Source organism: Pseudomonas sp. GW821-FHT04D07, from assembly GCF_059420225.1.
In genome coordinates this window covers 1-57,433 of sequence record NZ_JBWKTH010000030.1, presented here as the reverse complement: position 1 = coordinate 57,433, position 57,433 = coordinate 1, and the positions used below count along the sequence as shown (strand labels likewise).

55 protein-coding genes (1 of these 55 cut by a window edge) are annotated in these 57,433 nt (G+C 56.6%); 39 read left to right on the top strand and 16 right to left on the bottom strand.

All coding sequences use genetic code 11. The features are described from left to right. Positions 1-669, bottom strand: the 5' portion of a protein-coding gene (locus tag AC07T0_RS26410; protein ID WP_495003952.1) for a DMT family transporter. Its footprint begins 249 nt before the window's first position; only the first 669 of its 918 coding nucleotides appear in the window; its start codon is at positions 667-669; its stop codon lies beyond the left edge, outside the window. An 11-nt stretch (positions 670-680) separates the two neighbouring features. Then, a complete protein-coding gene (locus tag AC07T0_RS26405; RefSeq protein WP_495003979.1) occupies positions 681-1,523 on the bottom strand; it encodes an oxidoreductase in 843 nt (280 codons plus the stop codon). A gap of 164 nt (positions 1,524-1,687) precedes the next feature. Between AC07T0_RS26405 and AC07T0_RS26400 the strand changes: the two genes are divergently transcribed. From AC07T0_RS26400 to AC07T0_RS26375, 6 genes are all read left to right on the top strand, one after another. Beyond that, the gene (locus tag AC07T0_RS26400; protein ID WP_495003951.1) at positions 1,688-2,638 is read left to right on the top strand and encodes a LysR family transcriptional regulator; all 951 of its coding nucleotides are present in this window, start codon (positions 1,688-1,690) and stop codon (positions 2,636-2,638) included. A 247-nt stretch (positions 2,639-2,885) separates the two neighbouring features. Beyond that, positions 2,886-3,173 (top strand): YciI family protein, encoded by a 288-nt coding sequence (locus AC07T0_RS26395; protein WP_495003950.1) that lies wholly within the window; start codon positions 2,886-2,888, stop codon positions 3,171-3,173. Between the two features lie 37 nt (positions 3,174-3,210). Then, on the top strand, positions 3,211-4,200 hold the full coding sequence (locus AC07T0_RS26390; RefSeq protein WP_495003949.1) for an aldo/keto reductase: 990 nt from the start codon (positions 3,211-3,213) through the stop codon (positions 4,198-4,200). A 175-nt stretch (positions 4,201-4,375) separates the two neighbouring features. Continuing rightward, complete coding sequence (locus tag AC07T0_RS26385) at positions 4,376-5,842, top strand: aldehyde dehydrogenase family protein (protein WP_495003978.1); 1,467 nt, start codon at positions 4,376-4,378, stop codon at positions 5,840-5,842. A gap of 340 nt (positions 5,843-6,182) precedes the next feature. Next, complete coding sequence (locus AC07T0_RS26380) at positions 6,183-6,446, top strand: DUF2790 domain-containing protein (protein ID WP_495003948.1); 264 nt, start codon at positions 6,183-6,185, stop codon at positions 6,444-6,446. Between the two features lie 77 nt (positions 6,447-6,523). Continuing rightward, positions 6,524-7,297, top strand: a complete 774-nt coding sequence (locus AC07T0_RS26375; protein ID WP_495003947.1) for an alpha/beta fold hydrolase — start codon at positions 6,524-6,526, stop codon at positions 7,295-7,297. A 63-nt stretch (positions 7,298-7,360) separates the two neighbouring features. Here AC07T0_RS26375 and AC07T0_RS26370 read toward each other — a convergent pair whose 3' ends face one another. Beyond that, a complete protein-coding gene (locus tag AC07T0_RS26370) occupies positions 7,361-7,918 on the bottom strand; it encodes a hypothetical protein (RefSeq protein WP_495003946.1) in 558 nt (185 codons plus the stop codon). Between the two features lie 361 nt (positions 7,919-8,279). Between AC07T0_RS26370 and AC07T0_RS26365 the strand changes: the two genes are divergently transcribed. From AC07T0_RS26365 to AC07T0_RS26335, 7 genes are all read left to right on the top strand, one after another. Then, complete coding sequence (locus tag AC07T0_RS26365; RefSeq protein WP_495003945.1) at positions 8,280-9,605, top strand: two-component system sensor histidine kinase NtrB; 1,326 nt, start codon at positions 8,280-8,282, stop codon at positions 9,603-9,605. Then, positions 9,602-10,243, top strand: a complete 642-nt coding sequence (locus tag AC07T0_RS26360) for a response regulator transcription factor (protein ID WP_495003944.1) — start codon at positions 9,602-9,604, stop codon at positions 10,241-10,243. Before AC07T0_RS26365 ends, AC07T0_RS26360 begins: the two co-directional genes overlap by 4 nt. Positions 10,244-10,360: 117 nt before the next feature. Beyond that, positions 10,361-10,735, top strand: a complete 375-nt coding sequence (locus AC07T0_RS26355; RefSeq protein WP_495003943.1) for a response regulator transcription factor — start codon at positions 10,361-10,363, stop codon at positions 10,733-10,735. Positions 10,736-10,983: 248 nt separating this feature from the next. Further along, positions 10,984-11,700, top strand: coding sequence for a LysR substrate-binding domain-containing protein (locus AC07T0_RS26350; RefSeq protein WP_495003942.1), 717 nt, complete (start codon positions 10,984-10,986; stop codon positions 11,698-11,700). A gap of 210 nt (positions 11,701-11,910) precedes the next feature. Continuing rightward, positions 11,911-12,930: an alpha/beta hydrolase gene (locus AC07T0_RS26345; protein WP_495003941.1), complete on the top strand. Its 1,020-nt coding sequence runs from the start codon at positions 11,911-11,913 to the stop codon at positions 12,928-12,930. 280 nt (positions 12,931-13,210) lie between these two features. Continuing rightward, on the top strand, positions 13,211-13,690 hold the full coding sequence (locus tag AC07T0_RS26340; protein ID WP_495003940.1) for a (2Fe-2S)-binding protein: 480 nt from the start codon (positions 13,211-13,213) through the stop codon (positions 13,688-13,690). After that, positions 13,687-15,852: a xanthine dehydrogenase family protein molybdopterin-binding subunit gene (locus AC07T0_RS26335; protein ID WP_495003939.1), complete on the top strand. Its 2,166-nt coding sequence runs from the start codon at positions 13,687-13,689 to the stop codon at positions 15,850-15,852. Before AC07T0_RS26340 ends, AC07T0_RS26335 begins: the two co-directional genes overlap by 4 nt. A 197-nt stretch (positions 15,853-16,049) precedes the next feature. Here the strand turns inward: AC07T0_RS26335 and AC07T0_RS26330 are convergent, their stop codons facing one another. The 7 genes from AC07T0_RS26330 to AC07T0_RS26300 all read right to left on the bottom strand — a co-directional run bounded on the left by AC07T0_RS26330 (position 16,050) and on the right by AC07T0_RS26300 (position 22,120). Next, positions 16,050-16,937, bottom strand: coding sequence for an alpha/beta fold hydrolase (locus tag AC07T0_RS26330; RefSeq protein ID WP_495003938.1), 888 nt, complete (start codon positions 16,935-16,937; stop codon positions 16,050-16,052). Between the two features lie 26 nt (positions 16,938-16,963). Continuing rightward, on the bottom strand, positions 16,964-17,728 hold the full coding sequence (locus tag AC07T0_RS26325) for a substrate-binding domain-containing protein (RefSeq protein ID WP_495003937.1): 765 nt from the start codon (positions 17,726-17,728) through the stop codon (positions 16,964-16,966). Between the two features lie 65 nt (positions 17,729-17,793). Then, positions 17,794-18,618 carry an amidohydrolase family protein gene (locus AC07T0_RS26320; RefSeq protein ID WP_495003936.1) on the bottom strand — a complete coding sequence of 275 codons (825 nt, stop codon included), beginning with the start codon at positions 18,616-18,618 and terminating at the stop codon, positions 17,794-17,796. A gap of 53 nt (positions 18,619-18,671) precedes the next feature. Beyond that, complete coding sequence (locus AC07T0_RS26315; RefSeq protein ID WP_495003935.1) at positions 18,672-19,490, bottom strand: SDR family NAD(P)-dependent oxidoreductase; 819 nt, start codon at positions 19,488-19,490, stop codon at positions 18,672-18,674. A gap of 10 nt (positions 19,491-19,500) precedes the next feature. Then, the gene (locus tag AC07T0_RS26310) at positions 19,501-20,061 is read right to left on the bottom strand and encodes a carboxymuconolactone decarboxylase family protein (RefSeq protein ID WP_495003934.1); all 561 of its coding nucleotides are present in this window, start codon (positions 20,059-20,061) and stop codon (positions 19,501-19,503) included. Between the two features lie 14 nt (positions 20,062-20,075). After that, positions 20,076-21,401, bottom strand: a complete 1,326-nt coding sequence (locus AC07T0_RS26305; protein ID WP_495003933.1) for a cation:dicarboxylate symporter family transporter — start codon at positions 21,399-21,401, stop codon at positions 20,076-20,078. Between the two features lie 74 nt (positions 21,402-21,475). After that, positions 21,476-22,120 carry a hypothetical protein gene (locus tag AC07T0_RS26300; RefSeq protein WP_495003932.1) on the bottom strand — a complete coding sequence of 215 codons (645 nt, stop codon included), beginning with the start codon at positions 22,118-22,120 and terminating at the stop codon, positions 21,476-21,478. A gap of 115 nt (positions 22,121-22,235) precedes the next feature. On the opposite strand from AC07T0_RS26300, the gene AC07T0_RS26295 reads away from it, so the two are divergent. The 3 genes from AC07T0_RS26295 to ctpM all read left to right on the top strand — a co-directional run bounded on the left by AC07T0_RS26295 (position 22,236) and on the right by ctpM (position 27,271). After that, entirely contained in the window at positions 22,236-23,168 is a 933-nt protein-coding gene (locus AC07T0_RS26295) for a LysR family transcriptional regulator (protein ID WP_495003931.1), read from the top strand. A 562-nt stretch (positions 23,169-23,730) separates the two neighbouring features. Further along, a complete protein-coding gene (locus AC07T0_RS26290; protein ID WP_495003930.1) occupies positions 23,731-25,134 on the top strand; it encodes an OprD family porin in 1,404 nt (467 codons plus the stop codon). 457 nt (positions 25,135-25,591) lie between these two features. Beyond that, positions 25,592-27,271, top strand: coding sequence for a methyl-accepting chemotaxis protein CtpM (ctpM, locus tag AC07T0_RS26285; protein WP_495003929.1), 1,680 nt, complete (start codon positions 25,592-25,594; stop codon positions 27,269-27,271). A gap of 315 nt (positions 27,272-27,586) precedes the next feature. Here ctpM and AC07T0_RS26280 read toward each other — a convergent pair whose 3' ends face one another. The 3 genes from AC07T0_RS26280 to AC07T0_RS26270 form a co-directional block, all read right to left on the bottom strand. Continuing rightward, positions 27,587-28,915 (bottom strand): OprD family porin, encoded by a 1,329-nt coding sequence (locus AC07T0_RS26280; protein ID WP_495003928.1) that lies wholly within the window; start codon positions 28,913-28,915, stop codon positions 27,587-27,589. A 65-nt stretch (positions 28,916-28,980) separates the two neighbouring features. After that, positions 28,981-30,525: an MFS transporter gene (locus AC07T0_RS26275; RefSeq protein ID WP_495003927.1), complete on the bottom strand. Its 1,545-nt coding sequence runs from the start codon at positions 30,523-30,525 to the stop codon at positions 28,981-28,983. A gap of 10 nt (positions 30,526-30,535) precedes the next feature. Next, positions 30,536-31,744: an aspartate transaminase gene (locus tag AC07T0_RS26270; RefSeq protein ID WP_495003926.1), complete on the bottom strand. Its 1,209-nt coding sequence runs from the start codon at positions 31,742-31,744 to the stop codon at positions 30,536-30,538. A 309-nt stretch (positions 31,745-32,053) separates the two neighbouring features. Between AC07T0_RS26270 and nac the strand changes: the two genes are divergently transcribed. The 13 genes from nac (at position 32,054) to AC07T0_RS26205 (ending at position 43,042) form a co-directional block, all read left to right on the top strand. Beyond that, positions 32,054-32,959, top strand: coding sequence for a nitrogen assimilation transcriptional regulator NAC (nac, locus tag AC07T0_RS26265; protein ID WP_495003925.1), 906 nt, complete (start codon positions 32,054-32,056; stop codon positions 32,957-32,959). Between the two features lie 114 nt (positions 32,960-33,073). Further along, positions 33,074-33,496, top strand: coding sequence for an acetyl-CoA carboxylase biotin carboxyl carrier protein (locus AC07T0_RS26260; protein WP_495003924.1), 423 nt, complete (start codon positions 33,074-33,076; stop codon positions 33,494-33,496). Between the two features lie 31 nt (positions 33,497-33,527). Next, positions 33,528-34,880, top strand: coding sequence for an acetyl-CoA carboxylase biotin carboxylase subunit (gene accC, locus AC07T0_RS26255; protein WP_495003923.1), 1,353 nt, complete (start codon positions 33,528-33,530; stop codon positions 34,878-34,880). Beyond that, positions 34,877-35,548: a 5-oxoprolinase subunit PxpB gene (gene pxpB, locus AC07T0_RS26250; RefSeq protein ID WP_495003922.1), complete on the top strand. Its 672-nt coding sequence runs from the start codon at positions 34,877-34,879 to the stop codon at positions 35,546-35,548. Before accC ends, pxpB begins: the two co-directional genes overlap by 4 nt. Next, a complete protein-coding gene (locus AC07T0_RS26245) occupies positions 35,545-36,516 on the top strand; it encodes a 5-oxoprolinase subunit C family protein (RefSeq protein WP_495003921.1) in 972 nt (323 codons plus the stop codon). The genes pxpB and AC07T0_RS26245 overlap by 4 nt, the downstream gene beginning before the upstream one ends. Before the next feature lie 12 nt (positions 36,517-36,528). Continuing rightward, on the top strand, positions 36,529-36,933 hold the full coding sequence (locus AC07T0_RS26240; protein WP_495003920.1) for a biotin/lipoyl-containing protein: 405 nt from the start codon (positions 36,529-36,531) through the stop codon (positions 36,931-36,933). Positions 36,934-36,952: 19 nt separating this feature from the next. Continuing rightward, positions 36,953-37,720: a LamB/YcsF family protein gene (locus AC07T0_RS26235; RefSeq protein ID WP_495003919.1), complete on the top strand. Its 768-nt coding sequence runs from the start codon at positions 36,953-36,955 to the stop codon at positions 37,718-37,720. 164 nt (positions 37,721-37,884) lie between these two features. Then, on the top strand, positions 37,885-38,637 hold the full coding sequence (locus AC07T0_RS26230) for an SDR family oxidoreductase (RefSeq protein WP_495003918.1): 753 nt from the start codon (positions 37,885-37,887) through the stop codon (positions 38,635-38,637). A 125-nt stretch (positions 38,638-38,762) separates the two neighbouring features. Next, a complete protein-coding gene (locus AC07T0_RS26225; RefSeq protein WP_495003917.1) occupies positions 38,763-39,464 on the top strand; it encodes an amino acid ABC transporter permease in 702 nt (233 codons plus the stop codon). 6 nt (positions 39,465-39,470) lie between these two features. Beyond that, positions 39,471-40,211: an amino acid ABC transporter permease gene (locus tag AC07T0_RS26220; protein WP_495003916.1), complete on the top strand. Its 741-nt coding sequence runs from the start codon at positions 39,471-39,473 to the stop codon at positions 40,209-40,211. 27 nt (positions 40,212-40,238) lie between these two features. Further along, positions 40,239-40,967 (top strand): amino acid ABC transporter ATP-binding protein, encoded by a 729-nt coding sequence (locus AC07T0_RS26215; protein WP_495003977.1) that lies wholly within the window; start codon positions 40,239-40,241, stop codon positions 40,965-40,967. Positions 40,968-41,024: 57 nt separating this feature from the next. After that, complete coding sequence (locus AC07T0_RS26210; protein ID WP_495003915.1) at positions 41,025-41,858, top strand: ABC transporter substrate-binding protein; 834 nt, start codon at positions 41,025-41,027, stop codon at positions 41,856-41,858. Positions 41,859-42,151: 293 nt separating this feature from the next. After that, entirely contained in the window at positions 42,152-43,042 is an 891-nt protein-coding gene (locus tag AC07T0_RS26205) for a LysR family transcriptional regulator (protein WP_495003914.1), read from the top strand. Between the two features lie 7 nt (positions 43,043-43,049). Here AC07T0_RS26205 and AC07T0_RS26200 read toward each other — a convergent pair whose 3' ends face one another. Beyond that, entirely contained in the window at positions 43,050-43,532 is a 483-nt protein-coding gene (locus AC07T0_RS26200) for an Lrp/AsnC family transcriptional regulator (RefSeq protein ID WP_495003913.1), read from the bottom strand. Between the two features lie 181 nt (positions 43,533-43,713). Between AC07T0_RS26200 and AC07T0_RS26195 the strand changes: the two genes are divergently transcribed. From AC07T0_RS26195 to AC07T0_RS26150, 10 genes are all read left to right on the top strand, one after another. Then, positions 43,714-44,994 (top strand): cystathionine gamma-synthase family protein, encoded by a 1,281-nt coding sequence (locus AC07T0_RS26195; RefSeq protein WP_495003912.1) that lies wholly within the window; start codon positions 43,714-43,716, stop codon positions 44,992-44,994. 35 nt (positions 44,995-45,029) lie between these two features. After that, entirely contained in the window at positions 45,030-47,708 is a 2,679-nt protein-coding gene (gene mdeB, locus AC07T0_RS26190; protein WP_495003911.1) for an alpha-ketoglutarate dehydrogenase, read from the top strand. 42 nt (positions 47,709-47,750) lie between these two features. Continuing rightward, entirely contained in the window at positions 47,751-48,926 is a 1,176-nt protein-coding gene (gene metC / locus AC07T0_RS26185) for a cystathionine beta-lyase (protein ID WP_495003910.1), read from the top strand. 92 nt (positions 48,927-49,018) lie between these two features. Continuing rightward, positions 49,019-49,861 carry an ABC transporter substrate-binding protein gene (locus tag AC07T0_RS26180; RefSeq protein WP_495003909.1) on the top strand — a complete coding sequence of 281 codons (843 nt, stop codon included), beginning with the start codon at positions 49,019-49,021 and terminating at the stop codon, positions 49,859-49,861. A gap of 41 nt (positions 49,862-49,902) precedes the next feature. After that, positions 49,903-50,598: an amino acid ABC transporter permease gene (locus tag AC07T0_RS26175; RefSeq protein WP_495003908.1), complete on the top strand. Its 696-nt coding sequence runs from the start codon at positions 49,903-49,905 to the stop codon at positions 50,596-50,598. Positions 50,599-50,600: 2 nt separating this feature from the next. Beyond that, a complete protein-coding gene (locus AC07T0_RS26170; RefSeq protein ID WP_495003907.1) occupies positions 50,601-51,290 on the top strand; it encodes an amino acid ABC transporter permease in 690 nt (229 codons plus the stop codon). A 5-nt stretch (positions 51,291-51,295) separates the two neighbouring features. Continuing rightward, positions 51,296-52,051 (top strand): amino acid ABC transporter ATP-binding protein, encoded by a 756-nt coding sequence (locus tag AC07T0_RS26165; protein ID WP_495003906.1) that lies wholly within the window; start codon positions 51,296-51,298, stop codon positions 52,049-52,051. 132 nt (positions 52,052-52,183) lie between these two features. Continuing rightward, positions 52,184-53,497, top strand: a complete 1,314-nt coding sequence (locus AC07T0_RS26160) for a dihydrolipoyllysine-residue acetyltransferase (protein WP_495003905.1) — start codon at positions 52,184-52,186, stop codon at positions 53,495-53,497. 74 nt (positions 53,498-53,571) lie between these two features. Next, complete coding sequence (gene lpdA / locus AC07T0_RS26155; RefSeq protein ID WP_495003904.1) at positions 53,572-55,047, top strand: dihydrolipoyl dehydrogenase; 1,476 nt, start codon at positions 53,572-53,574, stop codon at positions 55,045-55,047. A gap of 98 nt (positions 55,048-55,145) precedes the next feature. Continuing rightward, on the top strand, positions 55,146-55,604 hold the full coding sequence (locus AC07T0_RS26150) for an Lrp/AsnC family transcriptional regulator (RefSeq protein ID WP_495003903.1): 459 nt from the start codon (positions 55,146-55,148) through the stop codon (positions 55,602-55,604). 440 nt (positions 55,605-56,044) lie between these two features. Here the strand turns inward: AC07T0_RS26150 and AC07T0_RS26145 are convergent, their stop codons facing one another. Beyond that, positions 56,045-56,605 (bottom strand): lipid-binding SYLF domain-containing protein, encoded by a 561-nt coding sequence (locus AC07T0_RS26145; protein ID WP_495003902.1) that lies wholly within the window; start codon positions 56,603-56,605, stop codon positions 56,045-56,047. A gap of 166 nt (positions 56,606-56,771) precedes the next feature. After that, complete coding sequence (locus tag AC07T0_RS26140) at positions 56,772-57,257, bottom strand: Spy/CpxP family protein refolding chaperone (protein ID WP_495003901.1); 486 nt, start codon at positions 57,255-57,257, stop codon at positions 56,772-56,774. Positions 57,258-57,433: the final 176 nt, after the last annotated feature.

The window sequence follows — 57,433 nt, the reverse complement described above, 5'->3', positions numbered from 1 at the left end:
GACTTTACCCATAAAGTCCAGGCCGTGAGTCAGTAGATAAGCCGGTGAATACAACAGGGCTGAGAGCACTGAAACGACGGCGGTCGCTGCAACCGGGGCAACATGCCAACGCCTCGCCAGGACTGAAAATAGCGCCCACATCGATCCCGCTAGAATAAACAGCATATCCCCGATAGGTGCCTGGGATCCGCCTGCCAGCAGGCCGGGGCCAGCAATCACTGACAAGCCGACCACCACAATGGTCAGCCCGACCAGTTGGCGCGGCTTGCTGCGTTCCTTTAGCAACCACGAAGCCAGCACAAAGCTCATCAATGTCAATGCACCGGGCTGCAGTACGGCACCGTGAGCGAGAGGCGCGAACGCATAACCGCTGGCCCCAATCATCACAAAAGGTGGGCCCGCCAATGCCGCGAGTATGAGTCCACGGCCCAGGCCGACACCGGCGAGGGTCAGGGGAGAGTGGCACAGGAACCACGGCAGCATCAGCAGACCGGCGGTGGTGAAACGCAAAAAGGTCAAGTCGTTGGCTGTTAAGCCCGCCGTGATACCGGCCCGGGAGACGGCCAGAAAGGCCCCCCAGACCAGCGCGGCAAACAATCCGCACATCAGGCCAAATCGCCGCGTTGATGTGCTCGATGGCGTTAAGCGGTCAACGATGGCGACGGACATGACTAGACGCCTCAATTGAAGTCAGTGCTGAGCGACAGTGCCTTCCACTGCTGAATTTCCGCTAGATGAAGATCAAGCTTGGCGCTGACAACCTTGAGGGCATCGCTACCGAGCAACAGATGGGCGGGGGGCGTTGCCGAATCGACGACGGCGATCATTGCGGCGGCGGCTTTGGCAGGGTCACCGATCTGCTGCCCACTGTTTTTGGCTCGTGTTTCACGTATGACGTCGAAGAGTTCGTTGTAGTCGGCAATACTGCGTGGTGCGCGGACCATGGAGCGACCGGCCCAGTCGGTTCGAAAGGCGCCGGGCTCGATGGCAGTCACGAAGATGCCAAACGGTTTGACCTCCTTGCCCAGTGCTTCGGAAATGCCTTCCAGCGCAAACTTGCTACCGTGGTAATAGCCGAGCCCTGGGAACGTCGCGATACCGCCCATGGAGGTGACGTTAAGAATGTTGCCGCTGCGGCGCTCGCGCATGAACGGTAGCACGGCCTTGGTTACCGCAACGGCACCAAAGACGTTGACCTCAAACTGTTGGCGCAACTCCTCGAGGGACGACTCCTCGACAAGGCCTTCGTGCCCGTAGCCGGCGTTATTGACCAATACATCTATCGCTCCGACGCTGCGTTCGATATCGGCAACGACACCGTCGATGGCTTTGTAGTCTGTTACATCCAACAGACGACCGAAGGAGTAGCCTGGCTTGAGCTGATCGAATGCAGCACGCGCTGTTTCGTTGCGCAGCGTGCCGACCACCCGTTGGCCGCCTTCGAGCAGGGCGTGGGCAAGTGCCTGGCCAAAGCCTGAGCTGACGCCAGTAATAAACCAGGTTTTCTGTGAGGACTGAGTCATGTGTTGTATCCGAAGTCGAAGGTTGGGTGGCATCAGTTCTACTCTTGGCGTAGCGGCACAAACAATCCCTCTAAGGCTTGCAAGGCTATGAAGCCCATCTTCATAAAGTTGAATGCTATAACGAAGGCATTCTTATTGGGCTGCACTGAAGGTAGGTGAACGTCATGCGTCAGGATCAACTCGACGGTCTGGTCACCTTCGTCTACGTGGCCCAACTCTCTAGCTTTTCAGCGGCGGCGTCGCGCTTGGGCGTCAGCCCTTCGGCGGTGAGCCAGGTCATTCGCGGATTAGAGCAGCGCTTGGGGGTGGCGCTGTTCAATCGTACGACACGCAGCGTGAACCTGAGTGAAGCGGGCGCCCGGTATCTCGAGCGAGTCGAGCCCGCGGTACGTGAGCTGATGATCGCCGCCGATGAACTGAACGACAGCATCGGCGAACCTTCCGGGCTACTGCGGTTGAATGTACCCCGGGCCGCTTACATGACAATTTTGCAGCCCATTCTGGCGAATTTTCTAGAGGCGTATCCGCAGATCGATCTGGAGATCACGCTGGAAAACGCCTTGGTCGACATCGTGCGACTGGGCTATGACGGCGGCATACGTTTCGGCGAGTTCGTTGAGCATGACATGGTGGCGGTCAAGGTTGGCCCTGAACTGTTTGTCAACGTCGTCGCATCTCCTGACTATCTCGCGCGGCACGGCACTCCTTCTCACCCTCGCGAGTTGATCGAACACAATTGCCTTGGATTCAGGCATTCCAGTAGCGGCGTCGTGGAGCGTTGGGAATTCGAGAAAAATAACGAGAAAATTCAACTGGCGCTGGCGGGTCGATTGGTTCTCAATGATTCAGCCGCGTTGGTGCAGTCGGCTCTCGACGGGCTCGGCATCGCCTATATGATCAACGGCTACATCGATCCTCTTATCAACGACGGCAGCCTGGTCAGGGTGTTGGAGGATTGGAGCTTCGGATTGCCTGGGTACACCCTCTACTACCCGGATCGACGCCGTGTCACCCGCAAATTGCGAGCGCTGATCGATTTTCTGCGGAGCACCGACTGGTCGACCCCGTCAAAGAAGAGTCTGTTGTTCGTGATCCCGCCGCCGGAGGTGTTATGACAGACTCGATTTTATTTTTTGGGCTGAGCGTTGTTTGTTTTTTGCGTCGCTTACGTCAGAAAGGATGGTGTTTCTCGTGTGAGTGGCAGGTCTATATTAAACCAATGTATAGGTTGCTGGGGCCTAAAGTGTTAAGGGCTGAGCACTGATGTATAGCTATTGAATGGCGTGGTAACGCAGTAATCTAACCCCGTCGCAATAATCATGTTTTAGTTAGCCCGTCGCTTGCTTACTCAAGGAAATCAGAATGTTTGTCGTCAATTTGACCTACCTGAAACCACTTCCAGATGTTGAAAAACATATCGACGCCCACCGCCAATACCTGGATGAAAATTATGCAAGCAAGGTGTTTTTGGCCTCAGGACCCAAAACGCCGCGTGACGGTGGCCTGATCTTGGTGAGCGGCATTGTGACGCGGGGCGAACTGGAGGTGCTCCTGACACAGGACCCGTTCTTCAAGTATGAGATCGCCAGTTACAATATAACGGAATTTACCCCCAGCAAATTCCATCCGGCATTGACCGATATTAAGTAATGACTGGTTTTCGATGACCAGCACACTGGAGCTTCCCATGGATTACATTAATCTCGGCAGCACAGGTCTGAAAATATCTCGCCTTTGTTTGGGATGCATGACCTACGGCGATGCCCAGCGTGGTCGTCATGGCTGGGTACTCCCCGAGGAACCCAGCCGCGAGCTGATACGCCTGGCACTTGAGGCCGGAATCAACTTTTTCGACACCGCTAACAGCTATTCGGCAGGCACCAGTGAAGAGTATGTCGGGCGGGCGATAAAAGATTTTGCCCGCCGCGATGAAGTCGTCCTGGCGACCAAGGTGTACTTCCCCTGGAAGGACAACCCCAATACCGGGGGACTGTCACGCAAGGCAATATTTCAAGCCATCGACGACAGCCTGCGCCGTTTGGGTACCGACTATGTCGACCTGTATCAAATCCATCGCTGGGATTATTCAACGCCTATCGAGGAAACCCTGGAAGCGCTGCATGACATCGTCAAGGCCGGTAAGGTCCGTTATATAGGCGCTTCGTCGATGTACGCCTGGCAGTTCAGTAAGGCCTTGTATGTATCCCGGCTTAATGGCTGGAGCCGTTTTGTCAGCATGCAAAACCATTTGAATTTGCTCAGCCGCGAAGAAGAGCGCGAAATGTTGCCGCTGTGCGCAGACCAACAGATCGGTGTATTGCCATGGAGTCCACTGGCGCGTGGTCGACTGGCACGTGACTGGCAGGAAAGCACCGGACGCTCGCAGAGTGACGCCTACGGCCATGCGCTGTATGCCCAGCATGAGGAAGAAGATCGCGCGATCATTGATGCGGTCGGCCGTATAGCGGCAGCGCGGGGCGTTTCTCGTGCTCAAGTGGCACTGGCGTGGGTGCTGGGGAAATCCCAGGTCAGCGCACCGATTATAGGTGTCTCCAAAGCCCGTCATCTAGACGATGCTCTGGGGGCGTTGGCATTGCATCTAGACGAAGATGAAGTGGCGCAGCTTCAGACGCATTATCGACCTCGCGCCAACGTTGAGTTGGATATTCAGCGCTAGGCGTAAAGCATGATTTTTGCAGTTGAGTCTTTCGCGTTGTAAAAGTTGTTTCAGTTGATCGGGTTACAACAGTCGCTTTTTATTTATCGAATTAGATAAGCCATTTGCTGTGGAATGTTCTGCTCGTACTACTCAATGAGAGGGTTCAATCGTGCAAGATAAAGAACGTAATGTCGTGGCACGTCCTACGCCTTATGAATTTTCGGAATTGTTTATCGGGGGGCAGTGGCGCAGCGGTCAATCAGTCGTTCTACAGGACCACAATCCATTCAACGGCGATTTGCTCGGTGAGTTTGCACAGGCAAGTACCCGTGATGTCGATGATGCTTTCGATGCTGCGGTCAGGGGACAAGCCCTATGGGCCAATGCGCTGCCGTCAGAGCGTGCTGCGGTACTTCGACGCGCAGTAGATATCATGGACCTTCGCCAAGCCGAGATTACCGATTGGCTGATCCGTGAGTCTGGAAGTGTATGGCTCAAGGCGCAGTTCGAGTGGAGTGCGGTTCGTGCAATGCTGCAGGAGGCGATGGCATTACCCAGCCTGCAAGCCGGCAAAATGCTGTCCGGCGATATTCCGCATAAAGAGCACCGTATCTATCGCAAACCCGTCGGCGTGGTCACGGTCATCAGTCCCTGGAACTGGCCGATGCACCTGAGTACCCGCGCCCTTGCCCCCGCGTTGGCGTTGGGTAACGCGGTTGTTTTAAAACCGGCGGCAGAAACCCCGGTCACGGGCGGTCTCCTACTGGCACGCATCTTTGAGGAAGCCGGACTGCCACCGGGCGTACTCAGCGTGCTGTTTGGCGCCCATCAAGAAATCGGCGATCACCTGGTGCTCCATCCTGCCTCGCGGGTCATTTCATTCACCGGTTCCAGTGGCGTTGGCAAGCGTATTGGTTCCCTGGCAGTCACCGGTGCCACACTCAAACATGTCGGTTTGGAGATGGGCGGCAACAATCCACTGGTTGTGCTTGATGATGCGGACCTCGAGCAGGCGGTTCGTGCTGCGGTTGTCGGGCGTTTTCTGCACCAGGGGCAGATTTGCGTCAGTACCAACCGCATCATTGTCGACCAGAAGCTGTATCCACGATTCGTCGATCAGTTTGTCGAGCGCGTATCGACTTTAAAGTATGGCGATCCGATGGACCCGCAAACGATTGTCGGCCCATTGATTGGCCAAAGGCATCTCGACCGCTTGCAGGGCGTTATCGCAAACGCCATCGCAGAAGGGGCTCGGCACCGGTTGGGCGCAAAAGCCGAAGGGCTGGTCCTGCCACCGCAGGTGTTTGATCAGGTGAGCTCAACCGCAACTTTGGGTCGTGATGAGATATTCGGTCCTGTCGCGCCGATCATCATGGCCCGCAATGAGGCGGACGCACTGGCACTGGCCAATGACACTGAATTTGGCTTGTCCAGCGCGGTGTTCACCGGGGATCCGGCGCGAGGTCTGCGCTTTGCCCAAGGGATTGATGCGGGGATGACACATATCAACGATATGACTGCGGTGGACCTGGCGAATATGCCATTCGGCGGTACCAAGAACTCAGGGAGCGGACGCTTTGGGGCCGAGGGTGTGATTGAGCAGTTCACCACGGAGCATTGGATTTCGGTTCAGAACAGGCCTCGCGAATACCCGTTCTGATGCCCAGCTTTGATCATGCTGGATACCAAATTGTGAAATAGGTTTTGCACCTGTTTCAGCGCCAAAGCACCCGATGCATTGCATCGGGTTTTTTTGTATGGCGATTATCAACTTTATTCTGCACGAGGCTGTGTGGAGAAATCATGCGCAAACGGATATTTGCTGCGCCAATTTAAACCAAGGTATAGGGTGGCGAGCCCTACGTATTAACGCTCGACACCTCCGTACAATGGTTGTGCCTCAGGTATTCTCGTAACTTATGTCCAACGCAAGAGCCATCGTAAATACGTGTGCTGACTTGCAGTTATTACTTTCCTGACATATATGAAGAGGTGCACTCATGAAATCTTTGCTCGTCGGCGCAGTCGTCCTGGCTTTCCTCAATACCGCCATGGCAGCGGGTTCCGACACTGCCCATAGCGCGGTAGTCACTAAAATCGACAGCTACAAATACGGCACGCACCTGGATATCTCCAAGGTGCTGTCCGTTTCAACCCCGGCGACGAGTTGCGGTGTTGTTCCTGAGCAAATGATCTATCTGGACTCTAGCGGTTCGAAGCATGAACTTGATTATGAAGTGATGGGTGATGGTTGCAACGGCTAAGCCATCAGACACCAACGCTTTATACACAATCTGAAATGACGTTAAGCCAATAACGTACTGCACAAGAGAGACGACACATGAATATACTGAGCAAGCTCGGAATCGCCGTAAGCCTGGTCTCTGCGATGACCTGTGCTACCCAGGCAATGGCTGGACCGGTCGCCACCGTCAAAGCCGTTAACGTTGTACTGGTGCATGGTGCCTGGGCTGACGGATCGAGTTGGTCAGAAGTCATTCCACGGTTGCAAGCCGCCGGTTTGAACGTGGTCTCTGTGCAGAACCCGCTGACCTCTGTCGAAGACGACGTCGCCGCTACCAAGCGTGTGCTGGATCAGTTGCAAGGGCCGACGGTGTTGGTTGGACATTCCTACGCGGGTACTATCGTCAGCGAGGCGGGTGTCGATCCTAAAGTGAGCTCGCTGGTTTATGTGGCGGCCCGAGCTCCGGACACCGGTGAAGACTTTGTTGCCCTCGCAGCGAAATACCCGACGATGCCGGTGCGTGCCGGTGCCGTGGAACATGAAGGCTTCGTGTCGTTGACCCAAGACGCTTACCTCAAGTTTTTCGGCGGCGATCTGCCGCGGGACAAGGCCCTGGCGCTGTATGCCACTCAACAGCCGATTGCCAAGACCCTGTTCAACGGTCGCACGACTGCCGCTGCATGGCACACCAAGCCGTCCTGGTACGCTGTTTCGAAGAATGATCAGACTACATCGCCGGACCTTGAGCGCTTCCTGGCCAAGCGTATGAACGCCACCACCGTCGAACTCGACTCCAGTCATCTTTCGCTGGTATCGCACCCTGAAGAAATTACCGATCTGATTCTGGCAGCGGCAGGGCGCAGTCAGTAATACGTCCTACCTAAGAAATACCAAGGGACTGCCTCTAACGACGCAGTCCCTTGGCCGTTGCCATTACGAGTGGCGGGACCAGTACTTTTCAGCCAACACACTGCCCTGCTGCAGGAAGCTATCTTCCGCTGCGTTGTCGACCTTTCCATCGGGGGAGCGGGTATAGGAGTTCATCAGGTCGGAGAACATCGTATTGCTGTCGGAGCTGATGGAGCGAATCCCTGCCACGTACTCGTCCACCGACAGACTACCGTTTTTGGACGTATCAAACGTTTTGAACAATTTCGAGGCCGTCTCGGCACTCACTCCGATGCGCTTCAGCTGGGCCGCAAACTCACTGCTGGTCAGTTTCTCGGTTTTACTGGTGTTGGCCTGGAAAAACATCTGCGGACCCCATGCCTCCGTCAATGGGGTCACGGACCTCAGTTGGCCTGGGGTGGATGTCACGATTTGACCATTGCTCAGCGTTACGATCGAAGCGGGGGATGACGGCGCGGTTGTCGGGGCGGGGGCAGCAGCGGAGGTGGAATGGGGGGCAGGGGCCACCGAGGTATTGTTGGATGTCGGCGATGCAGGGCTTGAGTAGGGGCCGGCGGAGTTGCTGATGTTCGATAGGGACATGATTCGATCCTTGATTGAAGGGGGCGGTTGTTTTGATAGTTAGTAATGACCGCACCTAGATAGATCGTCGGGCTGGGTTAAAGCTTTAGTATTTTATTGGGTGTGGCGGGAAAGTTAAGTTTTACTTATTGGGTTGTTAAGTGTTTCTAATTAATGGGTCTGCTACAGCCGCTATTGGGGTGATTCAAATTCAGTCGATTGAATCGCTATACCAGCGACGTGTTATTCTGGGCCCAGAATAAGCTGTTATTTCGGCAGGCCCTGACTAGAGCGCACTACGTTGACGAATTCGACTCTCCCTATGCGTGTTGGCGCTATTGCCCTGGCGGCGCTGATTTTCATCATTGATGCCTTGACCCCGATGGATATTGCCATCGCTGTCCTATACGTCCTTGTTGTGCTGATGGCGGTCAATGCGTTCTCGCGCACCGGGTTGATTGCAATCACACTTGGCTGCATGGGCCTGACGCTTCTGGCCTTTTTCATCGATCATGACGTGCACATGGTGCCGCCTCTGGGACGCTGCCTGATCAGCCTCGCGGCGATCGGCATTAGCGGGGCGTTGGCCGTGCGCAACAATACGATCAACAGCCAGTTGCAGGAGCAGGTAAAGCTTCTGGCGCAAACCCATGATGGGGTGGTCGTGCGCGATATGCAGCATCGAATTCTCAGCTGGAACGCGGGTGCGCAAACCCTCTATGGATGGTCCGCCAAGGAAGTGCTCGGAAAGAAAATCACTGACCTGTTGCAATCGAAGATCGGCGCCACCTTCGAGGAGATCATGCAGATCATATTGGTCAAGGGTACTTGGGAAGGGGAAATCACCAGTACCCACAAGGATGGCCATCGCGTCACGGTGACGTCACGCTGGTCGCTGTCGCGAGACCGTCGCGGCAATCCAGAAATGGTGCTGGTGACCAATAACGACATCACTGCGGCCCGGAAGGCGGAGGATGCGTTGCATCGGTCGCAGGCCGAGCTGGCGCACATCACGCGGGTCTCGACCCTCGGTGAATTAGCGGCGTCGATTGCCCATGAAGTCAATCAGCCCTTGGCGGCGATCACCACCAACGCCGAAGCCGGTCTGCGCTGGCTGAATCGCGAGGTACCGGATCTGGGCGAAGCGCGCAGCGCGCTCAGCCGTATTTCCAGTGAGGCTCAGCGTGCCAGCGAAGTCATCAAGCGTATTCGTGCATTGTCGAGAAAGTCCGAGCCCCAGCATTTTCCGCTGGATTTCGGCGAGGTCGTCGAGGAGTCGCTAGGGTTGCTCAAACGCGAATTGGCACAACAGAATGTCTCCTTGCGCCTGGAGTTGGGGGCTGGCTTGCCGGCTGTGCTGGGGGATCGGGTGCAGTTGCAGCAGGTGATCATCAACCTGGTGATGAACGGCGTTCAGGCCATGTCCAGAGTCCATGAGGCTCAGCGGTTGATGCTGATAAAACTGGGACGAGTGGCCGATCAGTTGATCCTGGAAATTCATGACAGCGGTCCCGGCATTCGCGAGCAGGATATTGCTAAGCTGTTCACTGCATTTTTCACCACCAAAGAAGAGGGGCTGGGGATGGGGTTGTCGATTTGTCGCTCCATTGTCGAGGCCCATGGCGGGCATATCGACGCGCACAACCGCCCTGAAACCGGCGCAGTGCTGCAAATAGCACTTCCCGTGGTCGAAGAGGTGAGCGCATGAGTCATCCTGACGATAAACCAATAGAGGGGCGGCAGGTATTCATTGTTGATGACGACGGAGCGCTGCGCGAGGCCTTGAGCAGTCTGTTTCGTTCAGTGGGCATGAACGTCGAGACCTTTGCCTCGGCCGATGAGTTTCTCGCCCGCCCGCTGCCAGCGATACCGTCCTGCCTGGTGCTCGATGTGCGCCTGCAATACACCAGCGGGCTGGAGTTTCAAACTCAGTTGCAGGCTTCCGGCATCGAGATTCCGATTATCTTCATCACGGGTCACGGCGACATCGCCATGACCGTCAAGGCCATGAAAGCAGGGGCCTTGGACTTCCTCGCCAAACCTTTCCGCGATCAGGATCTGCTCGACGCGGTGTCAGTGGCACTGGAAAAAGACCGCAAACGTCGCGAAGGCCAGAAGCAGACCGTGCAACTGCAACAGATTTACGCCACCTTGACCGCGCGTGAGCAGGAGGTCATGGGCTATGCCGCGAGCGGGCTGATGAACAAGCAGATTGCCGGTGAAATGAACCTGAGTGAAATCACCGTGAAGATTCATCGTGGTCATGCCATGAAAAAAATGCAGGCGAAGTCATTTGCCGAGTTGGTACGCATGGCTGAGTTATTGGGCGTTCGGAAAAAGGGCTGAAGAGACATACTTGGGTATTATTTATTAATCGGCCGAGTTTTTTTATAGTGAGCTCAGTGTTAAAAGCACCTGCCAACCGGGTAGGGTGCCGAGTGAGAAGCTGAAGGTAGGTAACAAGTGTCGTTAAATCTTGTGATAGCCATCGTTGATGACGAAGAATCGGTCCGTGTGGCCATCGACAGCCTGGTGCGGTCGTTGGGCTACCAGTCCTGCATCTTCCCCAGCGCGGAAGCCTTTTTGGCCTCGGAGCAATTATCCACGAGCGCCTGCTTGATCACCGACGTGCAAATGCCGGGCATGGACGGCCTGGAGTTGCAGCGTGTGATCGTCAAGAGCGGGCGTCAGCTACCGATCATTCTCATGACGGCGTTTCCAGAAGCCAGCATCAAGGCACGCGCTGAATCCGAAGGTGCCAGTAGCTTTTTGAGCAAGCCGTTCGATGGTCAGACCATGATCAATTGCATTGAGCGGGCACTCCACCGTCATCATTAAACCCCGCAACATGTAACGTTCATCCCTCTTTTTTATTTGAAATCGACTTTCATATCCCGACCGGTTGTCGCGCAGGTCGCTGTGCGGCTGCTTTTCAAAGGCTGACTATACGAAAGTTTATAGCTGTGACGCCCGAGTATTAAAACGCTATGCCGATGTACAACTGGTCGTCGAGAGTGGGCTTAATTAACATGGCGGCCAATAGCGAAGTTGTTCAAATATTAACTTTATAAGAAGGACTGCTTATCATGGCGCTGGCCAAACGTACGGTTCCAAGTTTCACCCGAGAAGCGTCAGACCGTCTGTTCGAGGCGCGCCGTGTGGCCTTCAATCCGGGCCAGTGCCGTACGGTTTTTCGTATTGGGCTGTGCGGCGACGTCGAGTACTCGTTGCTGCCGCAGTTGCTGCGTCGGCTGCGATTGGATACGCCGGGGGCCACTCTGATGGTACAGCGACTTGACGGTGAGCAACTGACCGATTTGCTGGCGAGTGGCGACATTGGTGTTGGCCTGAGTTACCAGCCTTCGAAGACCCATGCCATGCACCGCATGCAACTGCGTAGCTTGCGTTTGAACGTACTACGCAGCGACCGGGCCCCCGGATTCATCGATCTCGACCAATATTGTGCTCGACCTCATGCACAGGTGGGCTACTCCAGCGACGTCACGGCTTATATCGACAAGACCTTGCAGGCCCAGGGCCGCAAGCGGCGGGTTGAAGTGTCTGTGCCGCAATTCAGCACCTTGCCGTTGCTGATGGCCGACTCCGATTTAATCGCCACGGTGCCGGATTACGTCGCTAAAGCGATGGTCGGATTGGGCGGCTTTCGCAGCGAGCCCATGCCGCTGAGCTTGCCCGATTTGAAGCTGTCCATGAGCTGGGGAGAGGAGACTCATGCCAACCCGGCGCAGCAGTGGCTGCGTTCCCGGATCAGGATGTTGTTGCAAGACCATGATGACAACTGAGTCGGTTTCCCCTCGTGCTTAACCAAGTATTCACCCTCTGCATCGTAAGCCTGACTTACTTGAAAACGATGGCCGAAATCGAGCGACAACTTGAAACGCATCGCGGCTTCGATGCTCAAGCGCTAGTCGAAGCCGTTCACCAGGTCTGTCCTTACTCCAGTTCGTCTGCCCGTACCCGTTTAACTCACCCCACCCAAGTAGGAATTGAATATGAACACTGTTGGCAAAACGCTCGCTGGCTCGCTCCTCGCGCTGTCAATCGGTAACGCCCTCGCAGCAACTGACACCGGCGTCGAGCACAACACTCAGGCGTTCCTCGACGCACTGAACACCGGTGGCGGCAAGCCAATCGAGCAGCTTTCGCCAAAGGATGCCCGCGCGGTACTGACCGGGGCTCAAGCTGGGGTCAAGCTGACTCTGCCCAAGGCCGATGTCAGCCAGAAAACCATCTCGGTCGATGGGCAAGACATCAGTCTGACCATCGTGCGTCCAGCCGGCGTGAAAGGCACCTTGCCTGTATTCATGTACTTCCACGGCGGTGGCTGGGTGCTGGGCGACTACCCGACCCATGAGCGTCTGGTTCGAGATCTGGTAGCCGGCTCAGGTGCGGTGGCGGTGTTCGTCAACTACACTCCTTCACCTGAAGCGCACTATCCGACCGCGATCAACCAGGCCTATGCGGCGACTAAATGGGTGGCCGAGCACGGCAAGGAAATCAATGTTGACGGCAAGCGCCTGGCCGTAGCGGGTAACAGCGTCGGCGGTAACATGGCGGCCGTCGTCAGCCTGATGGCCAAGGACAAAGGCACTCCAACGATCAAATACCAGGTGCTGCTGTGGCCGGTGACTGATGCTAACTTCGATACCGGGTCTTACGGCCAGTTCGCCGAGGGTCATTTCCTCACCCGCAACATGATGAAGTGGTTCTGGGACAACTACACCAGCGATCCGAAGCAACGTGCCGAGATCTACGCCTCGCCGCTGCGTGCATCACTGGATCAATTGAAGGGCTTGCCGCCCGCGCTGGTACAAAGCGCCAGTGCCGACGTACTGCGTGACGAAGGCGAAGCCTACGCTCGTAAGCTGGACCAGGCGGGTGTTCCGGTCACGGCGGTGCGCTACAACGGCATGATTCACGATTTCGGTCTGCTGAACGTAGTCAGCCAGGTACCTGAAGTGCGGTCCGCGATGCTGCAGGCTTCGCAAGAGCTCAAGCTTCATTTGAAGTGACCACGATTTATTGCGCTGGGATGAACACCATGAACGGGTAACCGCACACCACCACCGAAGAAGCCCGATCATTGAGTCGGGCCTCTTCGTATCCGGCGTTATAGAAGCACCCTGATCATTAATCATCGACGCTTGATCATAATTGTTAGTTTTGCTTCATAGCCTCTGAAGATTACATAAGTTCTCTGAAAGGGGAGGTTGCTTCTAAAATCACCGGTAGCGTTTTGATCAGTGGCGGTGTTCGCCGAGCCGCTAACCCATTGACCGGCAAGAGGTGAACATGGCTCAGACTTTGAAGGTGAACGGAACCGTACATACTGTTGATGTCGATGACGACACCCCGTTGCTATGGGTTCTGCGAGATGTGCTCGGCATGACGGGCACGAAATTCGGTTGTGGCATGGCTTTGTGCGGTGCGTGCACGGTTCATATGAATGGCGTGGCAGTGCGCTCCTGCGTATTGCCGGTGAGTGCCGCTGCCCAAGCCGAAATCACCACCATCGAGGCGGTCGGCGAGACCATCGCCGGAAAGAAAATCCAGCAGGCCTGGCAGGCCCTGGAAGTTGTGCAATGCGGTTACTGCCAGTCCGGGCAGATTATGTCCGCCAGCGCCTTGCTGGCGAGCAATTCCAACCCGAGTGATAGCGATATTGATAACGCCATGTCGGGGAATATCTGTCGTTGCGGTACTTATGTGCGAATTCACGCCGCGATTAAACAGGCCGCCGGGCAGGCGACGTTCATCAAGGTGGGGGCATGAGCATGAAGCTTGATACCGCGACCGTCTCCCGACGAGCGTTTCTGAAAATCGGTGCGGCCAGCGGCGGTGGGCTACTGCTGAGTCTTGCGCTGCCAGGCGCAATCGGTGACGCCATCGCCACTGAAACCACCGCGTTCGAGCCCAATGCTTTTATCCGTGTTGATCGACAAGGAAAGGTCACGTTCACCATTGCCCAAGTTGAGATGGGGCAGGGCACCTATACCTCGATTCCGGTACTGATCGCCGAGGAGATGGCGGTGCGGCTCGACCAAGTCGTCATCGATCACGCTCCCGCCGACGACAAGCTCTACTCCAATCCGCTGCTGGGTTTTCAAGTCACCGGCGGGTCGACTTCGATCCGCAGTGCCTGGGAGCCGTTGCGCCAGGCGGGTGCCACGGCACGCACGTTATTGATCGAGGCCGCCGCGTTGCAATGGGGGGTTGCGCCCAGCGGTTGCACGGCGCGCGACGGGGTGGTTCATCATCAGGCCAGTCAGCGAACCCTGGCATACGGTGACCTGGTCGAGAGAGCCGCGACTTTGCCGGCGCCGGGAAAAGTCGCGTTGAAAACCCCGGAACAGTTTCAGTTGATTGGGCTGACCAGCCAGCGTACCGATTCGCCGGGCAAGATAAATGGCACGGCGTTGTATGGCATCGATGCCCGGCCGGACGGGGTCAAGGTCGCGGCGGTCATGGCTTGTCCGGTCATCGGCGGCACCCTCGCCAGTGTCGATGATCGTGCGGCCATGGCGGTCAGCGGCGTGCTGCGGGTCCTTCGGATCGAGAATGCGGTGGCAGTGGTGGCCGAGCACATGGGCGCGGCACGCAAGGCGCTGGCCATGCTCGATATCAAATGGAACGAAGGCGCCAACGCGCAATACGCCACGGCGCAAATGCTCACGGCGATCGAGCAGGCTTCACAGTCGAGCGGTGCAGTGGTGCGCAACGTTGGCGATGCCGAGCAGGCGCTGATGCACGCCAACAAGAAATTCGAGGCGGTCTATCAGGTGCCCTTTTTGGCCCATGCCTGTATGGAGCCGATGAACTGCACGGTGCATGTCCGCGCGCAAGCTTGCGACCTGTGGTTGGGGACTCAAGTGCCGTCCCGCGTGCAAGCCGTGGCCGCGCAACTGACCGGGTTGGCCGAGACTCAGGTTCAGGTGCACAACCATCTGTTGGGGGGTGGCTTTGGCCGCCGCCTGGATGTGGATTTTGTCGTACAGGCGGTCGCCTTTGCCAAGCAGGTCACGTTCCCGCTCAAGGTTATTTGGTCCCGCGAGGAAGACACCCGTCACAGCACCTTGCGCCCCTATCATTTCAATCACCTGAGTGCCGGGCTGGATGCGCAGGGGCGGCCAACGGTCTGGACCCATAAAGTGACAGGTTCCTCGATTCTCGCCCGTTGGTTGCCGGCGCGTTTCGCCAACGGCATCGACGGCGATGCGACTCGTGACCCCAGCGGCCCCTATGATTTTCCCAACATCGCCGTCAGCTACATCCGGCATGAGCCGCCAGCGGGCATCATCACCGGTTTCTGGCGGGGCGTCGGGCATACGCAAAACGTGTTTATGGTCGAAGGGTTTATTGATGAACTGGCCGCCAGTGTCGGCCAGGATCCAGTGGCCTATCGCCTGGCACTGCTGGACAAGCATCCTCGCGCGCGCAAAGTGCTGGAGGCCGTTGCGCAAAAGTCGGGATGGGCAACCCCTTTGGAAAAAGGCCGGGGCCGGGGTGTCGCGCTGACGTTCTGCTTCGGTACCTATGCCGCTCAAGTGGCGGAGGTGAGTGTCGATCAAGGTGGGCAGGTGAGCGTGCACAAGCTGACTTGCGTGGTGGATTGTGGTCGATCCATCGTTCCCGACAGCGTCGTGGCACAGATGCAGGGTGGGGCCATTTTTGGTCTGAGTGCCGCGTTGTTCGGCAACATCACGTTCAAGGACGGGCGAATCGAACAGGGCAATTTTGACACCTATCGTGTGTTGCGGATGAATGAGACGCCTGTCATCGAAACGCACCTGCTCGACAGCAATGAAACACCCGGCGGGATCGGTGAAGTGTCCACGGTGATGATTGCGCCGGCGGTGGTGAATGCGGTGTTTGCGGCGACGGGCAAGCGGTTGCGCAAGCTGCCTGTCGATGCCAGTCAACTGGCAAGTGCCTGAGTCGGAATAACCCTCTGAAAAGCGCTGCGCACTCAGTTTGAAGCTGTGATGCGTAGCGCTGAATCGTGGACTGGACGTTCCCGCCACTTCAACATCTGGCCGCTGTGCTCATTGGGCACCGCGGTCACTCATTATCGATGATCCTGAAGGATGATCAGGCGCACGCCTTGAGCGACGTACACCTGGGTGGGCATGGGTTATTTGGTTTTCAGGCCATAGGTTTTGTTGGCAAAGGAAGCGATTGCATCCGCCATGGCTTGAGGTTGTTCGGGAGCCATGGCGTGGCCGGCCTTTTTCAGTACGACTACCGAAACCCGGTCCCCGAGCATGTTCTTCAGTACCTGTGAGAAGCGGCGAGGCGCAACGGCGTCATCCTCGCCCTGCAGGTCAAGAATCGGTGCTTTGCCAGCGGCAAAATAGTCGTCCACCGGCGTGGTATTGCGCGCGTGGGATTCCGCTTCGTGTGTCGCTTCGTGCCAGCCGTCGAGCCAACCAGTCGGATCATTGCCTGGCGCAAAGAACGCTTGCTTGAGGTAGATCAGGCGCTGCTCCTTGGACAGGGACAGGTCGCCGGCACCGTCGATGGCCTTGCGCATTTCCGGGCTGATGGGCTTTTCTGTCGAACCCGGTGGTACCTTGCCAGCCGAAGCGGATGCCAACACCACACCGCGTACCAGGTCTGGACGATCAGCGGCCAGCTGACGCGCCGGGAAGTTCCCCCAGGCGTGACCGACGACCACTACTGGCCCAGACTTTTCATGTTCGACGACGGCGGCCACGTCTTTGGCAAAATCATGAACGGAGAGGTTTTCCATCGGACCGACGCTTTTGCCGATGCCGCGCGGTTCAGGGCGTACCACCCGGAAACCCTTAGCCTGCAGGTCCGCCGCGACCTGGTCGTAATCACGTCCCGAGCGACCAAGGGAAGGCAGCATGACAATGACGGGGCCCTTACCTTGGGACGTTACGTCGATCTGTACGTTGTCGTACTTGATCACTTCCTGTTGCAGGGCAGGGCTGGCAAATGCGCTGGCGCAGGCTGTCAGGATGGCCGCCGCGCAGAGGTTCAATGCGAATTTTTTCATTGTTATTCTCCAGTGTTGTTGAACATTCAAAGGGTCTTGCCGGGTTCCAGGCCGCTCTCTTCAAGCAACTGAATGGCCGGCTTGCTGGTCAGGTACTCGATGAAAGATTTGGCTGCGGCCGCTTGAGTCGATTGTTTGGCCACCACTGCCGTGAACAGGCTGATCTTTTGTACCTTGTCGGGTAGCGGGCCGACGAAGTCGACACCGGGGGTGACTTTCAACTCGCTGACCTGCTGCATGCCCAGTTCGGCATCGCCGCGAGCCAAGGCTGTCCCTACCAGCTCCTTGCCTTCGATCACCACGCTTTTCGATTTCATCTGTTCGCTGATGCCGAGCTCATTGAACAGGGTCGTCGAGATGTAGGCGCCGCTGGCGCCTTGCGAATAGGCGACCCGCTTGGCGTTGAGCAGTGACTGACGCAGAGCATCCACCGTTGAAATATCGGGCTTTGGCTGGCCTTTGGGTACGCCAACTCCGATCCGAGAAGAGGCAATCTGGGTCCGCGTGGTCATTTCGAATGAGCCAGTACCCGAGAGTTGGTCCAGTGTTTCGGCGGCCATGATCGCCAGATCCATGGGCTCTTTGTGCAACACCCGCTGTGGGATCGATTCCGGCGATTCGCCCATCGATGGGCCCCAACTGATCAGCAGCTTGTTGCCGCTGGCTTTCTCGTAGGCTGGCTGCAGGTGTTGCATGGCGCCCTTGAGTGCGCCGGTGGCAATGATATGCAACTCGGCTGCCTGCAGTTGGGAACTGACGGCAAGCAGACCGCTAAGACTTGCGAATGCCATCAGCGACGCTTTTGTTGTTTTTTTCACGACGGTACCTTTTTTTTGGGGGAGCAGATCAGTGGGTTTCAGCGATACAGGGTGTTTGGATTGGTGCGCAGAACTGCCTGCGCGACCGCGGGGTCGGCACAGGTCTGGAGCACGAAGTCCAGCAACAGAGTGTCGTCGGGTACCTGGCCCTTGACGTTCGGATGTGGCCAGTCGGAACCCCAGATCGTCCTGTCCGGGGCGCATTCGAGGAAACGCCGAGCCCAGGACAGACCTTGTGGCCAAGGACCTGCCGCGCCTTGCATGGCGCGGTCGATGCCTGACACCTTGATCCAGCGATCCGGTCGTTTCAGGTGCTGTTCCAGTGCCTGGAGCGAGGCTTCTTCGACCGGTTTGCTCAGGTCCAGGCGCGCCAAATGGTCGATGACCAGTGGCGTGCGCAAAGTTTTCCAGGCGTCGAGCACGCTCAGCAGAACGTCAATTTCGCCGTGCAGAAGTACGTGCCAACCCAAGGCGGCGACGCGCTCGGCAAGTCGACGCAGATACTTTGGGTCACGGTTGCCGGGTAGATGTCCCATCAAGTTGAAACGGATGCCTCGCAGTCCTCCCTCATGCAGCGCCTGGAGCTGATCATCGGTGGTGGTGTGGTCGATCAACCCGATGCCACGATATCGCCCGTTGCTGGCGGCAATGGCGCAGAGGATGGCGCAATGGTCGGTGCCATAGGGCGCGGCCTGCACCAGCACCCCGTGTTCGATGCCCAGGCTTCGATGCCGTTCAAGCAACGCCTCGAACGGCGCGGGCGCGGGGTGGTAGGCGGCATTGGCCGGTAGCGGGAATTGATCCCACGGACCGTAGATGTGGGTATGGCAATCCCACGCGCCTGCTGGAAGGAGTGTGTGCATGGTCATCCGCTCGAATCAGGAAAAGTCCTGCCCATGAAGGCGGGGCGTACAGGTCAGTCGCAGCGAGCGGTCATGCCGCCGTCGACGACGATTTCGGTACCGGTAACAAAACGGGATTCGTCGCTGGCCAGAAATAGCGCCGCGTTGGCGGTATCCCGGCCATCGCCCATGAAGCCCAGGGGGATTCGTGCCAGACGGCTATCGAGCAGCTTGTCGATGTCTCCGCCGGTACGTTGCCCGGCCAGGCGTGCTTCCACCATCGGGGTATGCAATTGGCCGGGGACGACGGTGTTCACGCGGATGCCTTTCTTGGCGTATTCGACCGCTGTCACTCGTGAAAGCTGAATCACACCGGCCTTGCTGGCGGCATAGGCCACTTGCGCCGAACCGGTCCAGCGGATGCCGGAAGTCGAGGCGGTGTTGATGATCGAGCCACTGCCCTGAGCTTCCATGATGGGCAGCACATGCTTGCAAGTCAGGTAGACGCTCTTGAGGTTCAAGGCGATCTGCGCGTCCCATTTTTCCTCGTCCAGCGCCACGGCGCCGCCGGCTGAAGAACCACCTACGTTATTGACCAGAATGTCCACCCGCCCATAGGTCTGCTTGCAGGTAGCGACCATCGCGGCGACGGATTCACTGTTGGTGACATCGCAGGCGAGCGATACGACGTCCCCGCCGATGTCCTTGATGCGACGGATGGTTTCCTCCATGGCATCGAGGCTCTTGTCGACCGCGAAGATTTTGGCGCCGGCCTGGGCGAACAATACTGCCACGGCGCGGCCATTGCCCCAGCCAGGTCCCACGCAACCAGCGCCAGTGACGATGGCCACCTTACCTTGCAGGCGGGTGTTCGAAGTATTGAGTTCAGTCATGCTTGCATCCTCAGGAAAGACGGGTAGGCAGTTCAGGGGCCACGCCAGCCGGTGGTGGCACCTCAAACACCTTGATGGTCATGGAAATCAGCGTGTAGTAGCCGGCGATGCCCACCAGATCGACCACGACGGTTTCGCCCAGTACGCGGCTGATGTCCTGATACAGGTGGTCGTCGACCTGGCGTGTGTCATGCAACTGGCGGATGAAGGCGTACACCAAGGCTTCGTCTTCGTGCTCGAAAGCGGGTTGCCGGTCATCGCGAATGGCATCGATCACGGCAGGGGACAGACCGGCCTCCAGGGCGAATGGCTTATGGGCGGCCCACTCGTACTCGGCCAGCCAGTGGCGGCCGAGCAGTAGGATGGCCAGCTCCGAAAGGCGTGGCTCCAGGCTACTGTCGTAACGGCAGTAACGACCAAGGTTCTGTGCGCATTGAGCCAGCTCCGGGCGGTGCAGCCAGAGGGCGAGTGGCCCACGCACGCCTTTGCGCGGACCCGTCGCGATGGCGTCGTAGATGACTTGCTGGGCTTGACTCAGATGGGCGGGGTCTATCGCTTTCAACCGATTCATGGTCGGATTCCTGATCAAAGATTCTGGGAGTGGGGCTGGCGGCTCGCGCCAGGTGGCACGGCGTTCTTGGACGGTGCACGCAGCAAGCTCTTGCCGGCACTGCGCCCTGTCTCGCGTTTGAAGGCATCGACATCGAAAGCGCCTTCCCAGCGAGCGATGGCGTACACGGCAATGGTGTTGCCGACGATGTTCACCAACGCGGTTGCCGTGGCCATCATCCGGTCAATACCAAACAACAGGCCCAAACCACCCAGGGGCAGGCTTTGCACCGATTGCAGGGTGGCCGCCAGTTTGATGAAGGCGCCGCCGGCCACCGTAGTACCGCCCTTGGAGGTCAGGCTGAGAATCGCCAGTAGGCCGATCTGCTGCCAGAGCGAAAAGGGCGTGTCGGTGGCCTGGGCAACGAAGCCGATGGCGACGGCCATGTAGAGAGAAGTGCCGTCCAGGTTGAAGCTGTAGCCGGCCGGCAGCACAAAGCCCACCACCACCTCGTCACAGCCCGTGCGCTTGAGTTTTTCCAGCAGCCTGGGGAAGGCCACTTCACCAGAGGCGGTGCCCAGTACCAGCAGTATTTCCTCGCGGATGACTTTCAGCACGGTCCAGAACGGCAGGCCAATGGACCAACTGATAGTCCCCAGCACTCCGAACACGAAGAACAGCGAGGCTGCGTAATAGACGGCAATCAACTTCAGCAGGTAGAGCAGAGTCGCGCCACCGTAACTGCCCACAGCCGCGGCCATGGCACCAAAGGCACCCAGCGGAGCCAGTTTCATGATGAAACCCAGCATTTTGAACAACACGGTTTGGGCTTCGTCGAGTCCCTTGACGATCAACGAGTCTGGGCCGGCGACTCGGTTGATCGCCATTCCGGCCAGCATCGAAATGATCAGCACCTGAATGATGTCGCCCTTGGCGAAGGCATCTACCAGGGTGTGTGGGATAAGGCCTAACAGATAGTCGACCACCGAAATACTGCCGGCACTCGCCGTGGCCTTGATGGCTTCCGCCGATTCGTTGAGGTTGCCGGCATGCAGTCCGGCACCGGGCTGAACCAGGTTGACCAACACCAGACCGACGACCATCCCCAAGGTGCTGACCACTTCAAAGTACAGCAGGGATTTCATGCCCAGGCGGCCAAGCTTGCGCATGTCCTTGACGTGTGCGAGGCCGTGCACCAGGGTGAAAAACACGATGGGCGCCAGCATCATTTTCAGCAGCGCGATAAAGGCCTGGCCGAGGGGCTTCATGGCGATCGCCCAACTGGGCGCCAACAGCCCTAGCAACACGGCCGCTACCAGTGCGACCAGTACTTGTACATGCAGCTTCTTCAAATGTTTCATCGGTAGTCCTCGCCCCGGTGGGCGTCATTATTTTTGTAGGCGGGCACAGGTTGTTCGGAGGGTTCTCCAGGCAATCAACGGCAATAGGGGAGGTAAAGATTGAAGTGTGTACAACCCACATCGAGTGGTCGTCGCATGGCGTCCAGAGCGCTTGACTGAATGCAGTAATCGAAGGTCGCAACCAGGTACAGGCTGCGTCCCTGGTCAATTGAGGGCGCGAGGTTTTCACCCCACTGCAGCGTTAATACACCAGCAATCGTGTTGATCTGGGCGTCAACGGCACGGATAAAGTTTTCCATGTCGACGTGAGCGGGCATGTTCCAGCTCATTAACAGGAGGGAGGCGACGTGGCCTGGACGACGCGCTTCGGCGCAGGTCCTGAGTACGATCCGCTGACGACCGACGGTTCTGGGCAAGATGCGACGGCTCCAGGGTGTGGAACGTGCGCCCGATACACTCAGGTACTGCGCGGTCTTCAACACGTCTTCGTTCTCCAGCTCATAGAGCGCCAGATAGCGTGGCCAGCCTTCGCTGCACACCCAGCGCTGGCCGCCGAGAAAACCGGGCAGCGTCAGGCGCTGTGGGAAGTGCTCGGTGTCATACCAGTCGTTGAACTCCTCTTCCTGAGAGGCGGGAGGTTGCATCAGCACAAGCAACAGCGCGCCGTTCATGATGGGATTGTCGCGAGTGGGCAGGGCGGTACGACTGAAGTCAGGCATTTGGAGTTATTCATTGTTGTTCTCCTATTTGTGTTCAGCATAGAGAACCCTAAAAAACTAGACAAAAACCTTTTATTGATAGCAATCTATGCTTTAAAAGCATGGGGTTTGAGTCGTGGATATTCGAGAGTTGCGTTCGTTCGTTCAAGTGGCACATGCGGGCAGCTTCAGCCGGGCAGCACGCGATCTGTATATCGCCCAACCGGCACTTAGCCGTCAGATCGCCAAGCTTGAAGACCAGCTCAATGTCACGTTGCTGACCCGTCATGGTCGCGGTGTCGAGTTGACGGCTGCTGGCGCGCGGCTGTTGGAGCGCGCTGAAATGATGCTCCACTACCTGCAGGAAACCACCGATCACGTGCGCAACAGTGCACAGGAGGAGCGTGGGCATCTGGCAATCGGTCTTCCCCCGGCAATCGGCGCGGTAATCGGTCCGCAGCTGATCAGGAGCTTCCGCGAACTGTGGCCCAAGGCCTCGTTACATGTACGCGAAGGGCTCAGCAGCTATTTGCAGGAGTGGGTTCTGGATGGACGGGTGGACTTGGCAGTGGTCTATAACCAACCGTTGCTTGAAGCCTTTGACGTGCGGCCGCTGTTCAGCGAGCCCATGGTGGTAGTCGGCCCCGTTGGCGAACCGGCCCGCGCGTTTCGTATCCATGAATTGGCGGATCTGCCGTTGATCATGCCGAGCCTGCCGCACAGTAACCGACGGTTGGTCGAACAGGCCGCCGTGCAGAATGGTGTCAGGTTGAAAATTGAAGTGGAAGTGGACAGCGTGGATCTGACCAAGCGCCTGGTTCAGGCGGGGCTCGGCTACTCGATCCTGGCCAACGCGGCTGTGCAGGATGAAATTGCGCAGAAAAAGCTGGTCGCCCATTCCATCGAGCGTCCTGCTATTCGTTCCACTGTGACCTTGACGACGCTGCGTGAACGTCGTACCAGCCGGCTGGCCGCCAGTTGGGAGACGCTGTTGATCACCCACCTCAAGTTTCTGGTGACTCAGGGGGCCTGGAAGGATGCTGCTGTTTGGCTGGCGCCTGACGAGTGATCAGGGGCAAGGCTGGCGACCTCTATCGTCGGCCTTGTATGCCCAGCTGGCATGAGTACGTATGGTCTAAAGGTCTTGGTCGGAGGGGAGGCTGCTGGCATATGCTCGGCCGCGTCGAATCTCAAAAAACCAATAACGGACGACTCATGACAACAATGACCTGCCCACAGGGCCGCCTGCGTAGCGATGTGGAGTCGAGTGCCTGCCATCGCGCGTCGGTACGATGGTTCCCGATTGGCTATCGCCTGTTTCGTTAACTACCTGGATCGCACCAACAGCGGTTTTGCCAGCGGTATTTTCTACATCGGTTACTGCTTGTTCGAAGCGTTCAGCAAACTTTAATTGTTTGCTGACGTCGACTTGAACAGCGCTGGCTATTTTTCAAGGTATCAAAGCGTCCTTATTCGATTGGTCTGCGGCGGGAGAGTATTGCCCGCTGTTTGCTTGTGTCGAAGCTCTTTGTCCGACACCCGCTTTCGCCGTTGTCTGCTTGTTCGCTACTGCGCATCAGAGCTATTCAGTTTCAGCACAATAAAAATAGTAATAACTAGAGGTCCACACGTTGAAAAAATCCACACTGGCACTGGCGGTGATCGCCGCTGCACTGGCTCAACAATCAATTGCCGCCGGTTTTATTGAAGACAGCAAGGCCACTCTGGGGCTGCGTAACTTCTACATCAACAACGATAACCGTGACTCCGATGCCGGTATGCCGAAGGTCAAGGCCGGTGGTGTCCAGAGCTATCAATCCGAGTGGGGTCAAGGTTTCGATCTGCGCCTCACGTCCGGTTTTACCCAGGGCACCGTTGGTTTCGGCGTTGACGCCATCGGTCTGTTGGGCATCAAACTGGACTCTAGCGAAGCCAAGCACGGTAACCCGACCGGAGCACTCTCTGGTGGTAACGTCTTCCCAACCCAAGGTAACGAAGCGGTTGACGATTTCGCCAGTCTGGGCCTGACTGCCAAAGCCAGGATTTCGCAAACCGAACTTCGTCTGGGCACCTTGATGCCTAAAAACCCGGTGATCGTCACCAACGACAGTCGTTTGGTTACTCAGACCTTCCAGGGTGGCCAAATCCAATCGAACGATATCAAAAATCTGACTCTGACCGCGGGCCAGCTCGAACATGCCAAAGGGCGTAACTCCACCGACGACAAGGGCTTGTCTATTGCGGGGGCCAACGGCGGCTCCAACTACGACAAGGCCACGTTCAGCAATAAGTTCTACTATGGTGGTGCCGACTACAAGTTCACCAAAGATCTGACCGCCTCGTATTACTTCGGCGAGCTGAAAAATTTCTACCAGCAGAACTTCCTGGGGCTGGTGCACAACGGGTCTATCGGTCCTGGCGTACTGAAAAGTGACCTGCGCTACTATCGCAGTCGAGATGACGGCGCCAACCGCTCTGAACCTGACTACTTCACCAGCGGTTACTACCCGGACAACAGCGGCCTGTCCACGCTGACCAAAGGAAAGGTGGACAACAACCTGTACAGCGGCCTGTTTTTATACTCGGTTGAAGGTCACACCTTCGGTGGTGGCTATCAGTACAGCAACGGCAAAAGTGATTTTCCGTGGTTGAACCAGGGGGACGGCGCGTCCACCAGTACCATCAACGATATACAGATCCAAAAATTTCTCCGCGCCGGTGAGCGTTCCTGGCAGGGTCGTTACTCGTACGACTTCGCTAAGCTCGGTATTCCGGGCTTGACCGCTGGCATCATCTACGTGCGTGGCAGCAACATCGACACTGTCGGCAAGGTCGGAGCAACCCAGGCCTCTCTGCTGGGCACTGGCACCAGCGAGTGGGAGCGGGACATGAGCATGTCTTATGTGATTCAGGAAGGCGCGCTGAAAAATCTGGGCTTCACCTGGAAAAATGCCATGTGGCGTAACAACATTCCAGGTCAGCGTGATCAGGACGAAAACCGTCTGATCGTCAGTTATTCACTGCCGCTGTTTTAAGGCTTTTCTGCCATTGCGTGCCCCGTAATACCTGGTCGCTCCCCCAACATAGGTATCCATGCCTGATCGGCCTCCTCGACAAGGAGGACCGAGCCGATTTTTTATTTTCTCAGGGTATGCCTGTTCGGCATGGATACCTATGGTCTAAAGGTCTTGGTCGGGGGGGACACCATTGGCATATGCTCGCCCGCGTCGAATTTCGAAAAATAATCACGGCAGACTCATGACAGCCGCGCCTCTCAATTCGGCATTTTTCCCGGCGCCATCTTTTTCCTGTCGCTGTGGTTCCTTGCTCATTACCGAGCCCGAATGATGACCTGGTTTCTGTTTGCGATTCCCTCGTCATCCGTTTTGGGCGGGCCCATGACTACCCCGCTATGACAGGCAGGTCATCGCTTTCGATCTGACCTGTCTTTAACGATCTATCACCCCAACGAAAAAAAAGAGTGAGTGTCCTATGCGCCTAAGCCTGAAGGCCAAAGTCCTGTCTATCGCAGTATTACCGGTTTTACTGTTTGCGCTGGTAATCAGTCTGACGACAGTTCTAATGCTCCAACAGCAGGCGAAAAAAGAGGTCGAAGAGACTCGGCAACGCCTTCTTGGAGAGGCCAGGTTGACGTTGAAAAGTTACATCGACGTGGCGCTCACCACGATTAAACCGCTGTATGACGCTGCCGCCTCAGGTGACCAGGCCGCTCGCGCCGAGGTGATCAAACTGCTGTCAAACATTACTTATGGCAAGGACGGTTATTTCTTCGGTCTTGACTCCGAGACCATTCGCCTGTTCAAGGGCCTTAGCCCGGTGGGCGTGGGCCAAAGTTTTAAGGACGACCACGACTCTAATGGGGTGTATGTCAACCGGGAGCTGGTGAGAGCTGCCAAGTCCGGTAGTCACTATGTGGAGTACAACGCCGCACAACCTGGCAGCGATGTGAGGGTCCCGAAACTGGGCTACAGCGAGTACCTGCCTAAATGGGACATGATTATTGGCTCGTCGGTCAATATCGGTGGTATCGACGCTCAGGTGGCGGCGGTTGAGGCCAAGGTACACGAGCGTCTGCAGGAGGTACTACTGAGCATTCTGGGCATCGCGGTGGTGTTGCTGGTGGTGATTGCCGTTGTGGGCATGCTCATGGCCAATACGATTCTGCGACCGCTGAATCTGATGAAAGCCAATCTGGATGACATCGCGGCGGGCGAGGGTGACCTGACCCGCCGTCTGGCAATCACCAGCCAGGATGAGTTGGGCGAGTTGGCCGGTTCGTTCAACCGCTTTGTCGACAAGATCCACGGCCTGGTTCGGCAGATCACCGAGATGACTACACAACTGACCGGGCTGGTGAGCCAGGTGTCCGATCAGGCCCATCGTTCCGAGCAGGCCATGGAGCGTCAGCGCCACGAGACCGATCAGGTGGCCACTGCCATCAACGAAATGTCCTCGGCGGCGCAGGAAGTGGCCCGCAGTGCCCAGGGCGCGGCGGTAGCTGCCCAGCAGACCGACGAAGAGGGACAGACCGCCAAGCGGGTGGTGGACGGAAGCATTCGGCAGATTCATGCCTTGGTCAGCGATATTCGCACCAGCGGGACCTCATTGGACAGTTTGCAGACGGACGTCTCGTCGATTGTCAGCGTACTGGATGTGATCCGCTCGATCGCCGAACAGACCAACCTGTTGGCGCTCAACGCGGCCATCGAAGCGGCCCGGGCTGGTGAGGCCGGTCGTGGTTTCGCGGTGGTGGCCGACGAGGTCCGAGCGTTGGCTAGCCGAACCCAGCAGAGCACCCAGGAAATTCAGGGCATGATCGACCGTTTGCAGCAGGGTACGCGTAAGGCCGTGGAAGCCATGCGCCGCTCCAGCGATGCGGGCGACGGTACGTCGGCCCAGGCCAATGAAGCCGGTGTCTCGTTGGACACCATGGCGCAATTGATCAGCACCATCAATTCGATGAACGCTCAGATTGCCAGCGCCGCGGAAGAGCAAACGGCTGTAGCCGAAGAGATCAACCGCAGCGTGCAACAAATCGCGATGGCGGTGGACAACGTGGCCGATGAGACCCAACTGGGCGCTCAGACGTCTCGCAGCCTAGCGGACCTCGGGCAGCGGTTGGAACAGTTGGTGGGGCAGTTCCGGATTTGATGCCGCGCTGTCGGTAGGCAAATGGCTTGTCAATTGAGGGTACACAGAGGGGTAGAAAAATCTTATAACTTAAAATTTTCCCTTATGTTCAGCGATAAAGGGAAAGGTTCGATTCCGGCTTCGCCATCTTGCATTCCATAGAACGCTTACAAGTGCTCTGGAGTCCCCGAAAAACCTGCCGTCTGGCGGGTTTTTCGTTTTGGCGATCTGTCGGATTCCAGGGCACTTTCAGATACGGCTGTTCGGCTGGCTCGCGTCAGGTAACGGGCCACAAACGCACTGGGTGACGATGCGCATCACCCAGTGTGCCAGCTTTTACAGAATGTTCAGCGGGTAGCTGATGATCACCCGATGCTCATCGCTGTCACGTTGGGTGGACACTCCGGTACGCAGTGAGGCGCGGCGCAGGGCGATGCTCAGATCCTTGAACGGCCCTTGCTGGATGACATAACTCAGTGTCAGGTCATCTTCCCACTCTTTTTTGTCGCCAGTGGGGGTGCGAATGTTCGAGCCGCTTTCGGACACGCCGAGAAAACTTAACCCGGGAATTCCGACGGCCGCGAAGTCATAGCCGTAACGAACCTGCCAGGTGGTTTCCCCGGCGCGCTGGAACTTGCCGATCATCGACTCCGTCATGAAGTAAGCGGTCGAGCCGTCACCCTGGTTCAACCAGACGGCGTCGCTGGCGCCACTGACCTGCTGCAGGCCGATGGCGAAGGTATGGCCACTGACCAGGTAGGTGAATTGCGCGCTGCTCAGGCGGCTGTCGACTTTGCCTTTGGTCACGCCGTTGCCGTAGTAGCCAAAAGTGTAGAAATCAGGGTCATGGCCGTTGGCGCCATCGGAGCGGTTATCGAAATGACGCAGGTCGGTGCGAAGGGTCCCGGGACCGACTTGCCAATCGTATTTGAGGCCGAGGAAGTTCTGTTTGTAGAAGTCCTGGAGGTTGCCGTAGTAGTACTGCAAGGTCAGGTCTTTGGTCGCTTTGTAATCCACGCCAGCGTAATAGAACTTATTGACGAACTCGCCGGTCAGCGCGTTATTCGCACCAGGAATGGACATACCCATCTCGTGAGTGACACCGCGACCTTTGACATGGTCCAACTGACCGAGAACGAAGGTGAAGTTCTCCAGGTCCCTGGATTGGATCTGCCCGCCGTTGAACGTTTGCTGCAGCAAGCGGTCAGTGGACATCACCACCGGCAGCATCGGCACCAAGGTGCCGTATTTCAGTTCGGTATTGGAAATCTTTGCTTTGGCGGTCAGGCCCAGGCTGCCGAACTCGTCGACCGCTCGGCCATTATCGGTGGGGAAAACGTTACCGGTGAAGGTATTACCTTGCGGGTTGTAATGCCGTCCTTTGCCGGAGTCCAGACGTATACCCCACATACCGATGGCATCCATGCCGAATCCGACCGTGCCTTGAGTGAAGCCGGACTGAAAGTTGGCGATGAAGCCCTGACCCCATTCCTGGGTGTAATTGGGGGCGGCGGCACCACTGCGGTTGTCGGCATTACTGAAAAAATTGCGGGCCAGTACGTTGAGCTTGCTGTCTTCTACAAACCCAGCGGCATAACCCTGTTGAGCGATGATCAGGCCGCAAATGCCGGCCACTACTTTAGGTGCGCGATTGAAAAGCTCCATCGGAGTCATCCCCATGATGTTGTCGAGTGTTGTGAGAGGGCAGTCAAAGGCGGCAGCAAAGGTTTTTATTGTTTTTCAGGAGCAGCAGTGGTCGGTGTGACGTTCAGTCTCACCGGCGGCAAACGGTGCAGAATAAATAGCGCCAGTACGCCGATACCTGCGCATAGCAATAGGCCGACACCCACCGATTGGGCCAGTGCGTCCCGTGCCAGGTTGAGCCATTGGGGGGGCTCAAGACGGGCGGGGAGAGGGTGCAAGAGTGCCTGCGGGTCGAAGTACTCCCTCAGCCCTTCAGTCTGTCCCTGAGCGATAAACAGACGTTGCAGGTTGGCGCTGTACAGCAGGTTGACCAGAACACCCATGCTGGCGGTTCCGAGTAACCCGCCGACCAGTCGCAAGGACTGGGTCAGCGCGGTAGCAATCCCCAGGAACTGGCGCTCGGCGAGGGTTTGGGTGAAGACGGTCAGGTTCAACAGGATGAAACCCAACCCCAGCCCCGCCAGCAATATCAGGCTGAGCAGGCGGTTGAACGACGCGTCACGCCCGGCCATGGCCAGACCAATGCAGGCCAGCAGCAGTGCTACAAAACCAAACAGCGGCAACAGGTTCGGATTGCGCAGGCGGGTGACGATGCGCCCGTTGACGATCGCGCCGAGGGTAATGCTCAGCGCCAGCGGTGTAATCAGCAATCCTGCATCCTGCGGTGAATACCCATAGCTGCCTTGCAGCAACAACGGCAGGTAAAACAGCAACGAAAACATGATCGCGCCGGCCGCCATCGACAACAGAAACAACAGGCGCATGCTCGGTAGTCTGAGCAGTGCCGAGGGCAACAGCGCATGAGGGCAGCGCCGCTCCCAGAACCACAACGCGACGGTCGCTGCCACACCGCTCAATCCGAGTGCCAGACTCAACGTCAAGCTGGAATGCCCCAACCACTCGACGAACAATTGCAGGCTGCCCAGCGCCAGAGCGATCAATACTGCGCCTGGCCAATCCAGGCTGATTTTCGTCCGTTGTTGCGGGCGGTAATAAGGTAGGTAGCGCCAGGCAAAAAGCAGCGCCAGGCAGCCCAGCGGCAGATTGAGATAGAACACCGAGCGCCAGCCAAAGGCGCCCGTCAGGTAGCCGCCGAATCCGGGCCCGATGGCGTTGACCACACTGAACAGGGCGCTCAGTAGCATCTGCCAGCGCAGGCGTTGTCGAGTGTCTGGAAACAGTTCTGGAATGCAGGCGAACGCCGTGCCGATCAACATGCCGCCACCGACACCCTGCAAGGCGCGGCCGATCACCAGCCACAACATATCGTTGGCCAGGGCGCAGGCCAGTGACGCCAGGGTGAAGATCAGTGTGGCGGCAATCACAAATGGCTTGCGGCCATAATCATCACCCAGTCGGCCAAAGATCGGGATGGTGACGATCGATGCCAGCATGTAACCCGTGGCGACCCAGGCATAAAGCTCAAAGCCTTTGAGCTCGGCGACGATGCTCGGCAAAGCGTTGCCGATCACCGTCTGATCCAGCGCCGAGAGCATTAACACCAACGAGATGCCCAGCATCGCGAGCAATGCCTGGGTGAAGCTCAGGGGAGGGTGGGGCGCCACGGTCATCGTCGGTTCCTCAGCTTAGCGCCGCAACGGCCGCGGCAATCCGCGCGCAACCTTCATCGAGGGTCTTGATGTCGGTGGCTATCGACATCCGGAAGAATGGAGCCAGGCCATAGGCGGTTCCTGCCACGACGGCAACCCCTTGGCTTTCCAGCAGGTACATGACCACGTCGTAGTCGCTGTCCAGTTGCTTGCCTTGGGCGGTGGTCTTGCCGAGCAAACCGCTGCAGTTGACATAGAGGTAGAACGCACCGTCGGGCTTGCGGCAACTCAGGCCGTCAATGCCGTTGAGCAGGTTCAGGCAGCGATCACGGCGTTGCTGGTAGACCTGCACACTTTGCTTGACGAAACGTTGGTCACCGTTGAGCGCTTCGACGGCTGCCGCCTGGCTGACCGAGCAGGCGTTGCTGGTCGATTGCGATTGCAGCGTGGCCATGGCACCGATCAGATCGGCCGGGCCTGCGGCGTAGCCGATACGCCAACCGGTCATGGCATAGGTCTTGGATACGCCGTTGATCAGCACTGTGCGCTCGGTCAACGCCGGTTCGATGGCGAGGATATGCGGGTTGTCCAGGCCTTCATAACGGATGTGTTCGTAGATGTCGTCGGTCATCAGCAATACATGCGGATGCTCAAGCAGTACATCGGCCAGGGCTCTTAGCTCGGCGGCGTTGTAGCTGGCACCTGTCGGGTTGCTGGGGGAGTTGAGCAGCAGCCAGCGGGTGCGTTTGGTGAGCGCGCCGCGCAGTTGCTCCGGGGTCAGTTTGAAGGCGTTTTCTTCGGAGCAAGCGAGGGTAATAGGTTCACCTTCGCAGGCCAGCACCATGTCAGGGTAAGACACCCAGTAAGGTGCGGGGATCAGTACTTCATCACCCGCGCCCAGGGTGGCGGCGAAGGCATTGAAAATCGCACTCTTCGCGCCGCTGGTGACCAGGACCTGATTCGCACCGTAGGTCAGGCCGTTTTCCCGTGTCAGTTTGTCGACAATCGCCTGGCGCAACTGCGGGGTCCCGGCGTTTTGCGTGTAGCGGGTTTCGCCCCGTTCGATGGCGGCACTGGCGGCCTGCCGAATGTGCTCTGGCGTATCAAAGTCCGGCTCGCCGACAACCAGGTTGATGATGGACTTGCCTTGCCGACGCAGTTCGTTGGCGCGATCGGAAGCGGCGCTGCTGGGGGATGGTTTGATACGTTGCACACGGGCGGCGATGCGGGAGGCGGTCACGTGTCGTTCCTCGTTGATGACGTTGACGAGGCACTACAGTACGAGCCGTCACCCGGGCAGCCATAAGACGAGATCGTTCTGGTCGGATAGGAATCGCTTATGGCTGGAACTGAACAGTGCCCGCACCAGAGTGGTGCGCTTCGGCCTGTATGGCCATTGCGAGTGTCGATCCCGGCAACACTGATCGATCTATAGCAAAGGCTTATGGTTGAGCTTCACAGTCAAGTGTGCGCCCGAGGTTTCGGGCTGGCCTGCCTCTTGCTAAAGCCTTTGGGCTGCCTCCCTTTTTCGAGCAAGAGCACCGCCACCGTGAATCTGCGCCGTTTGAAGTATTTCGTGAAACTCGTCGACATCGGCAGCATGACCCAGGCTGCCGATGTGCTGCATGTCGCGCAGCCGGCACTGAGTCAGCAATTGGCGACGCTGGAGGCAGAATTGCAGCAGCAATTGTTGATCCGCACCAAACGCGGCGTCACTCCGACCGAGGCGGGGAAGGTACTTTATGGCCATGCGCAAATCATTTTGCGCCAGTGCGAACAAGCCCAGAGCGACATCAATGCAACGGGGCACGCTTTGTCCGGACAGGTGTCGGTCGGCCTGGCGCCAGGCACGGCGGCTTCCGCGCTGTCCTTGCCCTTGTTGCGCACCGTGCGCGAACGTCATCCGGGCATTCTGCTGTATCTCAATGAAAACTTCGGCACCACCCTGAGCGAGTTGATCATGAACGGCCGGATGGACATGGCCGTGCTCTATGGTGGGCGAGAAGTGCATGGTTTGAGCTTCGTCTCGCTGCTTCGCGAGAACCTCTATCTGGTGAGCGCCGATCCTTCTGTCCGTGCGCGCGAAGAGATTGCCCTGGCCGACCTGGCGGACATTGATATGCTCCTGCCGCGGCCCTACAACGTCATGCGTCGGTTGGTGGATGAGGCCTTCCAGCGCATCGGTATGAGCGCGCGGGTGGTGGCTGAAATCGAATCTTCGATCACCTTGACCGCCGCCGTCGCCGAGCACTTCGGTTCGACGATCCTGCCCGAATCTTCGGCGCGAGTGATGGTCGCCGCCACCTCGGTGCATATGTGTCGCATTGTCGAACCCGAGATCGAGGCGCCACTGGCCCTGTGTTTATCCGGTCACCTGCCACTGTCCGTGCCTGCCCAGGCGGTCAAGGCAATCCTGTTGGAGCTGGTCGCCGAGATGCGCGGTAGCCTGATCTGAGTGGTCATAAGGCGCGCTTATCACCCCAAAGCCAAAGCGTCTTGGTCGTTTTTCGGCGGGATCGCTACATTGACCCCATCCACTCAGACACGCTCGACAGGCAGGGGCCCAGGCATGGATTCAGAACGTATCAAGGGGTTGATCGATTTACTGGCTGAGTCTGATCTGCTCGAACTCAGCCTGACCGAAGGCGACAGTACGATTCGTCTCTTCAAGCAGGCAGGGCAGGTGCTGGCCGCCGAGCCGGTTGTCGTCCCTGCGCCGATACCGACCCTGGACTTAGCCACGATAGCACCCCCTGCGGCGCTCGAGATCAAGGCCAGCCTGTACGGCGTTCTGCATCTGACGCCCGCCGCCGGGGAAGCGCCGTTCGTCACGCTCGGTGAACAGATCGAAGCGGGTCAGACCCTGGCGGTCATCGAAGCCATGAAAATGTTCCACCCGCTCAAGGCCAAATCCGCTGGCAAGATCAGCGCAATCCTTGCCCAGAGTGGTACCGAAGTCGAAGCCGGTCAGGCGTTGTTCCGTCTCGGCTGACTCCAAGCCCATCTTCTTTCAGGTGAATTCAATGTTCGACAAAGTGCTGATCGCCAACCGTGGCGAAATCGCCCTGCGTATTCAGCGTGCCTGCCGTGGCCTGGGGTTGCAAACCGTGGTGGTGCACTCCGAGGCTGATCGCCACGCCCAGTATGTGCAAGACGCTGATCAGGCACTGTGCCTTGGACCGGCCGCACCGAGCCAGAGTTATCTGAATCAGACCGCGCTGCTGTTTGCCGCCAAGGTCAGCGGCGCTCAGGCGATCCATCCCGGCTATGGCTTTCTTTCGGAAAACGCCGGGTTTGCCGAGCGCATCGAGCTCGCTGGCCTGACCTTCATCGGTCCGAGCGCGGCATGTATTCGGACTATGGGCGACAAGGTCGCCGCCAAACGGGCGATGCGCGAAGCCGGCGTACCCTGCGTGCCCGGGCCTGATTCGGTCATGCCAACCGACGATGACAGCATTCTCGCCATCGCCCGGGAAATTGGCTACCCGGTGATCGTCAAAGCGGCGGGCGGTGGCGGTGGACGCGGCATGCGCGTGGTGAACGAAGAGGTCGAACTGCTCGATGCCATTGCGCTGACCGGTGAGGAGGCGCGGCTGGCGTTCGGCAACCCGGAACTCTATATCGAGAAGTTTCTCGGTCATCCACGGCATGTCGAAATCCAAGTGTTATGCGATGCCCATGGCCACGCGATCTGGCTGGGTTGTCGGGATTGCTCCTTGCAACGTCGGCATCAGAAAGTCCTGGAAGAAGCGCCTGCACCGGGAATCGATCCGGATCTGATTGCCAAGGTTGGGGAACGCTGCGCGGCGGCTTGCCGGCAGATCGGTTATCGCGGTGTCGGCACCTTCGAGTTTTTGTATGAGAACGGCGAGTTCTTCTTCATCGAGATGAACACTCGGCTGCAAGTCGAGCATCCGGTGACGGAGATGACGACGGGTATCGATATCGTCCAGCAGCAACTGCGCATGGCCCGAGGCGAAGTGCTTGAGCTGCGCCAGCAGGACGTGCAACTCAATGGTCACTCACTGGAATGCCGGATCAACGCCGAAGACCCGATCACCTTCATGCCGACGCCGGGGTTGATTCAGCGCTGGGAAGTCCCCGGTGGCTTTGGTGTGCGGGTCGATTCCCACGTCACCACCGGGTATCGGGTGCCGCCCTACTACGACTCGATGGTGGCCAAGGTCATTACCCACGGCGCGACCCGCGATGAGGCCATGGCGCGTATGCGCCTGGCCCTGAGTGAAATGCGCGTGGAGGGCATCTCGACCAATATCCCCTTGCACCGCGAGATTCTCGACGATCCGGCGTTCTGCTCCGGTGGCGTGGACATCCATCACCTGGAGCGTTGGCTGCAACAAAGGAGTGCGACATGAGTACTGCTTCTGTATCAAAGAGTCCGCTCATCAGTCTGCTGGGGTCCACGGCTTTGTTGTTCGAAGCACCGGGTGAGCTGGATCTGGCGCCGCAACAACGTATTTGGAGCCTGGCCCTGCAGGCCGGGCAATGGGCCGAAATAGACGAAGCCGTTCCGGGCATGAACAACCTGATGCTGACCTTCATCAAGCCGCCGCGCGACCTCAACCGGCTCTGCGAGCGCCTGCTGGAAGCTTGGGATGCCTGCGATCCGCTGCCGCTCGCAGGGCGCATCGTCGAATTGCCGGTGATATATGGCGGCGAATACGGTCCTCACATGAGTGATGTGGTGGCGCACACCGGACTGGACATCGACACCATCGCCAATCTGCATTGCGAGCCGCTGTATCCGGTGTATGCCTTGGGCAGCCATCCCGGCTATTGCTATCTCGGTGGTATGGATTCGCGTCTGGCTACACCACGACGGCAAGTGCCGGTGCTTAGTATCGCCGCCGGCTCAGTGTCGATCGGCGGCGTGCAGACCGGTGTTTCGGCATCAGCCGGTCCCAGCGGCTGGAACACCATTGGCCGGACCGAAATGTCATTTTTTGACCCAAGCCAAAACCCTCCGGCCATGCTGAGGCCGGGCGATATGTTGCGCTTGCGCATCGAGAGGATCATTCGATGATCGAGATTTTATCGGCCACCGCTCTGGCCACCGTGCAGGATTTCGGCCGCTTTGGCAGCCTCGGTTACGGGGTGGGGACCTCCGGCGCGATGGACCAATTGGCGTTGGCATTGGGCAACCTGTTGTTGGGGAATCTCGAAGATGCGGCGGCTATTGAAATTCCGCTGTTTCCGTTCGAGGTGCGGTTTGTTCAGGACTGTGCATTCGCGGTAACGGGTGTCGCCTGCGAGGCCAGCCTGGATGATCAGCCGCTCCCGCCATTCTGGGTGGCACAGGCGAAGGAAGGGCAGGTACTGAGCCTTGGCTATCCGACCTCCGGCAGTCGAGCCTATCTGTGTCTGGCGGGGGGCGTCGACGTACCGCAGGTGCTGGGTTCACGCAGCACTCAATTGCGCGGTGAGTTCGGTGGACTGCAAGGACGGGCCTTGCAGCAGGGCGACCGGCTTTCGGCGCTGCGCCCTGGAGTCAGTGTGCTACCCACCGATTTCGGGGTGGTGTCGCCGAGTCTGGCGTTGCCATTGCAGCTCGCCGGGTTGCCGGCCATGCGCGTACTGCCAGCTGCCGAATATGAGTACTTCCTGGAGGCCTCACGTACGGCATTCTGGGCTGGAGAGTGGAAAGTCACCACCCAGAGTAACCGTTACGGTTATCGGCTCGAAGGCGCACCGATCTTGCCCGCGGCCCCCCTGGAGATCCGCTCCCACGGCATCGTTCCGGGGGTTATTCAGGTGCCCCACGGTGGTCAGCCGATCATCCAGATGCGCGACGCGCAACCCAGTGGCGGTTATCCGAAATTCGGCACGGTGATCGAGGCAGACCTCTGGCGTCTGGGGCAGGCACCGATTGGCAGCAAGGTCCGTTTTATCGAGTGCAGCTACAGCGAAGCTATCGCGGCCCTGGAAGATAATCAGCGCTACCTCGAAGAAGTTCGACGTCTGGTCGAGCTTCACGGGATGGCCTCGCGTTAAGGATATTCAAACATGACAAATCAGGACATCCGACAGTTGGCGGCGTGGCTCAAGGAGGCGCACCTGACTGGCGCGGAAATACATCGCCCAGGGCTGCATCTGATGCTCAAGCGCGGCGCCGACGAAATTGCGAGGTCGGTTCAGCCCGCGACGCCGGTGGTCTCAACGGCTGAGGATGAGCCGCTACTGAAGACACCAGGTCTGGGCCGGTTGTTGCTGGCGCATCCTGAACAGCCCGACGTTCTGGCGTCGCTTGGCAGCCGAGTGGAGCAAGGGCAACTGGTGGCCTTGCTGCAAGTCGGCGACCTGCTGTTGCCGGTACGTAGCCAAAGGGCCGGGCGGGTTGCCGCGGTGCTGCTGCCCTGTGGCACCACCGTCGGTTATGGCGAGGCGTTCATGCGCCTGATAGCAGCATGAGTGTGTGAGGGGAAAAGCGATGAACATTGATTTGAACGCTGATCTGGGCGAGGGCTTCGGACCTTGGCGCATGGGTGAAGACGAAGCGTTGATGAGCCTTATCTCATCGGCGAACGTGGCGTGCGGTTTCCATGCCGGTGATCCGCTGATCATGGACAACACCGTACGCCTGGCGAAGGCTGGCGCCATTGATCTGGGCGCCCATGTCGGTTTCCCGGACCTGATGGGCTTCGGGCGTCGGCGGATGAACATCGAGATCAGGGAGCTGGCGACCTACGTGGTCTATCAACTCGGTGCCCTGGCGGGGATGGCGGCGGTCAATGGCCACCGCATGACCCATATGAGCTTTCACGGTGCGCTGGGCAACATGGTCGCAGCCGATGCAACGCTGGCGGAGCCATTGATCTGTGCGGTGGCCGCTTTCGATCCGACGCTGATTGTCAGCTCATCGAGCAGCCGGGCGATTGAAAACGCTGCTGAAAAATGTGGTTTGCGAGTCGCCACGACATTTCTCGCCGACCGCGCCTACGACGATGACTGCCTGCTGGTCCCGCGCAACATACCGGGGGCGGTGATCAAAGAACCAGGGGCCGTGCTGCAGCGGGTTCGACAGTTGTTGGAGGAGGGTAGCGTCACCAGTCTCAATGGCAAGCGGATTGCCGTGCCCGCGCACTCGATCCTGCTGCACGGCGATACGCCTGGCGCGGTGGAACTGGCGCGCACGATTCGTCGTGAAATCGAGCAGGCCGGGGGGTGTATTACGCCGATTTCGCAGTTGCTGGCGTAACGGTCGCGCAGTCATAAGCAGGGCTTATCGCCACACAGTCATTCCGTCTTGGTATCCGGCCTCCGTGCTGGATAGAGTCGAAGTCATCGAGATAAGCCAAGTGATCCACACATAATCGGTCGGTACAGCCTTGCGTTGTCGACCCGTAACACGAGGACAGAGACATGCCGTTTTCAGATTACAAAACCGCGCTGGTGACCGGCGCGTCTTCCGGTATTGGTGCCGCAGTCGTCGAGCGCCTGTGTCAGGAGGGCGTGCAGGTGCATGCCTTGGCCCGCAGTGCTGACAAGCTGCAAGACCTCGCCGCCAAGACTGGCTGTATCGCTCATGCTATCGACGTGACCGACCTGGCTGGGCTGACACGCCTGTTCGAGGCGCAGCAGTTCGACATTCTGGTGAACAACGCTGGTGTTGATAAACCGGGTTCGATTCTCAAGGCCGACGCCGAAGGCATCGACTTGCTGATCGATGTCAATCTGCGTGCGGTATTGCACCTGGCGCGTCTGGCGTTGCCGGGGATGGTGGCACGTGATTGCGGCCACATCATCAACATCAGCTCGATTGCCGCGGCGTACAACTTCGGCGGCAACTCCACGTACCACGCAACCAAGGCTGCCGTGAGCATGCTGTCGCGGCAACTGCGCATCGATGCCTTCGGCAAGCGGGTGCGAGTTACCGAAATTTGTCCGGGTCGAGTGGCCACCGACATTTTTGCCCACGTCCACGGTGACTCCGAAGAGACCTACAAGCGTTTCGTCGAAGGCTTCGAGCTGCCCCAGGCCAAGGACATTGCCGACGCCATTGCCTTTGCCATTGCCGCACCGATTGCGGTCAACGTCGGGCACATGGAAATCACCCCGACCCTGCAAGTGCCTGGTGGTCTCTCGACGGCCCGTCCACAGGATTACCCAGGCTGAGCTTTCCCTTCGCAACACGCGCTGCATAAGAACGGAACAATCCGTCATCGCGGCACTCACGCCACGGCCGAGCCTGGCGACTTTGTTTATTTCTGCCCTTAGCCCAATGCCGATGGGGATTGACCATGAAGCATGACTTCGATTTGGCCGCGGTTCTGCAAGGTGAATATGCCGAGCTGATCGTCAAGGGCATCGAAATAACTCTACAACTGGCGCTGTTCGCCTGGTTGCTGGCGATGGCCCTGGCGCTGTTGCTGGTGACCGTACGGTTGACCGGCAACAAACTCGCGGATCGTCTGGTGGCGGGTTACGTGTCTTACCATCGCAACGTGCCGACGCTGGTGCAGTTGATGCTCTGGTATTTCGGCGTGCCGACGTTACTGAGCGAGTCCACGCAGCTTTGGCTGGCGAATTACAGCAGCGAATATCTGTTCTCGGTGATTGCGTTGGGGTTGTGTCAGGCCGCGTATTTCTGCGAAGACATCCGCAGCGGACTGCGTGCCATTCCGGCCGGGCAGACCGAAGCTTCCCGGGCGCTGGGGTTAGGGTATGTGCGCTCGATGCGCTACGTGATCCTGCCGCAAGGCGTACGCAATTGCCTGCCGTCGCTGATCAACCACACCGTGCTGTTGTTCAAAAACACCAGCCTGGCCATGGCCATCGGCGTGGTCGAGCTGACCTACGCCACCCGCGAGGTCGAGAACTACACCTTCCGCACGTTCGAGTCATACCTGGTCGCCACGCTGTTCTACCTGGTTTTTTCACTCTTGTTGATGGGGCTCGGCGCGTTGTTGGCGCGACGCTTCAGCAAAGCGCTGGCGAGGTAGACGACGATGTTCGATGTCTTTTCGATTGTGCAGCAAAACTGGACCTTGTTTCTCATCGGTCAGTACCCGCACGGCCCTTTGGGCGGATTGGCGAGCACGTTGATTCTGGCGGCGCTGGCCCTGTTGCTGGCATTCCCTTTCGGCTTGCTACTGGCTTTGGCTCGGGTTTCGCCGTGGAGCGGACTGCGCTGGGCCGCCACGGTCTGGGTCTATGTGCTGCGGGGCATCCCGCTGTTGATGGTGATCTTCTGGACCTACTTCCTGGTGCCGTTGTTGATCGGCCATAACATCACCGGATTCGTGACCATGCTCTGCACGCTGGTGATCTACCAGAGTGCCTACCTGTGCGAAATCATTCGTGGCGGCATTCAGGCGCTACCAACGGGACAGTACGAGGCGTCCCGGGCGCTGGGTCTGGGTTACCTACGTACGACGATCTGGGTGATCTTGCCGCAAGCCTTGTACAACGCGCTGCCTAGCCTGATCAGCCAGTTCGTTTCCATTATCAAGGAAACCTCGCTTGGCTATGTCATTAACGTCCAGGAGGTGACTTTTGCCGCCAACCAGGTCAACAACCAACTGCTGACCAAGCCGTTCCAGGTGTTTTTTATCCTGGCGATCATCTACTACCTGCTCTGTTTCGGCCTGACCCATCTGGCCGGCTGGGTGGAGCGCCGTATCGCTCGCAAGCGTCTGGGCAACGGCGGTCCGGCCGCGGCTGCCGAGATCCTTGCTGGTTATCGATAATTGAAGAGGGTTGCGTCCATGCATCCAATGATCATGTTTTCGAGCGTCAATAAATGGTATGGCGAGTATCACGCGCTGACCGATATCACTGCCGAAGTGAAACCCGGTGAGGTGGTGGTGCTCTGTGGTCCGTCCGGTTCCGGCAAGTCGACGTTGATTCGCACCGTCAATCGTCTGGAAAACATCCAGAAGGGCCAGATCCTGTTCGATGGCCAGGATGTACACGGCACCGATGCTCAGGTTAACCGGCTGCGCAGTCGAGTGGGGTTCGTGTTCCAGAGCTTCAATCTTTTTCCGCACCTGTCGGTGCTGGAAAACATCACCCTGGCGCCCAGCAAAATCCGCAACTTGAAAGGCTCGGCCGCCAAACAACAGGCCATGCAATTGCTTGATCGGGTAGGGCTGGCACACAAGGCGGGGGCTTATCCGGCGCAGTTATCCGGCGGTCAACAACAGCGAGTGGCGATTGCCCGAGCGCTGGCCATGGATCCTCCGGTGATGTTGTTCGATGAGCCCACCAGTGCCCTCGATCCGGAAATGGTCGGTGAAGTGTTGAGTGTGATGAAAGGGTTGGCCAAGGATGGAATGACCATGATGTGCGTGACCCACGAGATGAATTTTGCCCGTGAAGTTGCTGACACCATCTGGTTTATGGACGCGGGTCAGATTCTGGAAAAGAGCACGCCCGAGAGCTTCTTCAGTCAGCCCGCGCACCCGCGGGCACAACGATTTATCGCCGATCTGCGCGCCCATTGAGTCGCCGGGATTTTGCGCCCTCTGCCCTCTGAATTTCCCATCCCCAGGAGTTTTTCCATGCGTATGAAATATCTGCTTGTCACGCTGGCGTTAGGTCCTTTGGCTGTTGCGGTAGCGCAGGCCGATCAATTGAGCGATATCATGGCTAAAAAAACGCTGAGTTGTGGGGTGTACGCCGACGTGCCACCGTTCTCTGCTCCAGATCCGGAAACCCGCGAACTGGTGGGGATGGACGTCGATTTGTGCAAGGCCCTGGCCAAGACCATGGGCGTGGCGCTGGAGCTCAAGCCGCTGTCTGTTGAAGCACGGATTCCCGAGGTGAAAATGGGCCGTGTCGATGTGATTTTCGCCAACTTGGCCTACACCAAGACCCGTGCCGAGCAGATCCAGTTCAGCGATCCGTACTACATCGCCAAGGAAACCCTGGTGGTGCGTGCGGCCAATGCCGACCAACCGAAAAGTTTCTTCAAGGACAAACGCATCAGCTCCACCAAAGGCTCGACTTCCGAGCAATCGATTCGCATCGCGGGTGCCACGCCAGTGACCTTTCAGGATACCGGTTCGGCTTACATGGCCTTGCAGCAGAACAAGGTTGTTGGCCTGGTGACCAACACCATGACCGCCCTGAAACTGGTCAACCAGGCTAAAGAGAGTGGTGTCGAGTTGGCGCTGGCCAAGGAACCGATGGCGCTTGAACCGATTGGGGCGGGTATGCGTAGAGATGAGCCGGCCTTTCTGGCCAAGGTGAACGAGTCACTGATAGCGATGGATAAGGCCGGTGAAATCGACCTGATCTGGGACCGCTGGATCGGACCGAATACGGCCTACAAAATGGTCCGCGAGGACAAGGTTCAAAGCCTCAGTAATCTGAAGTTCGATCCCTTGCCTTAAACGTTCACAGGTTGTGTCCAGATCAGGGAGCGTCGCCAAGGACGGCATTGCTCAAAGATGAAATTTCCATCGATGTAAGCATTGCGAAATAATCTTTCTCTTGTTGCGATTATAGGGAGTGTTTGTTCTGTAGGTGGACTGGCTTGTAGCATAAATTGAAAGGTAATTTTTCCAGCTCAGGTATAGCCTTTATCGGTATTAAAGCCGTGTCGGTACGAGCCAGATCCCTCGCTGAGGGAGACCTGATTCCAGGTCACACTCGTTGCGCAACATGAGCAGAGCGAGAGGTTGCCATGCTGGAAATTCGTCACCTTATGGGCATGCAGATGCTGCGCGAGACCGGCAGTATGCTTGAGGCAGCCAAGAAGCTGCAGTTGACACAGTCGGCGCTGTCCCACCAGTTCTCGGGATTGGAAAAACGACTGGGCACCTTACTATTCGAGCGTAGAAGCCGGCCCGTGCGGTTCACTCGTACCGGTAGGCGAATTCTGAAACTGGCTGATTCCCTTTTGCCAGAGCTGTTTTCCATCGAACACGATCTGGTTGGACTGGCCGACGCTGCCAATGGCCGGATCAACATGGCGGTGGAAAGCGCAGACTGGGCCCACTGGCTGATCCCGCTGATAAACCGGTTTCGGGGGGAGTGGACAGAGATCAAATTGGACGTATTGACGCAATACCCCGCTTTACCCTTCGCTGCGCTTGATGGGATGGACGTCGATCTACTGCTGACAACCGAGAGCACAAGGCTTCCAGGCATTGTCAGTGTTCCTTTGTTTACCTATGAGGTGTTGTTGGGCGTGGCCAACAATCATCCATTGGCCAGAGAAGCCTTTATTGCGCCCAGCGATCTTGCCAATCAGGTCCTGATTACTTCTCCAGGTGAACGTCGCCACCTTCCGGTCTTTGAGAAGTTTCTAACGCCTGCCGGTTTCGAACCGGCATCACATCGCCAATCGGATTCTTTGGTGTCACTCACCCATCAAGTGGCGTCCGGTCGCGCTGTTTGCTGCCTCCCTGAATGGGTGATACGAGGCGTGAGTGCTCGTGGCGTTTTATCAGCCAAGAAGCTGGGCAGCGAAGGGCTGCATGTGACGCTGTATGCCGTTCTTTCCCAAGAGGCCTTGAAGGCCCCGCACATGCGCCATTTCCTCCTGGCGGCCCAAGAAGGGCCGCGAGGTTAACGCCGATTTACCGAACACAAATCTTGCTGGAGGCCTTTAGCTCCAGAAGCGAGAAGCTTGACTGCATCTCCTTCACGCCCGGAACGGTTCGCAAGCGGTTGAGGGCAAATTTGGAGTAGCTTTCTAGGTCCTCTGCCAGCACCTGGAGCATGTAGTCGTGCTGCCCGGAAATGTTATGACAGGCGATGACCTCGGGCATTTCCAAGACCCATTTTTCAAATGTGCGGCATGTCGATTCTGTATGGTTTTCTAACAGAATGCTCACAAACACCACCACCCCAAGCCCTAGCAGATGCCTGTCCAGGACGGCTTGGTAGCCGCGAATCACGCCGATCGTCTCCAGGCGTTTCAGGCGTTTCCAGCACGGTGAAGGTGAGAGCGAAACGCGCTCTGCCAGCTCCGAATTGCTCAGCCTGCCATCGTCTTGCAGGATTCTCAGGATTTTTATATCTATATCGTCTAGTTCAATTTTTGCGTACTTAGATTTCATGTTTGCTCTTCGTTGTAGAAGGATATTTCTCATATTATGTTTTATGGGATGCAAATGGAAAGAATCTTTTTTGCGGTTATGGATACACTGGATTTGCCCACGACGAAGCTCGAATCCCTCGTCAGACAGGCCTGCGGGCGGGGGCGTGTGGTCTCGATTCCAATACCAAGAAGAGGCGCAAATGTCTTACTCCAGCTACCACAAGAAGAAAATCGCTGATCAAGATCTGCATCCGGAAACGCTGATGATGTCGTATGGCTACGACCCGTTTCTGTCGGAGGGTGCGGTCAAGCCTCCGGTGTTTCTGACCTCTACCTTTGCCTTCCGCACGGCTGAAGACGGCGCCGAATTTTTTGATATCGTGTCGGGCCGCAAGCCGCTTCCGGAAGGTGAATCCGCGGGCCTGGTGTACAGTCGGTTCAACCACCCCAACCTGGAAATCGTTGAAGATCGTCTGGCGATTCTCGACGGGGCTGAGGCCGCGGCTGTGACCTCAAGTGGTATGGCGGCTATCGGTGCTGTTCTGCTGGCTTTCCTGCGGCCGGGTGATCAGATCGTTCAGTCGGCCCCCCTGTATGGCGGCACTGAGACACTGATTGCCAAGATCCTGCCGAATTGGGGAATCGGTTCTCACGGTATTGAAAACGGCTTGTCCCGCGAGTCTATGCGCGATGCACTGGAAGCAGGCGCAAGCCAGGGGACTGTGCGAATTTGCTACATCGAGACACCTGCCAACCCAACCAACTCGCTAATCGATTTTGAAGGGCTGCTCCAGGAAATCCATGCCTTCAGCACTCGGCATGGATATCGTCCGATTGTTGTCTGCGATAACACGCTGCTTGGGCCGATTTTCCAAAAACCGATCGAGCACGGCGTTGATCTTTGTGTCTACTCGTTGACCAAGTACGTGGGCGGTCACAGTGATTTGGTTGCCGGTGGCATTACTGGCAGCAAGGAACTGATCGCCAAGGTGCGCAGTATCCGTAGTGCGTTTGGTTCCCAGCTGGACCCACATTCATCCTGGATGATTTCGCGCTCGATGGAGACCTTGGTTCTGCGCATGAACCAGGCTGCCCGTTCAGGTTCGACTATTGCGCACTGGCTTGCAGACAACCCGCACGAAAAAGTCACGGTGCTGCACCCCGAACTCATCAACGATGAGATCTATCAAACCGTTTACAAACGTCAATGCACCGGGCCTGGCTCCACCTTCTCGTTCATCTTGGCGGGTGGTCGTGAGCGAGCGTTCAAGTTCATCAATGCCCTGACGCTTTTCAAGTCTGCCGTCAGTCTCGGGGGCACGGAGTCGCTGATCTGTCATCCAGCCTCCACCACACAGTCTGGCGTGCCCGCCGAGTTGCGCAGCAAGGCCGGCGTTTCTGAAGGACTGATCCGCATATCAATCGGTCTGGAGCACGAAGTGGATCTGATTGCTGACCTCGAAAATGCTCTTCGCAGCTGATTAGCGCACCCATTGCGGGGTAATAGATGAATAGCATGACGAAAGAGGCCATGGCAGTGCAGAACGCCGGCGATATTGATCCTTCTGAAACGCGGGAATGGCTGGACGCAATAGATGGCCTGGTTCGTTCCAATGGTCATGAGCGTGCCCAGTTTCTTCTGAAGAAAATTGAAATTCATGCCCAGGAACTGGGCGTGGCGACACACACAGGGCCGTATTCGGCTTATCGCAATAGCATCCCCCTCGAGTCTCAGGGTGGCTATCCGGGCGACTTGATTGTCGAAGAGCGATTGATTGCCATCATGCGATGGAACGCGCTGGCCATGGTGGTCCGCGCTAATCAGGCGTATGGCGATCTGGGTGGCCATATTGCAAGTTACGCTTCGGCAGCGGAAATTTTCGAAGTGGGCTTTCAGCACTTCTTCAAAGGCCCCGATGCGCCTGGCGGCGGTGATTTGGTTTACTTCCAGCCGCACTCCGCGCCAGGTATTTATTCGCGGGCCTTTATGGAAGGTCGGTTGAGCGAGGAGCAGTTGTCCCGCTACCGACAGGAGATCAATGGCGGTGGGCTTTGCTCTTATCCCCATCCTTGGCTGATGCCTGAATTCTGGCAGTTTCCAACAGGTTCGATGGGTATTGGCCCTATGAGTTCGATTTACCAGGCTCGCTTCATGCGATATCTGGAGAACCGGGGTTTGGCTGACACGAGCGCTCGTCACGTTTGGGGTGTGTTCGGCGACGGCGAAATGGATGAGCCCGAATCGATTGGCGCTCTGACACTCGCGGCCCGGGAGAAGCTCGACAATCTGACCATGATCATCAACTGCAACTTGCAACGCCTGGATGGCCCTGTTCGCGGCAATGGTCAGATCATTCAGGAGCTGGAATCGCTGTTTGCCGGCGCCGGCTGGAATGTCATCAAAGTGCTTTGGGGCTCGGACTGGGACGCGCTGTTTGCGCGCGATACTGACCATATACTGCTCCGTCATTTGGCGGCGACGGTGGACGGTCAATACCAGACGCTGGGTGCCAACGATGGCGCGTTCAATATCACCCATTTCTTCGAACAAGATCCGCAGATCAGAGCCCTTGTTGCTCACATGACACCGGATGAAATCGATGGGCTGAAACGTGGCGGACATGATTTCAAAAAGCTGTTTGCTGCGTTCGCGGCAGCGAAAGCCCATAAGGGACGGCCAACGGTCATTCTTGCGAAAACCAAGAAAGGCTACGGCATGGGCGGGGCGGGCGAGTCCCGGATGACCTCTCATCAAGCGAAGAAGCTTGACCTTGAAGCACTGAAGGCTTTCCGTGATCGGTTCAAACTGCCATTGACGGACGAGGCCGTTGCCGAACTGCAGTTCTTCAAGCCGGAGCCGGGCAGCGTGGAAATGCAGTACCTGCACAAGCAGCGCGAAAGGCTCGGTGGGTCGCTGCCTGTGCGGCGTCCCCGTGGCGATTCTCTGCCGATTCCCGCTATGGAGAGCTATGCGAAGTTTGCTCTGGAGGCGGAAGGCAAGGAGATGTCGACAACGATGGCCGCGGTGCGGATCTTTGGGAGCCTTCTCAAGGATTCAATTCTGGGGCCACGCCTGGTACCGATTGTTGCGGACGAGGCGCGTACCTTTGGTATGGCGAACATGTTCCGTCAGATAGGCATTTATTCGCCGCTCGGCCAACTCTATGAACCGGAAGACGCCGCCTCGATGCTCTGCTATCGGGAAGCGAAAGACGGTCAATTGCTTGAGGAAGGGATTACCGAGGCCGGGGCGATATCGTCCTGGACGGCGGCGGCAACGTCTTACAGCGTGCATGGTATTTCCATGTTGCCGATTTACATCTACTACTCGATGTTCGGGTTCCAGCGAGTTGGGGATTTGATTTGGGCGGCCGCGGATCAGCGCGCCCGTGGTTTCCTGTTCGGCGCTACCGCCGGTAGAACCACACTGGGTGGTGAGGGACTTCAGCACCAGGATGGCTCGAGCCACATCATGGCGGCTTCGATCCCGAACTGCCGTGCATACGACCCAGCGTTCGCCGGCGAGTTAGCCGTGATCATGGACTACGGCATGCGGCAGATGCTGGAACGCCAGGAGGACGTTTTCTATTACCTGACGGTGATGAACGAAAACTATGCTCAGCCGACACTGCTTGAGTCGGTACGCGAAGATGTAGTCAAGGGTATGTATCTCTTCAAGGAGCAGAACCTTGAAAAGCCCCGTGCTCGGGTAAGGCTGCTCGGCTCCGGGGCCATTTTCCTCGAAGTTCAGAAAGCTGCGCAGATCCTGGCGGAGCAATGGCAGATCGAGAGCGAACTTTGGAGCGTCACCAGTTTTAGCGAACTGGCACGAAATGCTCGCGAGGTTGAACGTGACAATCGTCAGAATCCAGAGCGTGAGCGGCAGACTTCGCACGTCCAAAAATGCCTTCAAGGAACGTTGCCGATCATCGCGGCAACCGATTATGTCCGGGCGTTGCCTCAGCTGATTTCAAGCTATCTGGACGGTCGTTACGTGGCACTCGGCACTGATGGCTTTGGTCGCAGCGATACTCGCAGCGAGCTGCGAGCGTTCTTCGAAGTCGATAGCAAGAGCATTGTCCTGGCTGCACTTGATGCGCTGGTTATTGACGGCACTTTGGAGCGTTCCGTATTAGCTGACGCGATTCAACGATTGGGAATCGACACTGGCATGGCTGCCCCCTGGAATTGCTAATGGAAGCCGCTACGGGTTGATAACTGATTAGAGGAATTGCAGATGGACGATTTGACGTTTCATGCAGAAACACTTCTGACCCATTCGGGGCGGGAGCATCACCAGGTGGGCGGAACTGTAAATGTGCCGGTGTATCGGGCATCCACACTGCTGTTTCCAACGGTGAGTGCTTTGCAATCAGTGCAAGGGACAATCAATACTTATGGCCGACACGGTAGTCCGACAACCCGTTCACTGGAGCGTGCACTGTGTGACTTGGAAGGCGCTGGCGGGGCGATGTTGACGCCCAGTGGGCTCTCTGCGGTCACGACGGCGTTGCTGGCGAGTCTTCAGCCAGGTGACCATCTGTTGATGACTGATTCGGTCTACGATCCGACCCGTGCTTTCTGTAACGAAACCTTGAAACGTTTCGGTATTGAAACGACGTACTACGATCCGATGATCGGAGCGGGTATTGCGCAGTTGATGAGGTCGAACACCAGGGTTGTATTTGTCGAGTCTCCTGGGTCATTGACGTTCGAGGTGCAGGACGTTCCGGCCATTGCGCAAGTTGCTCATGCGCACAATGCGATTGTGATTATCGACAATACCTGGGGCACTCCATTACATTTTGCTTCGTTCAAGCATGGTGTCGATATTTCTGTTCATGCGGCGACCAAGTACATCGTGGGGCATTCAGATGTGCTCATGGGTGTCATCATGACCACGGAGGAGCAATATCCGAAAGTTCGGGCGTTTTACAAACACCTGGGTGTTTCGGTCAGCAGTGACGATGCCTATATGGCATTACGTGGCCTGCGCACTTTAGCGGCTCGGCTTGATCGTCATCAAAGCAACGCCCTGGCCGTTATTGATTGGCTGAAGAGTCAGCCCGAAGTTGATAGCGTCCTGTCGCCGGCTTTACCTGGTTGCCCTGGCCATGAACTGTGGAAGCGGGACTTCACAGGTTTTAACGGGTTGTTTGGAGTGATATTCAACGCGCTCCCGGAGTCAGCCGTCAGCGCCATGCTTGATGGCATGAAGATTTTTGGCATGGGATACAGTTGGGGAGGGTATGAAAGTCTGATCATCCCGGCAAACCCGTCAGCCTACCGCAGCGCTACGACGTGGAAAGCCCATGGACCTTTAATAAGGTTTCATATAGGGCTCGAGCACCCCAACGATTTAATTGAAGATCTTAATCAGGCATTTTGGAGGTTGCGAACACTCAATAATTGATACTGAAAAAGTAATGCCCGTTTCCAAAACAATAACAGCCTTGGCTATATAGCTTAAGTTCTGCCGTGCTTTCAATCTAAGAAGGATAAAAAATGAAACACAGTAACGCATTAAAAGCTACTTGGAAAATCACACTCGTCGTTGTCACGCTGGGTATGGCCAGCTGGGTCTCCGCTGATCAACTGAGCGAGATAAAAACCCGAGGAGAGTTGACCTGTGGTGTTCTCGGAACCGATGAGCCATTTAGTTACATCGGTGACCCCTCCAGCCGACAAATCGTGGGTTACGATGTTGATCTGTGCAAGGCTGTTGCGGACAGTCTCGGGGTAAAACTGACGCTCAAGCAACTCGCGGTAGCGGCGCGTATCCCCGAGTTGCAACAAGGTCGAGTGGATATCCTGGCCGCTACGCTCACCCGCACCAAGGAGCGTGAAGAGCAGATCGACTTCTCGGCTTCAACGTTTGTGACCGGCGCGAAAGTGATGGTCAAAACATCCAGTGGGGTTGATGAACTTAGCCAGTTGGCTGACAAACGGGTGCTCACGGTCAAGGGCACGACGATGGAGCAAAACATTCGCAGCACCTTGCCGACGGCGAAAGTGATTTCCTTCGACACTGGGCCACAGGCGCTTCTCGCCCTCAAGCAAGGCAAGGGGGTAGGGTTCGCGACCGACGAGGCAACGCTTGTAAAGCATTTTGCCGAATTGGGTGACGATGCGAAAAACTACAAAATCATCGCTCAAAACCTTTCAACCGAGAACCTGGCGCTTGGCATCAGGAAAAACGAACCCGCCTTTAAGGCACAGGTCGACAAAGTGCTGCTCGGCCTGGAGTCATCAGGGGAGGCGCAGAAGATTTTCATGAAGTGGTTCGGCCCCGATACCAAAATGAAGTACGCGACTCGCTCGTTCAAGTTTGAACAAAGCGCTAACTGATTGGACAGCAGCCCGGCTTCGGCCGGGCCACGGACTTGATCATGAAAAACTTCGATCTGTCGATGCTGTTGTCTGGGCAGTATCATGATTGGCTTGTCAGCGGAATCTTTCTCTCGGTACAGCTGGCTTTGATTACGCTTGTATTGGCAGTGCCATTGGCCATCGCCATTGCTACCTTGAGGATGGCGCCGTTCGCCATACTGAGGGGAGTCGCCATTACGTATGTCGAGGCGATTCGAAATGTTCCGCTCCTGGCACACATGCTGTTCTGGTACTTTGGGGCGCCAGAGTTTCTCCCCGATGGCATAAAGGAATGGCTGTACGACCATAACTTTGAAGCGGCGAGTGCGGTGGTCGCGCTGGTACTCTATACCGCCGCATTTATGTCCGAAGATATCAGAAGCGGATTGCGCTCAATCCCCAAGGAGCAGATGGAGGCGGGTAGAACCTTGGGCTTTGGGTTCATGAAAACGATGCGACTGGTCATTCTTCCTCAATCGCTTCGTGTCACAGTTCCTCCGCTGATCAACCAAACGCTCAACCTATGGAAGAATACAAGTATTGCCATGGTTATCGGTGTTGCAGAGCTGATGTACCAGGCGCAACAAGTGGAAAGCTCTACTTTTCGAGGGTTTGAGTCGTTTGCCTTCGCCACCGCGGGTTATATAACAGTCTCTCTGTTGATCTACGGATTTTCTTTTGTCTATCAACGGCGCTATCCGGTAAGGAGTGTTTAATCATGTTAGATGTATTGCACACCTACGGTCTCTATTACTTGATAGGACAGTACCCGAATGGCCCTCTGGGCGGACTGTTACTGACGTTGATCCTGGCAGCGGCAGCGCTTTTGCTGGCTCTCCCTGTCGGAGTCATCTTCGCGCTTTGCCGTATCAGTCCATTCCCGCTTCTACGTGTGCCCGTCACCGCAATCACCTACTTGATTCGCGGAACGCCGCTGTTAATGATAATTTTCTGGGCTTATTTCCTGCTGCCGACCATAACGGGGGAGAGGACTGACCAATTTACTACCATGTTGGCAGCGTTGGTTATTTTCGATGCTGTTTACCTGGCGGAAATTATTCGGGCGGGGATTTTAAGTCTGCCAAAGGGCCAAATGGAGTGTGCGCGTGCATTGGGCTTGAGTTATGTATCTGCGATGGCGTTCGTCGTATTGCCTCAAGCATTTAGAAACATGCTTCCCTCGCTGGTCAATCAGTTTGTTTCAACGGTGAAAGAGACATCGCTCGGGTATATTATCAGCCTGTCAGAAGTTTCCTTTATCGCTTCGCAGATTAATACAATGATGCCCACAAAACCGGGTGAGATTTACGCGATGCTCGGCCTGACTTATTTTGTGATGTGCTTCAGTCTTTCGCGATTTGCCTATTGGTTAGAAAGACGGCTCGCCGTTCGTACGGTAAAGGTATAACTACAATGATTAAGCTTGATAAGGTGAATAAGTGGTACGGCGAGTACCATGCCCTGGCGGATGTCAGTGAACATGTTGCCCAAGGCGAAGTGGTCGTCGTCTGCGGCCCCTCAGGGTCCGGAAAATCCACCATGATCCGTACACTCAATCGTTTGGAGGCGATCCATGACGGCAACATCTACATCAATGGTGTTGATATTTATGATCGCAAGGCCAGCGTCAATGAACTACGTAGCCGTATTGGCTTCGTCTTCCAGCAGTTCAACTTGTTCCCTCATCTTACAGTACTTCAAAACTGCACATTGGCGCCGACACGTATTCGAAAGTTAACCAGGAAAGAAGCTGACGAACTGGCAATGAGCCTGCTGGAGCGCGTAGGTTTGGCGCATAAAGCCTGCGCCTATCCAGCCGAGCTGTCCGGAGGGCAGCAACAGCGGGTGGCTATCGCACGGGCATTGGCGATGAATCCCCCGGTGATGCTGTTTGACGAGCCGACCTCGGCGCTCGACCCGGAAATGGTTGGCGAAGTTCTTCTGGCAATGAAGTCTCTGGCCAAAGAAGGGATGACGATGGTGTGTGTCACTCACGAAATGGGGTTCGCTCGTGATGTGGCTGACCGGGTCATATTCATGGATCAGGGGCGCATCCTGGAGAGTGCCCCGCCCGATAAGTTTTTCATCCAGCCTGAGCACCCGCGAGCGCAGCGATTCCTTTCTGATATTCGCTCGCCATTTTCCAACGCTTTGCCAAAAGCATCGTGAGTGGATGCCTGAGGGGGTATGGCCTATCCGACCATACCTTTTTAGGTTCTCAACGTAGCGTTAAATAAGAATCTCGATTTTGTCGCAGGTTGTCAGGGGACTGTTGTCTCCAGTGCTTTGGGGGTACTTGAAGTGACTGATTTTTTTGAAATTAAAGTTCCTAATATCGGTGACTTTAAAGAAGTTAGCGTTATTGAGATTCTGGTAAAAGTAGGTGATGCTGTATCGATTGATGATGCCCTCGTCATACTTGAGACGGACAAGGCCGCGATGGAGGTGCCGGCTTCGAACGCCGGTACGATTACCGAGGTCAAGGTAAAGCTAGGTGACCAGGTTTCAGAGGGAAGTATTATTGTCGTTCTTGAAGTCAAAGACTCTTTAGTGTCGGCAAACGCTCTCGCCGTCGTAGAGAAGCAGATCGGGTTGAATGTTGTTGAACCGATTTCCATGCCGGTCGGCAGTATGCCAGAGACGGCAATAGATATCCCTGTTGTCCATGCGAGTGTGCAGCCTTCAAATGCGACTCATGATGTTTCGGCCGTTCACGCGAGTCCGTCAGTTCGTAAGTTCGCCAGATCCTTAGGCGTTGCTCTCAATCAAATAAAGGGGAGCGGCCTGAGAGACCGGATTCTCAAAGAAGATATCGAGAATTTTATTAAATACAAACTCGATGCTCCGGCGACGCCGAATAACGTCGGCGCGGGTATCGGCGGTATAGATCTTCTTCCGTGGCCGACAGTTGATTATGAAAAATATGGCCGGGTCGAAAGAAAACCGCTGAGCAGGCTGAAAAAGATTTCTGGCTCCAACCTTCATCGTAATTGGGTGATGATTCCTCATGTAACGAATAACGATGAAGTGGACATTACTTCCTTGGAAGCGTTGCGGGTCCAACTTAACACGGAAAATGAAAAAAACGGCATAAAGGTCACGTTGTTGGCGTTTATGCTGAAGGCCGCAGCTGTTGCGTTGCAGCAATTCCCCGGCTTTAACGCATCCCTGGAAGGTGATCAATTGGTGTTGAAACACTATTGTCATTTGGGCTTTGCCGCTGATACGCCGAACGGCTTGGTCGTTCCTGTTGTTCGCGATGTTGAGCAGAAAGGCGTCCTGCAGATCGCCAAGGAAATGACAGCGTTGGCCCACTTGGCTCGTGAGGGCAAGTTGAAGTCCGATCAAATGCAAGGCGGCTGTTTCACAATATCCAGCCTTGGCGGGATTGGTGGGACGACCTTTACCCCGATTATCAATGCGCCGGAAGTTGCCATTCTTGGTGCTGGTCGAGCATTTATGAAAGCGCATTGGAACGGTAAAGAGTTCGAGCCGAGACTGACAATGCCGCTGAGCTTGTCCTGGGATCATCGAGTGATTGATGGTGCCGAAGCTGCCCGGTTTCTTACCTTTTTCGGCAAGTTGCTGAGTGATTTTCGACGGGTCGCGATCTAGTCATATGAGCAGCCAGGGGCTGATCTTTTACCGGCCCGGCTTAGATGTAAGTTCAAGATGGGAGGAACGGCAGCATGGGCAAACAAATTGAGATAACGGTGCCGGATGTCGGTGACGTCAAAGATATTGAGTGTGATGTCCTGGTGCTTGGCGCTGGCCCGGGGGGGTATTCAGCGGCGTTCCGCAGTGCCGATTTAGGCAGGAAGACGGTCCTGGTAGAACGCTATCCAAGTTTGGGAGGGGTTTGCCTGAACGTTGGGTGTATTCCCTCGAAGGCGCTTTTACATAACGTTGCCGTTTTGGAAGAGGCGCGGCATCTCGCGGACAATGGCATCGTATTCGGTGCGCCTTCGATCAGTCTTGGCCAACTGCGGCGCTACAAGGAAAAAGTGGTCAGTCAGTTGACAGACGGCCTGGCAGGCATGGCTAAGATGCGCAAGGTTGAGGTCATTCAGGGCCGCGGTAGCTTTGTGGATGCTCATCATCTTCAGGTGGCGCTTACCGATGATGATGGTAAAGAGAATTCCAGCACTAAAAAACTTATTCGCTTCAAGCAGGCGATCATTTGTGCAGGCTCACGAGTCAGCAAGTTGCCGTTCATACCTGAAGATCCCCGAATCGTTGACTCAACCGGCGCATTGCAGCTTCCTGAGATACCCCAGCGAATGCTGATTATCGGTGGCGGTATTATTGGGTTGGAGATGGGGACTGTTTATTCCGCGCTTGGCGCGCGTCTTGATGTCGTCGAGATGCTGGATGGTTTGATGCCTGGGGCTGACCGCGATCTGGTAAAGGTTTGGTTCGGTAAAAACCGGCATCGTTTTGATCGGGTCATGTTAAAGACAAGGACGGTTGCTGTTGAGGCGATGGCTGACGGTATTTGGGTGACGTTTGAAGGCGACGAGGCGCCCACGGATGCACAGCGTTACGACCTTGTATTGATGGCAACAGGTAGAGTCCCTAATGGTTTATTAATCTCGGCGGACAAAGCCGGGGTCATGGTGAACGAGCGTGGTTTCATTCCGGTAGATAAACAAATGCGCACCAATGTGCCGCACATTTTTGCTGTCGGGGACATTGTTGGCCAGCCCATGCTCGCGCATAAGGCTGTTCATGAAGCCCATGTGGCTGCTGAAGTCGCGCATGGAGAGCGGGCTTATTTCGATGCCCGAGTGATTCCCTCGGTTGCTTACACTGACCCCGAAGTGGCGTGGGTGGGGCTGACTGAGGATCAGTGCAAAGATAAAAAAGTGTCCTATGAAAAAGCGCTCTTTCCCTGGGCTGCTTCAGGACGTGCGATTGCCAATGGTCGGGAAGAAGGGTTCACCAAGTTGCTCTTTGATAAAACAACCAATCGCCTCATTGGTGGCGGTATTGTCGGAACGCACGCGGGTGATTTGCTGGGTGAAATTTGCCTGGCCATCGAAATGGGGGCTGATAGCATTGATCTTGGAAAGACAATCCATCCGCATCCAACCTTGTGTGAATCAATCGGTCTGGCAGCAGAGGCCTTACACGGGATGTGTACCGATCTACCTCCAAAAAAGTAGTCCTCTTTAAGCGCTGAACGACTGGGTTAGTGATATTTAATTCAACCCGCTCACAGTCACTTTAATTAGATGAAAAACCCAACATGCGGGACTTGAAGATGGCTGACCTGGGCAGTACCGATCGCGCTATTTTGGAACTTCTTCAGCAGAACGGTCGTTTAACCAATGCCGAAATTGCGTTGCGTATCAACTTGTCTGCTCCCGCTTGTTGGAAGCGCTTGAGACGCCTGGAGGAAGAAGTAATAGAAGGCTACTACGCCAGTTTAAAGCGAGCGGCTCTGGGTTTTAATGTTTTGGCTTTTATCAGTGTGACGTTGAGCTCCCATTCCGCAGAGGCGGCTCTGAAATTTGAAAAAGATGTCGGTGATTTTAAACATGTCCTTGCTTGCCACAACCTGTCCGGCAAGTACGACTATCTGCTACAAGTCGTGGCTGCGGACATGGAAGAGTTTCAGTCCGTTGTCATGCGCCGAATCCAGTCTTCAGGAAATATAAAAATGATGCAGACGGGTTTTTCGTTGAGGGAAATAAAGCGATCAACCCGATTACCGATTTAAGCGGGTTGATATTTCAATGTCGGGTGAATCAATAATGTTCAGGCGACTTGGCTTCAGCCATAAGATCCTCAACTATGATATTGTCGAAATCAATCTCCTCAACGAGGCGGGTGTTGAAAGCTTGCAATCAACACTCGGCTCTTGTGCCGATCTGCAAACCCAGATGGCTCGTCTCAGACGGTGGGGGGGTGATTTTCGGATTTGATGATGCCTGGCCTCAATGTATTTACTGGGGAGAAGAGCCGTGCTCGGGTGATTAGCTGGCGTACCCATTGGTTAATACGTTCAAGCGCATCCGTCACGAGTCGGTAGCGGCTGTGAGTCGATTCGCCAAGAGGTGCCGCTATATCAGCGACAGGCAGTTTCTTCTTGGTCACTTGATTGAGCGCTTGTTGCCCTAGGTGCCATTGCAGTCTGCCACTAGTAGTCACCCGGGGGGGTCAACGTTTGATCAGTGAAATCTTGGTGCCTTCGATGCTGACGCCCGCCATCAGGCCCTGCTGGTCGAAGACAAACGCATAGGCATCGTCCTTCAAGGTCGAGGTCGACAGATTTTTCGAGATCCCTTGGTTAACCAGGACAACGGTGGGACCTACACCCACTTCCCAACCCTTGGTTTCATGGACATAGTTAACCGCTTTGTCAGTCATCAGGAACACCGCGTAGGCATAAGACTGGGCACCGATCTGCAGTCCCCATGAACCGGTTACGGAGTTGTAGTAACCGTCCACGTTCGAGCCACTGAACATGACCCCCTCGCCATAACTACCACCAAACACCAGGCCTGCTTTGACGACGTTCGGAAATACCAGTACAGCCTTGGCGCTGTGGGAGATGGTCTCGGCAAAAGGGTGAGTCTTGTAGAGCATTTGCAGGGCTTGCCGGGCGTCTCTGTTCAGATCCTCGGCGGTAGCGGCGTTTGCACTATTGAGCAAGCCCGTTGAAAGCAATGACAGGGTTGTCGCCGCGATAAAGAGAAATGAACGCAGTGAGGTGGTCATGGTTGTACTCCAATATCCGCGATATGGATGAGCACGGTCATGTCGATGGCCTGTTCATGGCCGTATCTGCGAACATCCGATCATTATTCGGCCACGACCGAGCATTGAGCAGATTAGGCGTCGCTAGCGACCCACGTCTGTTCGGTAGCGCACAACACGCCGCACATCAATGAAATCTATCCGCGACTTCGTGCCGTTCCCCCCGTTCACTGCGAAACAGTGTATCGGCGATTTTTTTCTGGTCGGCGGAAAGCGTGCCGTACAGCACGCTAAACGAAGTAGCAAGCTTCTGCAGATTGTCTGCGTGCACCTGGGCCAGCTTGGCATAGGAGTGCATCGCCTCATCGGCATTTAACGATGGCAGTTTCTGCGCCTGATCCAGGTAGGCTTTATCGGTGACATTTGCATTATCACGCAGGGTTTTCGCATAGGCTTCCCACTGGGGGGACTGTTTTTCGGTGATTTTCAGTTTGGCGTGCAGTTCGTTGATCCGCTTTTCTACCAGATCTTTGTATTTTTTGGCGTGATGGGCGGCAGCTTGAGAGACCGCGTCAGAACTTCTCGCTGCCATCGTCTGTGCTGAGAAAGAAGCGCTGAGAGCGGCCAGCATCAACACCGCCGGCATGGATGCTTTGAATGCGAAGTTTTTCATATTCTCATATCCGGATTAAGGGGGGCGCGGCATCTATGTCCCCTAACCTTACCACTAAGCGCGGCAGCGAACCGACGAACTGTCGGTGGCCTGTCATCGTGTGGTGGTTTAATTTCCCCGGACACCCCGATAGGTGGAAAATGCATCTATCGAGGAGTTTTTCATGACCGACAAGC

Excerpts from the sequence above, each read along its gene's own strand:
- AC07T0_RS26405 (WP_495003979.1), bottom strand. The coding sequence starts at position 1,523 with ATGACTCAGTCCTCACAGAAAACCTGGTTTATTACTGGCGTCAGCTCA.
- AC07T0_RS26400 (WP_495003951.1), top strand. The coding sequence starts at position 1,688 with ATGCGTCAGGATCAACTCGACGGTCTGGTCACCTTCGTCTACGTGGCC.
- AC07T0_RS26395 (WP_495003950.1), top strand. The coding sequence starts at position 2,886 with ATGTTTGTCGTCAATTTGACCTACCTGAAACCACTTCCAGATGTTGAA.
- AC07T0_RS26390 (WP_495003949.1), top strand. The coding sequence starts at position 3,211 with ATGGATTACATTAATCTCGGCAGCACAGGTCTGAAAATATCTCGCCTT.
- AC07T0_RS26380 (WP_495003948.1), top strand. The coding sequence starts at position 6,183 with ATGAAATCTTTGCTCGTCGGCGCAGTCGTCCTGGCTTTCCTCAATACC.
- AC07T0_RS26375 (WP_495003947.1), top strand. The coding sequence starts at position 6,524 with ATGAATATACTGAGCAAGCTCGGAATCGCCGTAAGCCTGGTCTCTGCG.
- AC07T0_RS26370 (WP_495003946.1), bottom strand. The coding sequence starts at position 7,918 with ATGTCCCTATCGAACATCAGCAACTCCGCCGGCCCCTACTCAAGCCCT.
- AC07T0_RS26365 (WP_495003945.1), top strand. The coding sequence starts at position 8,280 with ATGGATATTGCCATCGCTGTCCTATACGTCCTTGTTGTGCTGATGGCG.
- AC07T0_RS26360 (WP_495003944.1), top strand. The coding sequence starts at position 9,602 with ATGAGTCATCCTGACGATAAACCAATAGAGGGGCGGCAGGTATTCATT.
- AC07T0_RS26350 (WP_495003942.1), top strand. The coding sequence starts at position 10,984 with ATGGCGCTGGCCAAACGTACGGTTCCAAGTTTCACCCGAGAAGCGTCA.
- AC07T0_RS26345 (WP_495003941.1), top strand. The coding sequence starts at position 11,911 with ATGAACACTGTTGGCAAAACGCTCGCTGGCTCGCTCCTCGCGCTGTCA.
- AC07T0_RS26340 (WP_495003940.1), top strand. The coding sequence starts at position 13,211 with ATGGCTCAGACTTTGAAGGTGAACGGAACCGTACATACTGTTGATGTC.
- AC07T0_RS26335 (WP_495003939.1), top strand. The coding sequence starts at position 13,687 with ATGAGCATGAAGCTTGATACCGCGACCGTCTCCCGACGAGCGTTTCTG.
- AC07T0_RS26330 (WP_495003938.1), bottom strand. The coding sequence starts at position 16,937 with ATGAAAAAATTCGCATTGAACCTCTGCGCGGCGGCCATCCTGACAGCC.
- AC07T0_RS26325 (WP_495003937.1), bottom strand. The coding sequence starts at position 17,728 with ATGGCATTCGCAAGTCTTAGCGGTCTGCTTGCCGTCAGTTCCCAACTG.
- AC07T0_RS26320 (WP_495003936.1), bottom strand. The coding sequence starts at position 18,618 with ATGCACACACTCCTTCCAGCAGGCGCGTGGGATTGCCATACCCACATC.
- AC07T0_RS26315 (WP_495003935.1), bottom strand. The coding sequence starts at position 19,490 with ATGACTGAACTCAATACTTCGAACACCCGCCTGCAAGGTAAGGTGGCC.
- AC07T0_RS26310 (WP_495003934.1), bottom strand. The coding sequence starts at position 20,061 with ATGAATCGGTTGAAAGCGATAGACCCCGCCCATCTGAGTCAAGCCCAG.
- AC07T0_RS26305 (WP_495003933.1), bottom strand. The coding sequence starts at position 21,401 with ATGAAACATTTGAAGAAGCTGCATGTACAAGTACTGGTCGCACTGGTA.
- AC07T0_RS26300 (WP_495003932.1), bottom strand. The coding sequence starts at position 22,120 with ATGCCTGACTTCAGTCGTACCGCCCTGCCCACTCGCGACAATCCCATC.
- ctpM (WP_495003929.1), top strand. The coding sequence starts at position 25,592 with ATGCGCCTAAGCCTGAAGGCCAAAGTCCTGTCTATCGCAGTATTACCG.
- AC07T0_RS26280 (WP_495003928.1), bottom strand. The coding sequence starts at position 28,915 with ATGGAGCTTTTCAATCGCGCACCTAAAGTAGTGGCCGGCATTTGCGGC.
- AC07T0_RS26275 (WP_495003927.1), bottom strand. The coding sequence starts at position 30,525 with ATGACCGTGGCGCCCCACCCTCCCCTGAGCTTCACCCAGGCATTGCTC.
- AC07T0_RS26260 (WP_495003924.1), top strand. The coding sequence starts at position 33,074 with ATGGATTCAGAACGTATCAAGGGGTTGATCGATTTACTGGCTGAGTCT.
- accC (WP_495003923.1), top strand. The coding sequence starts at position 33,528 with ATGTTCGACAAAGTGCTGATCGCCAACCGTGGCGAAATCGCCCTGCGT.
- pxpB (WP_495003922.1), top strand. The coding sequence starts at position 34,877 with ATGAGTACTGCTTCTGTATCAAAGAGTCCGCTCATCAGTCTGCTGGGG.
- AC07T0_RS26245 (WP_495003921.1), top strand. The coding sequence starts at position 35,545 with ATGATCGAGATTTTATCGGCCACCGCTCTGGCCACCGTGCAGGATTTC.
- AC07T0_RS26240 (WP_495003920.1), top strand. The coding sequence starts at position 36,529 with ATGACAAATCAGGACATCCGACAGTTGGCGGCGTGGCTCAAGGAGGCG.
- AC07T0_RS26235 (WP_495003919.1), top strand. The coding sequence starts at position 36,953 with ATGAACATTGATTTGAACGCTGATCTGGGCGAGGGCTTCGGACCTTGG.
- AC07T0_RS26230 (WP_495003918.1), top strand. The coding sequence starts at position 37,885 with ATGCCGTTTTCAGATTACAAAACCGCGCTGGTGACCGGCGCGTCTTCC.
- AC07T0_RS26225 (WP_495003917.1), top strand. The coding sequence starts at position 38,763 with ATGAAGCATGACTTCGATTTGGCCGCGGTTCTGCAAGGTGAATATGCC.
- AC07T0_RS26220 (WP_495003916.1), top strand. The coding sequence starts at position 39,471 with ATGTTCGATGTCTTTTCGATTGTGCAGCAAAACTGGACCTTGTTTCTC.
- AC07T0_RS26215 (WP_495003977.1), top strand. The coding sequence starts at position 40,239 with ATGATCATGTTTTCGAGCGTCAATAAATGGTATGGCGAGTATCACGCG.
- AC07T0_RS26210 (WP_495003915.1), top strand. The coding sequence starts at position 41,025 with ATGCGTATGAAATATCTGCTTGTCACGCTGGCGTTAGGTCCTTTGGCT.
- AC07T0_RS26205 (WP_495003914.1), top strand. The coding sequence starts at position 42,152 with ATGCTGGAAATTCGTCACCTTATGGGCATGCAGATGCTGCGCGAGACC.
- AC07T0_RS26200 (WP_495003913.1), bottom strand. The coding sequence starts at position 43,532 with ATGAAATCTAAGTACGCAAAAATTGAACTAGACGATATAGATATAAAA.
- AC07T0_RS26195 (WP_495003912.1), top strand. The coding sequence starts at position 43,714 with ATGTCTTACTCCAGCTACCACAAGAAGAAAATCGCTGATCAAGATCTG.
- mdeB (WP_495003911.1), top strand. The coding sequence starts at position 45,030 with ATGACGAAAGAGGCCATGGCAGTGCAGAACGCCGGCGATATTGATCCT.
- metC (WP_495003910.1), top strand. The coding sequence starts at position 47,751 with ATGGACGATTTGACGTTTCATGCAGAAACACTTCTGACCCATTCGGGG.
- AC07T0_RS26180 (WP_495003909.1), top strand. The coding sequence starts at position 49,019 with ATGAAACACAGTAACGCATTAAAAGCTACTTGGAAAATCACACTCGTC.
- AC07T0_RS26175 (WP_495003908.1), top strand. The coding sequence starts at position 49,903 with ATGAAAAACTTCGATCTGTCGATGCTGTTGTCTGGGCAGTATCATGAT.
- AC07T0_RS26170 (WP_495003907.1), top strand. The coding sequence starts at position 50,601 with ATGTTAGATGTATTGCACACCTACGGTCTCTATTACTTGATAGGACAG.
- AC07T0_RS26165 (WP_495003906.1), top strand. The coding sequence starts at position 51,296 with ATGATTAAGCTTGATAAGGTGAATAAGTGGTACGGCGAGTACCATGCC.
- lpdA (WP_495003904.1), top strand. The coding sequence starts at position 53,572 with ATGGGCAAACAAATTGAGATAACGGTGCCGGATGTCGGTGACGTCAAA.
- AC07T0_RS26150 (WP_495003903.1), top strand. The coding sequence starts at position 55,146 with ATGGCTGACCTGGGCAGTACCGATCGCGCTATTTTGGAACTTCTTCAG.
- AC07T0_RS26145 (WP_495003902.1), bottom strand. The coding sequence starts at position 56,605 with ATGACCACCTCACTGCGTTCATTTCTCTTTATCGCGGCGACAACCCTG.
- AC07T0_RS26140 (WP_495003901.1), bottom strand. The coding sequence starts at position 57,257 with ATGAAAAACTTCGCATTCAAAGCATCCATGCCGGCGGTGTTGATGCTG.